We start from the raw sequence: 57338 nt of genomic DNA, 5'->3' as shown, positions 1-57338 counted from the left end.
TGTTAAAGGAGGGCGGCGACCGGATCATGGAACCGGCTGTGGGCAGACTGGCTGAAGGCTATGCCGGCAAGGGCCGGATGCCGGAAGCTGAAGAGATCCTGGCCTGGGTTAATGACCAGCTTGACTTGCCAGCCAAAGGCAAGCGAATCGTCGTCACTGCGGGAGGCAACCTGGAAGCTATTGACCCGGTCCGCTTTATCGGCAACCGGTCAAGCGGCAAGATGGGCTTCCGTTTGGCAGAAGCCGCGGCCAAAAGAGGAGCCGAGGTGGACTTGATTTACGGCAACGTCTCAGTTTCCCTGCCAAGGGATGCCCGGATTCACCTCCATCCCGCCCTGTCGGCCCAGGCCATGCTGGAGAAGCTGAAAGAACTTTTCCCGGCTGCTGATGCCCTGTTGATGGCGGCAGCCGTCAGCGACTGGCGGCCAAAGGAAGCCGCTGACCACAAGCTGAAGAAGCAGGCCGGGGTAGAGGAAATGACCTTGCAGCTGGTCAAGAATCCGGACCTGCTCAAGACAATGGCCCAAAAGAAAAGGCCGGACCAAGTGGTCATCGGCTTTGCGGCTGAAACCAATGACCTTCTGGCCAATGCCAGCCGGAAGCTGGCAGAGAAAGGCGCTGACTTGATCGTGGCCAATGACGTCAGCGGGGATGCCTTTGGCGGCGACGAGGACCAGGTAACGATCCTGGAACAAGGCAAGGAGCTGGACCCTTGGCCGCGGATGAGCAAGCAGGCCGTGGCTGACCGCTTGCTCGAACTGACTTTGGCCAGGTTGGCAGAAAAGAAGAATTAAAAGAAATGAAGTAAGAGGCCTTTTACCTGGTGAAAGACCTTTTATTTTTTTCTGAAACTTTTGCTAAAATGAACCGCTTTCACTATAATAAGGGGTAAGAGATTTACAAAAAAGATTGGGAGACGAATGATGAAGAAAATTGATGCCCACCTGCACCTGGTGCGGGATTTGGCCAGCTACAAGGGCAATGGCCGCAGCAATGCCTTGGGAAATGGCCTGGTTGTCTGGGACAGCGGCTTTAAGACCCGCCTCTTTCCAGCCGGCTGGGGTGAGGACGCTTTTCGAGCAGACGCCGCCAGGAAAGTAATGGAAGACCATGATGTGACCAAGGCCGTCCTTTTGCAGGGAAGCCTGTACGGCTTTCAGAATTATTACAGCTGGCAGGCAGCCAAGGCCGCTCCGGACCGCTTTGCCCCGGCTTTCTCCGTTGACCCCTTTGCCAGTGAAGCGGAAAAAATCGTCAAGCGCCATGTTGAAGACCTGGGCTTTCGGGCTTTGAAACTGGAAGTCAGCCAGGCCGGCGGCCTTATGGGCTACCATTTGCCTTTTGACTTGGCAGAAGACGACCGCTTGGGCAAAATTTTGGACTATCTCAGTTCTTATCCAGGCTTCGCGGTGGCCGTGGACTACGGCGACAGCAGCCAAGCAAGCCACCAGCCCCGGTCCTTGGCCCGGCTGGCTAAGCATTACCCAGATTTGGACTTTGTCCTCTGCCATTTGTCCTTCCCAAAGCCTGGCAAGTTGGACTTGCTGGAAAAAGAACTGGCTCTTTTTGCTCCTTTGCCGAATATCAGCTTTGACCTGGCTGCCCTGCAAGACATCGCGGGTGAGCAGACTTATCCTTACCCCTTCTGCCAGGAAGCGGTGGGCCTGGCCAAGGAAATCGTGGGGGCAAAAAAGCTCTTATGGGGCAGCGACGCGCCCTGGTCAGCCACTTTCAATGATTACGGCCAGCTTTATTCCTGGCTGGAAGACGCGGGGATTTTTTCAGAAGCGGAACTGGCTGATATATACTATGGCAACGCGGAAAGAATTTATTTCAAGGCAGACCACGTGGCGGCTTTAAAAGCCAGCCGCGATCCGCTGTTTGAGGGAGATGCTTAAGATGGAAAATGCGAAAGTTTTGGTGGCGGGCCTGGCGGTCAAGCAGCTGCCCGAATTGGAAAAAGTATGTGAAGTGACCTTTGCTCCGGCAGGTGCCGGCAAGGACTGGTACCTGGCTAACCTAGGGGATTTTGATGCCTTGATCACCGGCAAGCTGCCAGTTGACCAGGAGCTTTTGGACGCGGGCAAAAAGCTCAAGATCGTTTCCGCGACCGGGGTTGGCTATGACCATATCGACGTGGACTATGCCAGCAGCCAGGGGATCATCGTCTCCAACTGCCCGGCCAGCGTCATGCAGCCGACGGCAGAAATGGCCTTTACCCTCCTTTTGGCTCTCAGCCGGAAATTGGCCCTCTACAATCAAGAGATGCGGCAAGGGAACTTTTTGGACACGGGCTTGCTCGAAAACCAGGGACAGAGCCCGGTCGGCAAGACTTTGGGGATCTTCGGCATGGGGAGAATCGGCAAGACCCTGGCCAGCTATGCCCGGACCTTCGGGATGAACATTCTCTACCACAACCGCCACCAATTGCCGGAAGATGAAGAGCGGGCCCTGGGAGTCAGCTACGTGCCCTTGGCCGACCTGCTCAGTCAGGCCGACTATGTCAGCTTGAACGCTCCGGCCACGGCGGAAACCTACCACGTGATTGATGAAGCAGCCTTGAGCATGATGCAGCCGACGGCCTTTTTGATCAATACTTCCCGGGGCAGCCTGGTCGATGAAGCGGCGCTTTTGCGGGCCTTAAAGGGCAAGCGGATTGCCGGAGCGGGCCTGGACGTGTTTGAAGAAGAACCGGACTTCAACAAGGAATTCTGCCAGCTGGACAATGTGATTTTGACCCCGCATGCCGGCAGCGCCACCCGGGAGTCCCGGCGCAGCGTCTTGAAAGAAGCCAGCCACAATATTGTCTCCTTCCTGGTCGACGGAGTGCCGGTCAACCGGGTCAACTAAAAGATGCTTTTGCATCTTTTTTTGTTATCATTAAGTGTTAGCTACTGTAAAGCGAATTAAAGGGGGCAGAGAGCTTGCTTGATCCACAGCAGGTCTTAAAGAAGTATTTTGGCTATGACAGTTTCCGGCCGGGCCAAAGAGAAATTATTGAAAAAGTTTTCCAGGGAAAAAATGTCCTGGCAGTCATGCCGACCGGGGGCGGGAAGTCGCTTTGCTACCAGATCCCAGCCTTGATGATTCCCGGTACGACTGTGGTGATCTCACCCTTGATCTCCTTGATGAAGGATCAGGTCGACAGCCTGCGCGAGTACGGGATACCGGCCGCGGCACTTAACAGCTCCACAGCCCAGGAAGACGTCAATCCCATCTTAAGAGCCTGCTATGAAGGGAAAATTAAGCTGCTCTACGTGACGCCGGAACGGATGGAGATGGACTATTTCCGCTACCAGCTCAACTTTTTGGAGGTCAACCTGGTCGCCATCGATGAAGCCCACTGCATTTCCCAGTGGGGGCATGACTTCCGGCCGGCCTACCGGAAGCTGAAGGACGGGATTAATGCCCTCCATACCCATCCCAATGTTCTGGCCCTCACAGCTACGGCCACTAAGGCGGTCAGAGAAGACATCGGCCAGCAGTTGGACATTTCCGAGGAGAATTTCGTCATCACTAGTTTTGAAAGAAAAAATCTCCACTTCAAGCTGGTCAACACGCCGAAAAACAGCCGGGCCTATATCGTCAACTACTTGAAGCAGCACCGGGGTGAGGCGGGCATTATTTATTCCAACACCCGGAAAAAGGTGGAGGGCCTGACCGAATTTTTGCGCCGGGAGGGCTTTAACGTTGCCGCCTACCATGCCGGGATGTCCAATGAGCAGCGGGCCCAGGTCCAAGACGACTTCCAGTATGACCGGATTCCCTTGATCGTGGCTACGAATGCTTTTGGCATGGGGATCGACAAGAGCAATGTCCGCTTTGTCCTGCACGCAAACAGCGCCAAAAACCTGGAGGCCTATTACCAGGAAGCCGGCCGGGCGGGCCGGGACGGGCTGGAGAGTGAGGCCGTGATGCTTTTTCACCCCAGTGATCTTCGCCAGTTCCGCTGGTTTATCGACAATTCTGAAGCTGATGAGTCCTACCGGCAGGTCCAGTACCAAAAGCTGCAGACGATCAGCGACTATGCCAATACAGACGAGTGCCTGCAGCAATTTATCGTCCGCTACTTTGGCCAGGACTGCCCGCCCTGCGGCAAGTGCAGCAACTGCTTAAACAGCGGCGACTTCCAGGATGTGACGGCCGAAGCCCAGGCGATTATCGGCATGGTCTATGACTTAGACGGCCGCTATGGAAAAAAAATCGTTGCCCAGGCCGTGACTGGGTCCAAAGTCAAGAAGATCAGTGAGATCGGGGCTGATGAGTGCGTCCACTACGGCCTGCTCAAGGGAAAAAAGCAGGCTGATGTAAGCAGCCTGGTCGACTACTTGGTTTCAAAGGGCTACCTGCAGCTGGTGGGGGACCGCTATCCCTTGGTCCATGTAACCAACCGGGGCTGGGATGTTTTGGACGGCAAGGCCAGAGTCAAAAGGCGCCAGGAAGTCAAAAGCGAGCAGCTTGCTGAAACAGGCGGTGACCAGGTCCTCTTTGAAGAGCTAAGAAAGGCCCGCCGGGCCCTGGCCCAAAAGCGGGGAGTGCCGCCATTTGTTATCTTTTCCGACTTGTCTTTGCGGGATATGGCAGCCAGGAAGCCGCAAACGCCGGAAGAGCTGCTCCAGTGCAGCGGGGTTGGGGATGCCAAACTGGCCAACTATGGAAAGGCCATGCTGGCCGTAATCAAAAAATATGGATAAAAAACCTTCAGAAGGAAATCTTCTGAAGGTTTTAAACGTTATTACTGCTTTATTTTTTAGAAAAGCTTGGCCTTTTCGCATAGGTCGTCAAAGCGTTCCCAGAACTTGTCGTAGTTAGCGGAAGTAACCAGGGTCATTGGCCGGCCATTTTCAGTTTCAAAGAAGCGAGCAGCCCGGTCGCCGTCAGTGTAGACGTCAGACTTGGTATCACGGGTCGTGGCGATTTCCGGGTAAAGGGCGCTCATGGTGGTCAAAACGTCCCAGAGGTAGTAAGTTGAGTCGACTTCAAAGGAGTTAACCAGGGCGTAGACATAGCCCAGGAATTCAAAGGCCGGGTACTTGCGGTTGGACGCAAAGTGCTGGCGCATTTCATCGGTTAAAGGCAGTTCTTCGGTTGATTCCAGGCCGACCTGCTGGATCTTGATCTTGGAGTCCCAGACCGTCTTGCAGGCTTCCGGGTCCCACCAGGCATTCCATTCCTGGGTCCCGTCAGCGCATGGGGCATAAACGTTACCGTGGGCGTTCAAAGACCCGCCCATCCAGTAAAGTTCTTCGATCTTGTCCTGGATGCTTGGGTCAATTTCCAGGGCCCGGGCCAAGTCAGTCAAGGGGCCAGTGAAGACCAGGGTAACCGGGCCGTCAGCAGCATGGATCTTGTCGATCATGTCCAGGTGGGCCGGCTTTGCGGCAACTGGCGTTTCAACCGTGCCTTTTTCATTCAAGATCGGGAAGTGGTCCACGGAAAAAGCTGACACTCTCCAGGCTTCCGGAAACTGGTGGACTGCCCGGGAGTCGGACTTGGCCACTTCCAGCTTGTCGCCGCGCTGGTTGAAGCGGTCGATCAGCTTCCGGGAAGCGGAAACGCCTGGCTCAACGTAGCCGTCAGCGTCGGTTACCCCGACCCCGATCAGCTTGATGTCTGGTGCCAAAAGCATGAGCAAAAGTGAAGTAAAGTCATCCATGTTGCTGTCATGGTTCAAGTAGAAGTTCTTCATGAAATCTTACCTTCCTAAATCCTATAGTCTTAACAATAATATTATACGTGATGCAGGGACAAAAGACAGCTGTTTCCGGGGAAAAAAGTTTGTTTTGGACTAAAAGTCGAACAAGACTGGCTTGAAAAAGACTTATTGTTAAAAGGCCCTGATTTTGCCCCGGTTTGGTCACGGAAAATCATTAAAATATTTTTGCGATTATAGGCGGATCGGTGTTAGAATAATATTTTTCGTGATAAAATCGTACGGTAAATGAATCGCGGGGAGGCAGACATGGCGAGTCAATTGATCGAAAACAAATTGAAATTGCTGCCGGAAAAGGCCGGCTGTTATCTGATGAAGGACGTCAACGGCAAGGTCATCTATGTTGGCAAGTCCAAAAACTTGAAAAACCGGGTCCGGTCCTACTTCAAGAGCAGCCAGGAGGGCCGCCGGGCCGAGCTGGTCAAGAATATTGCCGATTATGACATTATCGTGGTGGATTCTGACAAGGAAGCCTTTTTGCTGGAAATCACCTTGATCAAAAAGTACCAGCCTTATTACAATGTTGCTCTGAAGTCGGGGACGGGCTACCCCTATATCGAAATCACGAATGAGAAAAATCCCCAGACCCGCCTAACCTCGATCGTCTACAAGGACAAGGGCTACTATTTTGGCCCTTACCCCAACGTCTACGCGGCCAGCGCGACTTTAAAATTCATCCAGAAGGTCTTTCCTTTGCGCCGCTGCAGCGGCTATACCGGCCGGCCCTGCCTTTACTACCATATGGGCCAGTGCCTGGGCAGCTGCTTTAAGGAAGTGCCGCAAAGCGAATATGACGAGCAGATCAAGAAGATCAAGCGCTTTTTGAACGGGGACATCCAGGAGGTCAAGAAAGACTTGACGGACAAGATGTTGCAAGCTTCAGCTGACCTGGAATTTGAAAGAGCCGGGGAACTCCGGGACCAGCTCAAGTATATTGAAGAGACGGTTGAAAAGCAGAAGATCATCTCCAACGACCATACCCAAAGAGACATCTTCAACTATTACGTGGACCGGTCCTGGATTTCCATCCAGGTCTTCTTTTTGCGGCAAGCCAAGCTCTTGCGGCGGGAGTCGCACATGTTCCCTTTGACTGATGAAACTGATCCAGAAGACGAATTCATGTCCTTTATTGCCCAGTTCTACGCCCAAAAGAACCGGGTCAAACCCCGGGAAGTCCTGGTGCCAAAAGGCATCGACCAGGATGAACTGGCCGCGGCCATCGGCATTAAGGTCCGGACCCCGCAAAGGGGGCAGAAGGCTTCTTTGATGGAGATGGCCAGGGAAAATGCCCAGCTGAAGCTGGATGACAAATTCCGCCTGCTGGAGCTCGGCCAGCGCAAGACTAAAGGGGCCCAGGAAGAAATTTTCAAGGCCCTGGGTCTGCCTTACGGGTCATACATTGAAAGTTTTGACCACTCCCATATTCAAGGGGCAGACCCGGTTTCGGCCCTGGTTGTCTTTAAAGACGGAGAACCCTTTAAGACCGGCTACCGGAAGTTCAAGCTGAAGGGGGAAGTTGAGCACCAAAACAGCGCTGATGAAGTCGGCAACACCCGGGAAGTCGTCCGCCGCCGCTATAGCCGGCTGTTAAAAGAGCATGAAAGAATGCCGGACCTGATCTTGATGGACGGGGGACAGATCCAGGTGGAAGCCTGCGAGGACGTCTTAAGAAACGAGCTGAACCTGGATATTCCGGTAGCGGGGATGGTTAAAGACGACAAGCACCGGACCAACCACCTCTTGTACGGTGACCCGTTTAAGGGCCAGCCTTTCAAGCTGATTCCAATGGATCCGAAGTCAGAAGGCTTTTACTTAATGACCCGGATTCAAGATGAGGTCCACCGCTTTGCCATCACCTTCCACCGGCAGACCCATGCGAAAAACTCCCTGGTCAGCCGGCTGGACTCGATCAAAGGCATTGGGCCGAAGAGCCGCACCAAGCTTTTGCGGGAATTTGGCTCTTTAAAGAAGATCAAGGAAGCTTCTATTGACGATCTGCGCAAGGCGGGACTGACTTTAACCCAGGCGCAGGCAGTCAAAATTTCCCTTTAGCTATTGGGCAAAATAGCTTATGATTAAATGGTAACAATTAACGAAAGAAAGAAAAGGTAAAAACAAGAATGCCAACTCCTTCAACATTTGTTGATCAAACTAAAATTGAAGTCCAAGCCGGAAAGGGCGGGGACGGCATGGTGGCCTTCCGCCATGAAAAATTCATGCCTAACGGGGGACCAGCCGGCGGTGACGGCGGCCGGGGCGGGTCCATTATCTTCGTGGCCGACAACGGCCTCAGAACCTTGATGGATTTCCGCTACCGGCGCAAGTTCAAGGCTGAGCCGGGTGAAAACGGCCGCATCAAGGCCCAATACGGCAAGGCAGCCAAGGATCTGTACCTGAAGGTGCCGGTCGGCACGACCGTTTATGACTTTTTCACCGGTGAAGAAATCGGTGACTTGGTTGAAAACGGCCAGGAACTGGTCGTCGCTAAAGGCGGCCGGGGCGGCCGGGGCAACATCCACTTTGCCACCAGCGTCAACACGGCGCCGGAAATCGCTGAAAACGGGGAACCGGGTGAATTCCGGACCCTGCGTTTGGAATTGAAGGTCCTGGCTGACGTTGGTTTGGTCGGCTTCCCGTCTGTCGGCAAGTCAACCCTTTTGTCAGTCGTCACCAGTGCCAAGCCAAAGATCGCGGCTTATCAGTTTACGACTTTGAAGCCAAACCTAGGCATGGTCCTTTTGCCAGACGGCCGGGACTTCTCCATGGCCGACCTGCCGGGCCTGATTAAGGGGGCCAGCCAGGGGGTAGGGCTGGGGATCCAGTTCCTGCGCCACGTGGAGAGAACCAAGGTTATCCTGCATATGGTGTCCATGGACCCGAACAACGGCCGGGATGCCTACGAGGACTATGAGACCATCTTGCACGAACTGGCCTCATACACGGAAGATGACCTTTCCAGCAAGCGGGAAATCATCGTGGCCAGCCAGATGGATATTCCAGGCGCCGATGAGAAACTGGCCCAGTTTAAGAAGGACCTGGCCGCGCATGGGGTTGACCAGGAAGTTTACGAGCTCTCCAGCATTACCCACCAGGGCGTTGACCGCTTGATGAGCCGGGCGGCTGACCTGGTCAGCGAGGTTGAAGCCCAAGAGGCTGAAGCTGCCGTTAAGCCTAAGGAAGAGGTCAAGACTAAGACCTACAAGTACCACCGGCCTGAAAAGATGGAATTCACGGTTGAAAAGCTGGCTGACCACGAATTTGAAATTCACGGTGAGCAGCTTGAACGCCTGGTAGCCATGACCAACCTGGACCACCAGGACGGGATCATGCGCCTGGCCCGCCGCTTGAAGAAGATGGGTGTCGATGATGAACTGCGGGCGCAAGGCGCTGTCGATGGAGACGACGTTTACATTGGCGACTTCAGCTTTGAATTCGTGCAATAAGGGATAGATTGCAAAAAACAGAATAGAGAAACGAAAGTTAGAGAATTGAAAAAATGAAGAAACGATACATTACTGGCTATTCTGGCTTGCGGGCCCTGGCCGTAATCGGGGTAATTTTGTATCACCTGGATCCGGACCACTTTGGCGGCGGTTACCTGGGCGTGCCGGTCTTTCTGGTTTTGACCGGTTATCTGGTAACCGACCAGATTATGGCTGCCTACCGCAATCAGGGCTATTTTGACATCAAGTCCTTTTACCAGCGCCGTTTCAAGCGTCTTTATCCACCGCTGATTGCCATGCTCTGGCTGACCAGCGCTTATATCGTGCTCTTTCAGCGCAACCTTTTAAACAAGCTTTACCAGATTGTCGCCTGCAACTTGCTGGGGGTATATAACTGGTGGCAGATATTCAACGGGCAGAGTTACTTTGAGCGTTTTGCCAATAATGAATCGCCTTTTACCCACTTGTGGACGATGGCGATTGACTGGCAGTTCTACCTGCTCTGGCCGCTGGTGATGGCCCTCTTGGTCAAATTTGCCAAAAAGCGGCGGAATATCTTCTGGGTCTTGGTTGGCCTGTCGGTCTTGTCCGCTCTGGAAATGGCCCTGCTTTTCCGGCCGGGCCAGGATACCAGCCGGATTTACTACGGGACTGACACCCGCTTCTTCTCTTTGGGCCTGGGCAGCGCTATGGCAGTTCTCTGGCCTTTTGAAGAGCTGGACAACCGCTTTACCCAAAAAGACGGGATGATTCTCAACTGGACGGGGCTGACGACCCTGTTTGGGATGCTTTTGCTCATGTTCTCGCCTTTGATGAACGCTCAGACCGCTTTCCCATATTATGGTGGGATGTTCATCTTCAGCTTCTTCGTGACGGTTTTCGCGGCGGTAATCGCGGCTCCGGTCGGAATCTGGAACCGGCTGATGACCAACCCGGTCTTTAACTGGCTGGGGTCAAGAAGTTATGAAATCTACCTCTACCAGTTCCCGGTCATGATCTTTTTCGAAAGCCGGGTCAGCGACCTGGCCGACCATGTGACTCTTTACCGGGTGACCGAGATTGTCTTGATCCTCTTGATCAGTGAAATTACTTACCGCCTTTTTGAAAAAAGACGCTACACCAGCGAAGGCATCCGCTACAACTTAGCCAAGCTTTTTCACTGGCCAGTCAAATTGTCCAAAAACTGGCTGAAGACGGCGGCCTTCTTCCTGGTCTTTTTGATCGGCAGCGGCGGGATTATCTTCTCCCCGCTGGCCAAGGCTGATAACAAGGATGGGGCTTTGATCAAGACGATCAATGACAACTCCAAGCAGCAGGCTGAGATGAACAAGAAGGCCCTGGAATCGATCAAGAGCTCGCAAAAAGCGGCTAAGAAGTCATCCAGCAGTCAGAGCAAGCAGACTTCCAAGGCCAAGACCAGCTCAAAGAAGGCCAAAGCTAAGAGCAGCGGAAAAAAGGTCAACCAGGAATTTGAGAAGTACGGGATCAGCCAGGCTGACTTGCAAGCCGCGCAAAAGCTGCAGGTGACAGCCATTGGCGACTCGGTCATGGCGTCTTCAAGTGACATCTTACACCAGCTTTTGCCGCACGCCGTAATCGACGCGACGGTTTCCCGGCAGGCCGACGTGGCCCCCCAGCTGCTGCAGTCTTATGCCCAAAAAGGTGAGCTGCAGGACAATGTCTTGATTGGCCTGGGGACCAACGGGCCATTTACTGATGACGAAGTCAAGCAAATCATGCAGATTGTCGGGCCGAAGCGCCAGCTCTTTTGGATCAATGTCGTCGTGCCAACCCGGTCCTGGCAAAACCAGGTCAACCAGCAGCTGCAGGCCTTGACCAAGAAGTACAAGAACTTGACCGTCATTGACTGGTACGGCTATGCCCACAGCCAGTCCAGCTGGTTTTACGACGACAAGACCCACCCGAATAATGTGGGGCAAAACTACTACAGCACTTATATCGTCAAAGAAATGGTCCGCGTCAGCGGATCGAATTAGCCTTTTTATATTTGTTTGGAAAAGAATGGGAGTTAAATGGAACTGGAATTTCTTGGCACCTGCTCGGGCCAGCCGTCAAAGTTGCGGAACGTCTCGAGCCTGGCTTTAAAACTACTGGATGAGCTGAACGAGATTTGGCTCTTTGACTGCGGGGAAGCAACCCAGCACCAGATTCTGCGCACCAATATCCGCCTGCGCAAAATCACGAAGATTTTTATCTCGCACAATCACGGCGACCACATTTTCGGTCTGCCGGGCCTCTTGTCAACCAGGTCCTTTCAAGGCGACGTCGGTCCCTTGACCATTTACGGGCCAGCAGGGATTGAACAGTTCGTCAAGACCTCTCTCAGGATTTCAAAAACTAAGATTTCTTATCCAATCAAATTCGTCACCTTGGAAGAAGGCGGCAAGATTGTCAGTGAGCGGGGCTTTGAGGTTTATACTGAAAAGCTGGACCACCGGATCGACAGCTGGGGCTTCCGGGTGGTTGAAGCTGACAAGGCCGGTGAGCTTTTGATGGACAAGTTGGCGGAATTTAAAGTGCCAAATGGCCCGCTCCTTGGTAAACTAAAGAGGGGTGAGCAGGTTGAACTGGCTGACGGCACGGTGTTAAGCGGCAAGGATTTCTTAGGCCCGGCCAAGAAGGGGCGGGTAGTGACCGTGATTTACGACACCCGGTCAACGCCGTCAATCCGCCGCCTGGCTGACCATGCTGACGTCTTGGTCCATGAAGCGACCTTTGACGCCAGCGAAGGTAAGCTGGCCAGGGATTATTACCACTCAACGTGCACACAAGCCGCTGAGACGGCTAGCGCCTGCCAGGTCGGGCATTTATACCTGACTCATGTTTCGGCCCGCTACGTGGGCCCTCTGGCCAGCCAGATGGTCAAACAGGCGCGGGAGATCTTCCCGGCCACGACTTTGGCCAGGGACCTGGACAAGTTCGTAGTTCCAATGAAAGGTTAACGTGATAAAGATGAGTGATTCATTACGCAATAAAGTTGTAGTTATTACCGGGGCCAGCAGCGGGATCGGCCGGTCAATTGCCCTGGAAAGCGCCAGCCGGGGCGCCACGGTTGTTTTGCTGGCCCGCCGCCTGGACAAGCTGGAGGAAATCGCTGCTGAAGCCCGGGAATTGTCTGCTTCGGCAGCTTTCGCCGTCAAGGCCGACCTGGGCCTGGCCAGCGACATCGAAGCGGCTTTTGCCGAAGTTAAGGAAAAGGTCAAGCACATCGACTACCTGGTCAACGCGGCTGGTTTCGGCAAGTTTGAGGAATTCATGGAAGCTGACATGCAAGACGCCACGGAAATGTTCCAAGTTGACGTCCTGGGCTTGATGTACATGACCCGGCTTTTCGGCCGGCTCATGCTGGAGCAGGGCAGCGGGCAGATCATCAACTTTGGCTCCATGGCCGGCAAGGTGCCGACGACCAAGTCAGCGGCTTACAGCGCCGCCAAGGCAGCCGTAATCCAGTTCTCCAACGTTCTGCGCCTTGAACTCAAGCCTTTTGGCGTCAAGGTCATGACCGTCAACCCGGGGCCGGTTTACACCAACTTCTTCAACATTGCCGACGCAAGCGGCCAGTACGTTAAAAATGTCCAGGCCTTCATGCTTGACCCGGACGACGTTGCCTGGGAAGTAGTCCACTACTTCGGTTCAAACAAGCGTGAGCTCAACCTCCCGGTCAGCCTGGCGGCTTTGGCCAAATTGTACAACTTGTTCCCGGGGATCGGGGACAAATTGTCGCTTGAATTTGCCTCCCGCAAATAAATAAAGTAAGGTTTTTCTTGATTTATTTGCCAGGCAATAGTATTATTTAATTACTTGAGTATTTAGGTCACCGACCTGATACTGTGATACTACAATAAAGGAGATCAGTTATAAATGGCAGTTCCTGCAAGACATACTTCTAAGCAAAAGAAACGTTCACGTCGCGCTCACTTGAAGCTCAGCGTGCCAGCAATGCACTACGACGCAACTACTGGTGAATACCGTTTGAGCCACCGTGTTTCCCCTAAGGGTTACTACAAGGGTCGTCAAGTAGTCAGCGAAAACAGCGCTAGCGATAACGACTAATTTAAAAGGCACCTGTTTTTCTGGTGTCTTTTTTTATGCCAAAAATTAGGATTGAGGAATTCGAAGAATGAAACTGGTTTTTTTACATTCAAGCGACACCCACGGCTACTTGCTGCCAACTGACTACCAGAGCACGGGCGACTACGACGCCCCTTACGGCCTTAGCCGGGTAGCCAGCGCGATCAAGGCGGAGAAGGCCAAGTGGGGGGCAGACCACGTCATCGTGACTGATGCTGGCGACTGCCTGCAGGGGTCCCCTTTGGCTGCTTACACCCATGGCAGCAAGAATCTGGACAACCTGGCCCGCTTTACTGCTGCTTACAACGCGGTCGGCTACGACGTCCGCTGCCTGGGCAACCATGACTTCAACTTTGGCCAGGAATACATGGCCTACTACGTAGACAACAACAAGGCGCCATTCGTTAACTGCAATATTTTGGATGCCGAAACCCAGGTGCCGACTCTGGGCCGGGACTACGTGATCCTGGAAAGAAGCGGGGTCAAGGTTGGCGTTTTGGGGATTACTACCCAGTACATCCCTCACTGGGAAGCAGCTGACCGGATCAAGGGCCTGGCCTTTAAGTCTGCTTACGAACAGATCGCTCATTTTGCCAAGATCATCAAGCCGCAAGTCGATGTCCTGGCCGTCCTTTACCACGGCGGCTTTGAAAGTGACATCGCCAGCGGGGAAGCAACTGAACCGCACAACGGGGAAAACGAAGGCTACCGGATTCTGACTGAGATCCCGGAAGTCGACGTCATGCTGACGGGCCACCAGCACCGGAGACTGAACATGATCAGCCCGTCCGGCAAGCCTTGCGTACAGCCGGGCTACCGGGGCGAGGCGATTGCGGAAGTCGTTTTGGACCTGGAAAAGACGGAAGCAGGCTACAAGGTCAAAGAAGCGACCAGCGAATTGATCGACACCAAGGACTTTGCCTCAGACCCGGAAGTCGAAGAAATCGTTAAGCCACTCGATCTAGCCACCCAGAAATGGCTTGACCAGCCAATTGCCCACCTGGACCAGCCAGCCCCGATTGAAGATGCCAACAAGGGCCGGATTGAAGGGGCACCTTTCATCAACCTGCTCCAGCAGATGCAGCTCTACTTCACCCACGCTGACCTTTCAGCCACGGCCGTGATGAATGACGTGGCCAAGGGTTTTGGCAAGACGGTAACCATGCGGGACATTCTTTTGAACTACCCTTATGCCAACCAATTGGTCAGCGTCAAATTGACTGGTGAGCAGCTCCGTCACATTGTAGAGCACACGGCTAGCTTTTTGGAAAAAGACGAAAACGGCAAGATCCACTTTATCGACCGCTACCTCAAGCCAAAGCCGGAACTTTACCACTTTGACGTCTTTTACCCACTGGAATACGAGGCTGACCTCTCCAAGCCGGTCGGCCAGCGTTTGACCAAGCTGAAGTTCAAGGGCCAGGATATTCAAGATGACCAGGTCTACCACCTGGCCGTCAACAACTACCGGGCCAACGGGGGCGGTTTCTACCCGGAATACAGCTTGGACAAGATCGAATTCTCCTTGGACAAGGACTATGTCCAGATGTTCAGCGAATACCTGACTCAAGGAGAGGTCAAGGTCGACACGAAGAAGTACTACCGCTTCTATTAGTAACGAATAACGAAGAAAAAGGCCGCTAGGCCTTTTTTTCATGCCCTTGTGGCATAATAAAAGCAGCGATTTAAGGAGGTGGAGTATGCCAGGAGAAAATGTACGCGTGCAAGGGAAAGTGGTTAAGAGCCATTTAACTTCCTTCGTTTCAGCTGAAGAATTGCGGCAGGTGCAGGCAGCGGAAGAATTAGCCGGCCTGCCTGTCCACCAAAAGCCCTATGCTTTCGTGACCTTGAAAGACTGGGAGCTGGTTGCCGGCCATTTAGAAAAGAATTTGCCGGGAGCAATTGTTTCTTTTGAGGCGGCTGAAGGGGTCCTGCCCTGGCTGGCCAAGGAAGAAGGCGGCAAGCTCAAGCAGATTTTTGGCCAGGAAGTCCCGGCCGGGAAAGTGGTGACCTTGACTCTCAGCCAAGCTGGGAGAAAGGGCGTTTGGCAATTGCAGCTGGATGGGGTGATCATGGCTGCCCAAAAGCCAAATGACGCAAAAGCAGATAAAGCAGAAGAAGTAAAGGGAGTTAAAGAAGCTAAAAAAGCAAAAGAAGTTAAAAAAGTAAAAGAAAAGACTGAGTCTTTTGCCGGGAAAATGGTTGATGCCCAGGTTAAATTGGGCGGGCAGATTTTGCCCCTGCATGACTATCAGCTCTACAGCATGAACTTTATTATGGACCACCCTTACTGCGGGATTTTCCTGGATATCGGCTTGGGCAAGACCTTGACTACCTTGGCTGCCCTGGCTAAATTGCGGGAAGAGGGGATGAAGGGGCATATTTTGGTGATCGCCCCAAAGACCGTGGCTAAGTCGACCTGGCAAGATGAGATTGATAAATGGCACTTGCCCTTTAAGACCCAGTCCTTTTTGACCGACGAAAAAGGCCGCCAGCTGACTCCAGCTGGCCGCCAAGAGCTCTATGAAGCTGCCGCGGCCAAGGCCGCCAAGGGCGACTGGCAGCTGTATTTTGCCAGCCGGGACCTGGTCAGCAAGCTGGTTGACCTGGGTCCCTGGCTTTTTAAAAACGTGGTAATCGATGAGTCCCAGTCCTTCAAGTCACCGGCTTCCCAGCGCTTCAAGGCCTTAAAGAGCGTGCGGGGGAGGATCCAGCGCCTGATTGAACTGACCGGGACCCCGGCGCCTAATTCCCTCCAGGACCTGTGGTCACAAATCTACCTCTTGGACCAGGGAGAGCGGCTGGGCAGGAGCATCACGGCCTACCGGCAGCAGTACTTTGAGCCGACCTTGCTGGTCAACAACCACCCGGTCAAATGGCGGCTTCTGCCAGGCAGTGAGGAAAAAATCTACCAGGCCATCGATGACATCGTCATCTCCATGAAAAATACCCGGCTGAAATTGCCGGAACTGACAGAGAGCCTGGACTGGGTGGAAATGCCTCCAAGGGCTAAAAAGAGCTACCAGCAGCTGAAAAAAGACCAGGTCCTGGACTTGCCCGGCCAGGAGATTAGCGCCGATAACGCGGCTGTCTTAGCCGGCCGCTTGCGGCAACTAGCCAGCGGTGCTATCTATGAAGAAGACGGGGAGCATTACCAGGAGATTTTTGCTGAAAAAATAGAAAGCTGCTTCTACTTAACTAGCAATACGGCTACGCCCAGCCTGGTCGCTTATTATTTCAAGTCAGACGCCTCCCGCCTTTTAGCCTTTTACCGGAAAAACGGGGTCAAGGCTGAGCTTTTTGACGGCTCACCTGGCATGATCCGCCGCTGGAACAAGGGCAAGATCCCGGTCATGCTGGTCCAGCCGGCCAGCGCCGGGGCGGGCCTTAACCTGCAAGAAGGGGGCCACACCCTGATCTGGTTTACCCTGCCCTGGAGCCTGGAGCAGTACCAGCAGATGAATGGCCGCCTTTACCGGCAGGGACAGAAAAAGCCGGTCATCATTCACCATCTTTTGACGAAGGGAACGATTGACCGGCATGTATTAGACAGTTTGAAAAAGAAGGACCTCTCCCAGCAGGCCTTGCTGGCGGCGGTTAGGCGGACGCTTGCCTAGTCGTCCGGCCTGTATTTCTTGAAAAAGAAGGTCTTGAGCCAGGAGCGGTCGTTTTTCAGCCGCCAGTAGCTCCAGCAGCTGAAGAGGAGGCTGCCGGCCAGGTCGGCGATCAAGTCGCCCATGGTGTCCAGTAAGGCTGCCCGGCCGGCAAGAGCCCGGCCAGCTGACAGGTAGCGCTGCAGGTTCATGGCGAAAAGACCGTCACAGGTAAACTCATAGCATTCCCAGAGGACCCCGCAGAAGACGGCAAAGGCCACCCCGTACAGGCACAAAAAGCCAGCTGGCAGCTCTTCCTTAAACTTGAAGCAGCCCAGGATGGCCCAGGCCAGGCCGAAGAGCAGGGCCCCGCTGATCAAGTGGAGGAACTTGTCCCAGTAAGGGATGTAGTAGAAGTGGTAGGCATCTCCCAGGTAAATGGCGCAATAGATAAAGGCCAGGAAGAAAAAGTATAAAAAGGCCGGCAGGTAAAAGCGCAGCCACTTGCTCAAAAGGGCCGGCAAAAGGACCAAGAGCAGGCCAGCCCCGGTCTCAAGGACCAGGAGCAGGCTGCCGGACTTGCCTTGCGCTAATTGCCAGGCAGCAGTGAGCAGGGAAATAGCCATTGAAAGAACGACAAAGACAAAAGAAAATTTGAGGGCCAGACTTTGTTTGTGCATGGCGATGAACACCTCACTAAACATGAACAGAAATTTTTATTATTTTGCCTATATTTTAGCAGATTTGCTTATGCTCGCGGCAGAATCTGCTGACTGAGTTACAATAAAGGCAGTAAGCAAAGCAAGAAATAAGATTGGAGGAAAAAGATGGATTTAGCAGAAATTCAAAAGCAGGCCAAGCAGGCCGTCAGTGAAATTGTCGAGGCATCCGGGATCAAGGCCGGCCAGTTTTTCGTGGTTGGCTGCTCTTCAAGCGAGGTCTTAGGTGAGGCGATCGGCACCAATACCAGCACTGATGTTGCTGAAGCCCTTTACCAGGGGATCAATGAAGTTTTGGCGGAAAAGGGGATTTACCTGGCCGCCCAGTGCTGCGAGCACTTGAACCGGGCCCTGGTGGTCAGCCGGGAAGCAATGGAAAAGTATGACTTAGAGCAGGTCAACGCCATTCCCCAGCCAAACCATGCCGGCGGGGCTTTCGCGACCGTAGCCTACCAGAAAATGCCAAATGCGGTACTGGTGGAAGACATTGCTGCCCGGGGGGAAGCCGGGATCGACATTGGGGGTACCTTGATCGGGATGCACCTGCATCCGGTGGTCGTTCCCCTAAGAATTTCCCTGGACAAGATCGGGGAGGCCAGAATAATCTGTGCCCGCCGCCGGCCAAAGTATGTCGGCGGCCAGCGGGCCATCTACGATCAGACTTTGATGTAAGAAAATAATTAAGTTTTTCTAAAAACAATAGACGTCATACTATTAATACATAACTTTTGATAGCAAAAGACTGGGGATGTTGCTAAAATTAAGTTGCATTGTTTTTAATTAACATTTAGGAGCTAGGTGGCAGTTCATGAAGAAGTATCAACTAATCGCAAACACGATCAAGGAGAGGATCGTTAAGGGGATTTACCCCCAGCAGAGCTTTTTGCCTAAGCAAGAAGAGCTGGCAGAGGAGTTTTCGGTTAGCAAGATTACGGTCAAGAGCGCTTTGGACTTGCTGGAGCGGGAAGGCTTTGTCTATAAGGAGTCAGGCCTGGGAACCAAGGTCTTGTCCAACTTGACTCTTTTGGGCCAGCATGACTCCCCCGTCAATTCTTTTGCCGGCTTGTCGGCTGAAAATGGCAATGACCGGGTGAGCAGCAAGATTATCAAGTTTGAAGTGGCCTTTCCGTCAGCTGACTTGTGCGAGAAATTGAACCTGGATGAAAATGACCCGGTTTATGAGATCATCCGCTTGCGCCTTTTGGATGGTGAACCTTTAGTGATTGAGCATACTTATATGCCGGTCAGCCAAGTGCCGGCTTTGTCCAAAAAGATCTTGGAAGGGTCGATCTACTCTTACCTGCACAAGAAGCTGCACATCAAGTTTGGCGGGGTCTTCCGCCGGATCAAGGCTGATCTGCCAGATGAATATGACCGGCAGTACCTTGGGGCCAGTGAGACTACGCCGATTCTGGAAATTGAGCAGATCGTCTGGACCAATTCCGGGGTCAACCTTGAATATTCCCGGTCAAGAAATGTTTACAGCAACCGGTCTTATATCATGGTCGAAACCAGCCATTAAACTTACGAAAAAATACCCACTGAAGGAAAGCAAATCTTCAGTGGGTATTTCTTTGTTATCGTATTGATTAGCTCTTTAGCCCAATTCCTGGTTCCGCTTAAGAGCCGCGTTGACGGCGCTGATGGCCGCGTAACGGAAACCATTCTTCTCCAGTTCAACGACGCCGGCAATGGTTGAGCCGCCTGGTGAAGTTACGGCATCTCTGAGCTGGGCCGGGTGCTGGCCACTTTCCAGGACCATCTGGGCTGAGCCCAAAACCGTCTGGGCGGCCATTTCGATGGCTTGAGACCGGGAGAGGCCGTTTTGCACGCCAGCGTCGCCCAGGGCTTCAATAAACTGGTAGACAAAGGCCGGACCGCAGCCAGCTACTGCCGTAGCGGCATCCATTAGGCCTTCCTGGATTTCCACGAACTTGCCGGAGTGAGCCATTAATTCCTTGAAGACATCTTTGGCCTGGCTGCTCTGGCTGGTGTAGCTGGTCATGCCCTGGCCGATGGCTACTGGGGTGTTGGGCATCATTCTGACCAGGTCGTGGCTGGGCAGAAGCTTGGCCAAAGTTTCCAGGCTGACCCCAGTCGCCATGGAGATCCAGATGCTGCCGTTATTGCTGCCTTCGCCAATTTCCTTGATGGTGCTGGCCACCTGGTAAGGCTTCACGCCTAAAAAGACCACGTCGCTTTCAGCAGCAACTTGCGCGTTGTCTAAGAGCTGGCCGCCGATTTCTGCCTGCAGCTTGCCGGCTTTTTCCGGGTTGTGGCTGCTCAAAAGCAAGCTGACGTCATCACACTTGGCAACTGCTCTGGCGATCGCGCTTCCCATGTTGCCTAAACCGATAAATCCAACTTTCATAAAAAACTCCTTGCTATTCTCTGACCTGGCCCTGGCCACGGACGATGTACTTGTAGCTGTTAAGTTCGTTTAAGCCCATTGGCCCCCGGGCGTGCATCTTCTGGGTGGAAATGCCCAGTTCGCAGCCCAGGCCGAATTCACCCCCGTCGGTAAAGCGGGTAGAAGCGTTGACGTAAACAGCAGCTGAGTCGACGGCTTGGGTAAAGCGGTCAGCGGCTGCTTGGTCTTCAGTCACGATGGCTTCGCTGTGGTGGGTTGAGTGCTTGGCGATGTGGTCAATCGCTTCTTCAATTCCGTCCACGACCTTGATGGCCATGATGTAATCCAAAAATTCAGTATCGAAGTCGTCCGGGCCAGCTGCTTTAGCTTCAGGCAAAAACTCCTTGGCTCTTTCGTCAGCCCGCATCTCAACCTTGCCGGCAAAAGCTGCAGCTAAACGGGGCAGAAAGTCAGCGGCAACTTCCTGGTCAACCAGGCAGACTTCAGCAGCATTGCAGACTGATGGCCGGCTCATCTTGGCATTGGCCGTGATCTTGACTGCCTCGTCCAAATTAGCGGCCTTGTTGACATAGATATGGCAGATCCCGGTCCCGGTTTCAATTACCGGAACTTTGGCGTTGTCAACAACTGCTCTGATCAAGCCCTTGCCCCCGCGCGGGATCAAGAGGTCGATCTTGCCCCGGGCCGTCATCATTTCGCTGGAAGACTGCCGGCTGGTGTCTTGCACCAATTCAATCACCTTTGGGGAGATCTTGCTTTTGGCTAAGCCCGCCTTTAAGGCCCGCATGATGGCATTAGCAGAATTAAAAGCATCCTTGCCGGACCGCAAAAGGGCGGCATTGCCGGACTTAAGAGCCAGGGCCGCCACGTCAGAAGTAACGTTTGGCCGGCTTTCATAGATCATCCCGATCAAGCCAAAAGGCACGGACCGTTTTTCAATCTTAAGGCCATTGTCAGCCGTGTGCTCGCTTAAAAGGCGGCCCACTGGGTCTGGCAGGTCGATCAAGGCCCGGATGCCGCTGGCCATGCCAGCTAAGCGGTCTGGGGTAAGGCGGAGCCGGTCCAGCATGACGTCAGGAATCTGCCCCTTGGCCTTTTCCAGGTCAAGCTGGTTGGCAGCCATGATCTCTGCTTCATGATCCAGCAGGCTGTCAGCCATCAAGGCCAAGGCTTCGTTCTTGTCGGCAGTATTTGCCAGGTTGACAGCCGCCTTATTGGCCAGCAGGCTGTCCAGCAGTTGCTGAGTTGAGCTTTCAGTCATATTTTCTCTTTCCTTTCTCAAATCAAAGGGTGGTAACCCAGTCGTCGCGGTGGATGAAGATGCCTTCAGGGTGCTTTTGCTCCAGAATTTCTTCAAGAACAGGCCGGGAGAATCGGGCCTTGCCCTTGCCGATCAGCTTCTTGCTCTTCAAGCTGTAGACTTCCACGATGTCATCTTTCTTAAAGTTGCCCTGGACCTGTTTGATCCCGGAAATAAGGAGGCTGGAGCCTTCCCTGGCCATGGCATGGACGGCTCCGTGGTCGATGTAGACCCGGGCTTTGGCCGGGGCGTAGAAGGCCAGCCACTGTTTCTTCTGGTTGAAGGCATTTTCGTTGGCTGTAAAAAGGGTCCCCTGGTTCTTCTGGTGAACGGCGTCAACCAGGGCAGTAGAGTCTGCTGAACAAATGAAGACCGGGACGCCGGACTTGGTCGCCATGTCAGCGGCTTTGATCTTGGTGGCCATGCCCCCGGTTCCGTTGCTGGACCCGGCCCCGCCGGCCATTGCAAAAATTTGCGGGGTAATCTCGTTGATGACCGGGATTGGCCGGGCATCAGGGTTCTTTCTGGGGTTGTCGCTGTACAGGCCAGGCACATCTGTCAAAAGGACTAGGAGGTCGGCCTTTAAAAGGGAGGCTACCTGGGCTGACAGGGTGTCGTTGTCGCCGACTTTCAGTTCATCGATGGCAATGGTGTCATTTTCGTTGATGATGGGGATGACCCGCCGGTTCAAAAGAACGTTCAAGGCCGTCTGGGCATTTTGGTAGCGGCGCTGGTCAGCGAAGTCGTCCTGGGTCAGGAGGATCTGGGCGGAAACCACGCCCTGGACCAAAAGGCTGCGGGTGTATTCCTCGATCAAGAGCCCCTGGCCGACAGCGGCCGCGGCCTGCTTGTCGGCCACCTTCCTGGGTCGTTTGTCAAAGCCGAGCCGGCGGAAGCCAGCCGCGATGGAGCCTGAAGTTACCAGGACCAGCTTGTAGCCAGCCTGGTGCAGCTGGGCCAGCTGCCGGGTAATTCTTTTGATCTTCTCCGGATCCAGGTCGCCGGCCGGGCTGGTCAGCGAGGAGGTTCCTACTTTAAAAACGATCAGGTTATCTTTCATTAGTCAACTTCCTTAATAAATTTATACTAGGTAAATCATACCATCTTTTGCCCGTGGACAGAAAAAATACAACAAAAAGGGCTAGCCGGTTAGGCTAGCCACTGTGGTCTTCTGTTTTATTTGCTGTACGCGGAGTCGTCCTTGTATGACTTGGCCGTGATCTTTGGAATAGTCAAAGAGAACAGCAGGCCAAATACGGCACCGACGATCAACAAGGTAACAGGGTTATACGTGCTCTGGGTCAGAGGGGCTCCGATGAAGCCGATGATGAAAGTAAAAATCATCCCCCAGACGATGCAAACAATGTAACGTCCCATAGTATCTTCCTTCTTTCGCTCTGCATTTTACCAGAATCGGCAAGCAAATTCAATTGGCGGAAAAAGGACTTTGCTATAATTAAAATAACTAGCAAAAAGCGAAAGGCAGGGCGAGCAAGGTGAACATAGCAGCATTGCAGACGATTTCGGCCAATACCATTCTGGCCAGCCCAATGAAAGCGGCTGACCTGGTCCAGGGGGCAAAAGAGCGGGGCTATAGTGCCGTGGCACTGACGGACATCAATGTAACTTTTGGCCTGGCCGACTTTTACCAGGAAGCCGTAAAAGCAGGGATCAAGCCCCTTTTGGGCTTGCAGGGCCGCTTTAAGGGAATCGAATTGGAAGAAGCAGAATATGACCTGGTCTTTTTGGCGCAAAGTCAAAAAGGCTACCAGTCCTTGATGCGCCTGTCCAGCTTTTTAAATATCGCTTCTGGCGACCTTGCCAGCCCGGCGCCCAGCCTGGCTGACCTGCCGGAATTGTCTGATTTGACCGTGATCGTGCCGGCCGGGCCGACCAGCGAACTGCGTCAGCTTAATAAACTGCGCAGCAGCGGTGAGGAATATGTTAAAAAGCTCCAGGCCTTTTTGCCAAAAGGCCTGCCCATATACTTAGGCGTTTACCCGGCTGAATCCGCGGCCGCTTATGATGCCTATGTCAAAAAGCTGGCAGAAATTTCAGCCTTGCCCGTCACGGTTGTTGAGGACGTCCGCTACTTAGACCCGGGCGACCAGTTTCTTTGCAAGGTCCTGCAGGCCATTAAGGAAAGACGGGTCCTGGATGAACACGAACTGACCTTGATGGCGGAGGGGCAGGGGTCACATTGGCTGCGGCCCGCGGCTATCCTGGAAGACGCCTGCCGGGAAATGGGCTTAGAAGAAGCTTTGGCCAACAGCGGCAAGATCGCGGCCAGCTGCCAGGCTAAGATTCCTTTTAAAGAGCCCCAGCTGCCGGTCTTTCCGCAAGCAACAGGACTTTCTTCCGACCAATATTTGGAAAAGCTGGCTTTTGCCGGCCTGGAAAAATTAGGCCTCAGGCAGGGAATTTACCAGGCCCGCTTGCGAAAGGAACTGGCCGTTATCCAGCAGATGGGCTTTGCTGACTACTTTTTGATCGTCGGCGACATCGTCAATTACTGCCGGCAAAAAGGCGCCCTGGTCGGCCCGGGCCGGGGGTCAGCTGCCGGGTCCCTGGTGGCCTATGCTTTAGGCATTACCCAAATTGACCCCTTAAAATACGACCTGCTCTTTGAGCGCTTCTTAAACCCCGCCCGGGCCAACATGCCCGACATCGACCTGGACTTTACCACGAGCGGACGGAAGCTGGCTTTTGCTTACGTGCAGGAAAAATACGGTGCTAAAGCCCGCTTTGGCCAGGGCTCTGACCTGGTGGCCCGGATTTTGGCCTTGACGACTATGAAGGCCAAAAGCGTCCTTGAACGGACCGGCCAGGTCTTCGGCTTAACCCTGCCGGCTATCGCCCGCCTCAAGCAGGCCATGGGGGCAGCCAAAACTTTAGCCGAAGCTGGCCAGCAGGCTGAATTTAAGGCCCTGGTCGCTGCCAGTCCCTTGACCCGCCTTCTTTATCAAACCGCCCAAAGGCTGGAAGGGCTGCCGGAAGACACGGGCACCCACGCTCCCGGCCTGGTCATCAGTGAAGAGCCCCTGTCCCGGCAGATCGGCCTGATGACTGGGAAAGAAGCCCCTCTGTGGACGGTTGAGCAGACCAAAAAGTACGTTGAAAAGTATGGTCTCTTAAAGATCGACTTTCTGACTTTGGACAATCTGGAGCTTTTGGAAGGCGTTTTAGCCGAGATTCAAAAGTCCAGCGGCCCCCTGGACTTGACCCGGCTGCCCCTGGATGATCCGGATACCTTGCGCCTTTTTGCCCGCGGGGAGACCCAGCAGATCTTCCAGTTTAATTCCAGCGGGATGCAGGAGGTCTTAAGAAAAATCCAGCCCCGGACTTTTGACGACTTGTCTGTCGCCGTGGCCCTTTACCGGCCGGGCCCGATCGCCAGCATCCCCTTGTACGTTGCCCGGAAAAACGGGACCAGCCCGGTTCAGTATCCTGACCCCAGCTTAAAAGAAGTCCTGGGACCGACCTATGGTATTTTTGTCTACCAGGAACAGGTCATGCAGACGGCCCGGATTTTCGCGGGCTTCAACCTGGCGGAGGCTGACGTCTTCCGGAACGCGATTTCCAAAAAGCAGGCTGGCCTCTTAGCTGAAGAAAAGGGGAAGTTTGTCGCTGGCGCTGTCAGAAAGGGACACAGCCGGCAAGCCGCTGAGGCAGTCTACGCCTTAATCGAGCCTTTTGCCAACTACGGCTTCAACCACTCCCACGCCGTCGCCTATGCCCTTTTGGCCTACTGGCAGGCCTTCTTGTCCGTCCATTTCCCTAGGGAGTTTTACTTGGAAAAGCTCCGGGCCAGCCGGGGCAAGGAAAAAGGGGCCATCATCCGCCAGGCCAGAAAGGCCGGCGTTGAGGTCCTGGGGCCCGACATCAACTTGAGCCAGGCAGAGGCCCGCTTGTTTGAAGGCCGGATCTACCTGGGCTTAAAGGACATTATGGGGATTACGCCGGCCTTTTTGGACCAGCTTCTGGCCCTAAAGCGGCCAGTAACCAGCTTCCCGGCTTTTTTGCGGCAGCTGGATACCAAGGAATTAAAAGAAAAGCAGCTGGTCCCCTTGATCGAAGCCGGCCTCTTTGACCAGGTCAGTCCCAACCGGGCCAGTCTTTTGGTCAACTGCGGCAACATGCTCAATACTGCCCGCTTGTCGCAAAAGAGCCTGGTCTTGCAGGACTTTTTGGCCGCTAAGGAAGAAAACGTGCCAATGCCGACGGCAGCAGAAAAGGTGGCTATGGAAGAAAGAGCCATGGGCTTTGCCGTAACGGCATCTCCCCTGGAAATTGCCGGCAAGGCCCTGGCCAAGCGTTATGGGGCCAAGCCTTTTGCAGGACTTGCCTTAAACGAGACCGGGCAGGTGCTTGCCCAGTTTATTAAGAAGAACGACTGGCGGGTCAAGCGGGGAGCCCGGGCCGGCGAATTAGGTAGCAACGCCGTCTTTAGCGACGGACAGGCCAGCGAGAAGGTGACCATTTTTACCAGCCAGTACCGCCGCTTTGCCCAGATTCTGAAAGAAAACGCCGTCTACCTCTTGCAAGTTGCCAAAAAAGAAGACCAAAAGGACAGCCGGGGCTACCAGCTGATCTTGCAGGATTTGCGCCTTTTGGACTTAAAGCAGCTTGAGCAGGCTGAAGAAGTCAAGCCGGTTACCGTCAAGCCTAAGGACCTGGCTCTTGAGCGCTATTTTGACCAGCACTACCGGACCAAGCGCTTAGGCGACTTCCAGGTTAAAGAAAGGGGCCAGGCCCTGGCCAAGCTTTTGGCTGTCCGCTACCAGGAAGACAAGCGGGGACGGAAGATGGCGACCTTGATTCTGGCTGATTCTTCCGGCCGCTACAGGTGCTGGCTTTTTGCCGGGGAACTGGCCAAATTAACTTTGAATTTACAGGTAAATGACTACTACCTGCTCAAGCTGGAAGCTTTAGGCCAAAGAGAGAGCCTGGACTTCAAAATTTGGGACATGAAGCAGGTGAATTTGCGCTGAAAACGACTTGACCAATTTGCTTTTTTGAAAAAAATCTCTCCTAGTGAAAAAATAATAAACGCCAGGCTGGGATTTGTAAGCCCTAACAGGTCGAAAGTCTGAAAAAATCGAATTTAAACCAGATTTTACAAGACTTTATGCGGGAAAAATGTTATGATTTATGTGATGTGAGATATTACACAATTTAAATCATGATGAGGTGAATTCATGAAACGGATTGGTATTTTGACTAGCGGCGGTGACGCCCCTGGTATGAATGCAGCCGTAAGAGCCGTAACCAGAGTCGCGATCGCGAACGGTTTGGAAGTTTTCGGTATCAGATACGGTTTTGCAGGTTTGGTTGCGGGCGACATTTTCCCATTGGAAAGTGAAGACGTAGCCCACTTGATCAATGTTTCCGGTACCTTCCTCTACTCTGCGCGTTATCCTGAATTTGCAGAAGAAGAAGGGCAGCTGGCTGGTATTGAGCAATTGAAGAAGCACGGCATCGATGCTGTTGTCGTTATTGGTGGGGATGGTTCCTACCATGGCGCCCTGCAGCTGACCCGCCACGGCTTTAACTCAATCGGCCTGCCAGGTACGATCGACAACGACATCCCTTACACGGATGCCACGATCGGCTATGACACGGCCTGCATGACGGCAATGGACGCGATCGACAAGATCCGTGACACTGCTTCCAGCCACCACCGGGTCTTCATTGTCAACGTAATGGGCCGCAACTGTGGTGACATCGCTATGCGCGTCGGCGTAGCCTGCGGGGCAGACGCGATCGTCATTCCTGAAAAGCCGTACGACGTTGAAGAAATCGCCAACCGGCTCAAGCAAGCCCAGGAAAGCGGCAAGGACCACGGTTTGGTAGTCGTTGCTGAAGGCGTAATGACCGCGGACCAATTCATGGCTGAACTGAAGAAGTATGGTGACTTCGACGTCCGGGCCAATGTTTTGGGTCACATGCAGCGGGGCGGCACGCCAACTGTTTCTGACCGGGTGCTGGCTTCCAAGCTGGGCAGCGAAGCCGTTCACCTTCTTTTGGAAGGCAAGGGCGGCCTGGCTGTCGGCATTGAAAACGGCAAGGTTACTTCACACGACATCCTTGATTTATTTGATGAGTCTCACAAGGGTGACTATGACTTGTTAAAGCTCAACGCAGATTTATCAAGATAGTTGTTTTTATAGTTTTTGATTTAGGGAGATTTTTTCAAGATGAAAAAAACGAAGATTGTTAGTACTTTAGGACCAGCTTCAAACGATATTGAAACTATTACCAAGTTAGCCGAAGCAGGCGCAAACGTATTCCGTTTCAACTTCTCACACGGTGACCACGAAGAACACTTGGCAAGAATGAACATGGTTCGTGAAGTTGAAAAGAAGACTGGCAAGCTTTTGGGCATCGCTTTGGACACCAAGGGTGCTGAAATCAGAACCACTGACCAAGAAGGCGGCAAGTTCACTATCAACACTGGTGACGAAATCCGCGTGTCAATGGACGCAACCAAGGCCGGCAACAAGGACATGATCCACGTTACCTACCCAGGTCTGTTCGACGACACTCACGTTGGCGGCACTGTATTGATCGACGACGGTGCTGTTGGTTTGACTATCAAGGCCAAGGACGAAGAAAAGCGCGAATTGGTTTGTGAAGCTCAAAACACTGGTGTCATCGGCTCAAAGAAGGGTGTTAACGCTCCAGGTGTTGAAATCCGCCTCCCAGGGATTACTGAAAAGGACACTGACGACATCCGCTTTGGTTTGAAGCACGGTATTAACTTCATCTTTGCTTCATTTGTACGTAAGGCTCAAGACGTTCTTGACATTCGCGCACTTTGCGAAGAAGCTAACGCATCATACGTTAAGATCTTCCCAAAGATTGAATCACAAGAAGGTATTGACAACATCGACGAAATCTTGCAAGTTTCAGATGGTTTGATGGTTGCCCGTGGTGACATGGGTGTTGAAATCCCATTCATCAACGTGCCATTTGTTCAAAAGACTTTGATCAAGAAGTGCAACGCTTTGGGCAAGCCAGTTATCACTGCTACTCAAATGCTGGACTCAATGCAAGAAAACCCACGTCCAACCCGTGCCGAAGTAACTGACGTTGCTAACGCCGTTCTTGACGGTACTGACGCAACTATGCTGTCAGGTGAATCAGCAAACGGTTTGTACCCAGTACAATCAGTTCAAGCTATGCACGACATCGACGTTCGGACTGAAAAGCAAATGGACACCCGGAACACTCTGGCTCTGCAACGCTTTGAAGAATACAAGGGCTCAAACGTTACTGAAGCTATCGGTGAATCAGTTGTCCGCACTGCTCAAGAACTGGGCGTTAAGACTATCATCACTGCTACTAGCTCCGGCTACTCAGCTCGGATGATCTCCAAGTACCGTCCAGACGCAACCATCGTTGCCTTGACTTTCGACGAAAAGATCCAACACTCATTGGGTATCGTTTGGGGCGTTGAACCAGTTTTGGCAAAGCAACCTTCAAACACTGACGAAATGTTCGAAGAAGCTGCCCGCGTAGCTAAGGAACACGGTTTCGTTAAGGATGGCGACCTGGTAATCATCGTTGCCGGCGTACCATTCGGCCAATCAGGTACTACTAACTTGATGAAGCTGCAAATCATCGGCAACCAACTTGCTCAAGGTTTGGGCGTAGGCACTGGCTCAGTTATCGGCAAGGCTGTTGTTGCAAACAGCGCTGAAGAAGCCAACGCTAAGGTTCACGAAGGCGACATCCTGGTAGCTAAGACTACTGACAAGGACTACATGCCAGCTATCAAGAAGGCCAGCGGTATGATCGTTGAAGCTTCCGGCTTGACCAGCCACGCAGCTGTTGTTGGCGTATCACTCGGCATTCCAGTTGTTGTCGGTGCTGCTGACGCAACTTCAAAGATCGCTGACGGCTCAACTTTGACTGTTGACGCACGTCGCGGCGCAATTTACCAAGGTGAAGTTTCAAACCTGTAATCTAGGATTGCAAGTCTGACAACCACAGAAGAAAGAGTTCAATCAATCGATTGAGCTCTTTTTCTTTGCCAATTTTTCCTTCGCTTTCTTTAATGCTTGCCTTGAATATAGCTAAGGCAGAAGAGGTATTTTAAACTGCTGAGCCGCTTTAAATCGGCTGCAAGCTAATCTGCCACAAAATGCATAGCCGACCTTAGAAGGCCGATATGGGCTGTTTAGTAAGGGGGAAAAAGCGCATTAAAAAACTCCAGCTGAGCTGGAGTTAAATTATCACTTCTCTAATTGTTAAGCTGCAAGGTCATCTTCACCTAAGATGATCTGCAAGGTGTCGTGGACGATCTTGTCCTTGGCCAGCTGGGCCTGGTTAAGGCATCAAGGGCTCCGAGGGGTTCGTCCAAAAGCAGGATAATTAAAGAACTTGGTGAAAACTTGCTTTAAAATAGAAAAACTATGCGTGAATTGAAAAAAATCGACGAACTAGCGGAAAAACTATTGTTAATTGCTTTATTTTCTTTCTTTGTTCCCGTATACTAGCATTAGAATTATGTAAAGTTGGAGGCAGACTATGCTTGGAGAAATCCGGACCGGTAAAATCACTGACAGCAACGCTGAAGCCTATTTCGTGCAGATTGACGGCTTAACGTTCAAATTGAAGAAAGAAGAAATCACCCAGGAAGAGACGCCGGAAATTGGCGGGCAAATCACGGGATTTATTTATGATAACCAAAAACATGAACGGGAAATGACCCAGTTCCTGCCTTTTGCCCAGGCTGATCAATACGGCTGGGCCACGGTTACCAGGGTTCAGCGGGGGCTGGGGGTCTTTTTGGACATTGGCTTACCTGATAAGGATATAGTTATGTCCCTGGACGACCTGCCACTTGACCCGGCCCGCTGGCCGCAAAAAGATGACCGCCTTTTGGTGCGGCTGGAAACTGATGACAAGGATCGGATCTGGGCCAAGGCGGCTGACGAAAACGTCTTTGACCAAATCGCTGTCCGCTTCCCCAACAACCTGGTCAACAAGAACCTGCTGGCCCGGGTATACTCCAGCAAGTCCCTGGGCTGCTTTGTTTTGACCAATGACTACTATTTGGGCTTCATCCATGAATCTCAAATGCAGCAGCCCCTGCGGTTGGGCGAGGAAGTCAAGGCCCGGGTAATCGGGGTCAGCCAGTACGGCCGCTTGAATATGAGCGTTTTGCCCCGGGCTTTTGAAGAAATTGACGATGACGCGGCCATGATCATGATGTCTTTACGCCGCAAGGGCGACAAGACCCTGCCTTTTAGCGACAAGAGCGAGGCCCAAGCTATCAAGGACTATTTCGGCATTTCCAAGTCAGCCTTTAAGCGGGCCTTAGGCAATTTGATCAAGCGGGGCCTGGTCAGCCAGGACAAGGAAGCTGGCACGATCAAGCTGGTTAAGGATGAGGCGGATGAATAAGCTCGCCGAACAGATTAACGATTATCTGCGCTACAGCCAGATTGAGCGGGGACTCAGCCCGAATACCATCGCGGCCTACCAGCAGGATTTGCTGGAGTTTCTGGCCTTTGTCAAAGAAGAGCAGATGCCCGCCTGGCCGCTGGAAGCCGTGGAAATTGATGCTTTTTTAGCTAAAGAGCGGGACTTGGGCAAGGCCAACAGCTCCATCAGCCGGCTGGTGTCGACCCTGCGCCGCTTTTACCAGTGGCTGGTCCGCCAGCAGCTGATTGCCCTGGACCCCATGAGCCAGATTGATGCTCCCAAGCGGGAGAAGCGGATGCCTCTGGCTTTGACTGAGGCTGAAGTGGGCCGGCTCTTAGAGCAGCCAGATTTAACTACGGATCTGGGAATCCGCGACCGGGCCCTTTTGGAACTGCTTTACGCGACGGGGATGCGGGTCAGCGAAGCGGTCAACTTGCAATTAGCTGATGTCCATGCTGACCTGCAGCTAATCAAGGTTTTAGGCAAGGGGAGCAAGGAACGTTTGATTCCGGTGAGCGACCTGGCCTTAGACTGGATCAAGCGCTACCTGCCTGTCAGGGACCAGCAGCTGTTAAAGCGGGGCAAGAGCAGTGATTACCTGTTCTTAAACAGCCGGGGCGGGCAATTGACCCGGCAGGCTGTCTGGCAGAAGATCAAAAAGTACTGCCAGCAGGCGGGTATCGCTAAAGACGTGACTCCTCATACCTTGCGTCACAGCTTCGCGACGCATTTGCTGGAGCATGGGGCGGATTTGCGGGTGGTCCAGGAGATTCTGGGCCATACTGACATTTCCACGACCCAAATCTATACCAATCTGACCCAGAAGCATATCCTGGACGTCTACCAAAAGACCCATCCCCGGATTTAGAGGTGATCATATGCTAGTACCATATAAGAAAGATTATGAAAAAGTCGCCATGGGCCTCTTGTCCTATCTGCCGGACTTCAAGAACCTGCAGAATTTGAAAGAAGAAATGCAGCTCTACGCAGAAGACCCGGCCCACCAGCTCTACCTTTACCGGGACGAGGACCAAAACATCGTCGGCCTGGCGGGCTGTGAGACCGGGGCCGGCTGCCTGGTCCTGCGCTACCTGTCTTTAGCACCGGGTTTCCGGGACGATGAGCATTTTTCGGAAATCATGCGGGAACTGGCCCAGGAAGCTGGCAAGCAGAAAGTTATGACTGTTCCGGAATATACCTATTTGATGAAGTACTTGAACAATGATGAATGAAGGCATGACCATTGAGCTGCCGAATTTTGAAGGCCCCCTGGACCTTTTGCTCCACCTGATTCGGTCGCAGGAATTAGACATCTATGACATCCCGATTGCCCGGATTACCCAGCAGTATCTGGACTACCTCCAGCAGATGCAGCGGCTGAACCTGCAACTAGCCGGGGAATATTTCGTGATGGCGGCAACCTTGCTCCGGATTAAGTCCCAGTATCTGCTGCCGAAAAACGACTTTGTCGAGACAGAAGAAGAATTTGCCGACCCCCGGGAAGAACTGGTTGAGCAACTGGTCCAGTATTCCGTCTTTAAAAAGATTTCGGCCTACTTCAAGGTCAGAAATGACGAGGTACCAGTTTTGGCCGCCAAAGAGCCCAGCGTGGCTGAAGGAGCCAAGGTTCAGCCCCTGCCTTTAGGGCAAATCAGCCAGCAGGACCTGACGGCCAGCTTTATTTTGGCCATGCGCCGCTTTAAGAAAAGAAACGACCATGCCCAGGTGACCTTGACCGGCCGGCCGATCCAGGAACTGATTGCCTGGCTAAAGGAAGTTTTAGAGCAGCAGGGCCGGGTCAGCTTTTTTGCCTTGACTGACCAGGTGGCAAGCCTGGCCGACCTGGTTGGCCTTTTTTTGGCAATTTTGGAACTGGCCAAGGACCAGTACTTGAAAGTTAGGCAAAAGCGCCGCTTTGGCGACTTGGAAATAGAAAGAAGCAAGCATGACGAGTAAAATAGCCCAGCTGCAAGCCCTGCTTTACGTGGCCGGGGACGGCGGGATCAAGAAAGAGCAGCTGCGGGACCTGCTGCAACTGGCGGACCCGGAAATTGAGAGTCTGGCCAAAAGGCTGCAGGAAAAACTGGCCAGTGATCCGGACTGCGGCCTGCAGCTTTTGGAAATCAACGATGAATATAAATTAACGACCAGCGGGGAAGTCAGCGACCTGGTGGAAGCCTATTTCAACAAGGACCTGACCAAGAATATCAGCCAGTCAGCCCTGGAAATTCTGGCAATTGTAGCCTACCGGCAGCCAATTACCAGAATTGAGATCGATGAAATCCGGGGTGTCAACTCTTCTGGTGCCCTGCAGACCCTGGTTTGGCGGGGCTTGGTCAAGGCCCAGGGGGTTAAAGACGCCCCGGGCCACCCCAAGCTGTACGTGACGACCGATTATTTCCTCCAGTACTTTGGCTATAAGTCCCTGGCGGATCTGCCGGTAATTGAGAATTTTGAAGACAGCAGCTTTGATGCCGATGGCCAGGTAGACCTGTTTGCCGAAAACGGCACGGCTGATGAAGCATTGCAGAAGATGGAGGATTTATAATGGCGGAAGAACGTTTACAAAAAGTGATCGCCCAGGCGGGGATCGCTTCCAGAAGAGAAGCGGAAAAAATGATCCTGGCCGGCCGGGTCAGAGTCGACGGGCAAGTGGTAACCAAGCTGGGGACCAAGGTCAGCTCGATTGAACAAGTTGTTGTTGACGACCAGCCGATTGAAAGAGAAAGCCACCATACTTATCTTTTTTACAAGCCCCGGGGCGTGATTTCCGCGGTTAAAGACGACAAGGGCCGCAAGACCGTGGCAGACTACTTTACTGATTTGCCATACCGCCTTTACCCGGTTGGCCGCTTGGACTATGACACTTCCGGCCTGCTCTTGATGACCAATGATGGGGAACTGGCCAACCTGCTCATGCACCCGAGAAACGAAGTTGACAAGGTCTACGTGGCTAAGATCAAGGGTATTTTGCAGCCAGATGAAATCAAAGCCTTGAAGAAGGGGGTCCAGATCGGCCGCTACAAGACCAAGCCGGCTCAAGTCAAGGTTTTAAAGACCAATCCCCGGGCCCAGACCCAGATCGTCCAGCTGACCATCCATGAAGGCCACTACCACCAGGTCAAGGAAATGTTTAAGGCTGTCAATCACCTGGTTGACAAATTGTCCAGAGAGCGGTATGCTTTTCTTGACTTGCAAGGCCTTACATCCGGACAGTACCGGGAATTAAACCACAAAGAAGTTGACAGGCTGAAGCAGGTGGATTAGAATATAGGTGTAAAGTTAAATAATACAAGTTGTCTTCGGGGCAGGGTGAAAATCCCGACCGGCGGTGCAAGTCCGCGAGCCATGCAAATGGTTGAATGCTGTAAAGCTACCGATAGTTATAGTCTAGATGGAAGAAGGCAGACGCTGGAATAATAAGCATGCTTACTAAGAAAGGTCTGTTGCTCTTCGAGGCAACGGACTTTTTTAATGGAGGTATGTTAATATGGAAGCTGCTAACAAACGGACAGCTAAATCAGTCAGCAACTGGCTCGCTTATGCCATGATCGGGGCCATCGCCTTTGTGGTGATGAAGTTTGAATTTCCGATCATGCCGGGCGTCAGCTTTTTGAAGATGGACTTCTCTGACGTCATCGTGGTCATCACCACCTTTATCTTTGGCGTCGGCGGCGGGGTAGCCGTAGCCGCGATCAAGTGTCTCTTGTCCTTGATTTTTGCCGGCTTCGCCCTCCCGTCACTGGTCGGTGAACTGGCTGCCTTCCTGGCTTCAATGGCCTTTGCCCTGCCATTTTACTTCCTGGCTGGCTCAGTCAAGGAAGAAGACAGAAAGAGCTTGAAGGGTTACCTGCTGCCGGCCCTGGGCCTGCTTTTAGGCGTTTTGTCATTGACGGTGGTTATGGCATTGACCAACCAGTTCCTCTTGACTCCAGTTTACGCCTACACTTCAGTACCGCAGGCAGCGGGGATGCACATGAGCTACGCTCAGCTGCTCACTTTTACTGAACAGACTTACCTGGGCAAGATGCTGCACATTCCAAGCATGTCCAGTTATATCATGGGCATCATCGTCCCATTCAACTTGATCAAGGGGGCCATCAACTCAGTTGTGGTCTACATCCTCTTTGAATCTGTCTTAAAGACGATCAAGCCATTCGTGATCAAGCACTTCAGCGTTTCCAGCAAGTACTAATGCGAAAAGATAAATAAAATAATTGATGAGGCTTTCCTTAAGGAAGGCCTTTTCTTTTCGATTAGCACCTGGTTTTATGTTAAAATGTAAGCTTAAAGGGGGAAGCTAGATGGATCAAAATGCCCAAAAGCCCTTGTCACGTCTGGCCCGCCAGCAAGCGGTCAGAGAAGAGCGCAAGAACAAGCAGGCGCCGTGGTGGACGGCCCTCTTGATCGCGGTTATGATGGCCTTGGCAGCCGCGCCGCTGATCACCAGTCAAAACAGTGACTACGCCGTCCCGCAGGCAAAGAAAGAGCAGGCCAAGCCCAAGGCGGCCGCTGAAAAGACCAGAAAGGCCAAGCCTGCGCCCAAGGTCAAGACTTACGTGGTCAAGTCTGGCGACAGCTGGGCCGCGATCGCCCAGAAGTACGGCATAAGCGCCGAAGAGCTGGCTGAGCAGAATGGTCTGGATACCAGCTCAACCCTGGCAGTTGGTCAGAAACTGAAGATCAAGCAAGCCAAATAGCTGAATTTATTGGAAAGGATTGAAGCGATGCGAGTCGCTTCATTTTGATGTTATGCAAGTAGCAATTGATGGACCTGCTTCAGCAGGTAAGAGCACGGTGGCCAAGATTGTGGCCAATAAGCTGTCATTCGTTTATATCGACACGGGTGCTATGTACCGGGCATGTACTTTTATCGCCCGCAAGCACGGCCTGGACTATGGGGATGAAGCCGGGATTTTAAAGGCGATCGACGAAGACGGCATCGTTTTAGAGCCCGGCGAAAACGGCCAGAAGGTTCTGGTAGCCGGGGAAGACGTGTCTTTGGAAATCCGGACCCCGGAAATCACGGCTAATGTCTCCCAGGTCTCAGCCCTGCCGGGGGTCAGAAGCAAGATGGTTGACCTGCAAAGAAAACTTGCCGGGTCAACTAACGTGATCATGGACGGCCGCGACATCGGGACCACGGTTTTGCCTAAGGCTGAAGTCAAGATCTTCCTGGTTGCCAGCGCCCGGTCTAGAGCAGAAAGACGGCTTTTGGACTGGCAGGAAAAGGGGATTGAGGCCAAGCAGACGGTTGAGGAAATCGAAGCTGATATCGCCAAGCGGGACTACCTTGACTCCCACCGTGAAGTTTCACCTTTGAAGAAGGCAGCGGATGCAATCGAAATCGATTCAACTAATTTAACGATCGACCAGGTTGTTGCCGCTATCTTGGCCGAAATTGCTAAAAAAACAAATACCAGCAAGTAAAGTCAAAAAAAGTCTGGTAAAATAGTAGCAAATTCATCTATTTTTCGGTAAAATAGAGAACGAATAAACAGGGAGGCATTTTGTATTTATGTCAGAAAACAATCAATTTTTAGATGCTCTTGCTCAAATGCAAGAAGTTAAGGTGGGCGACATCGTTGACGTTAACGTTTTGAGCGTTGAAGATGGCCAAATTAACGTTGGTGTTCAAGGCGCCGGCGTTGAAGGTGTAATCACTCGCCGTGATTTCACCAACGACCGTAGTGTCAACTTGCGTGACGAAGTTAAGCCAGGTGATACCTTCAAGGCTTACGTAGTTCGTCGTGCAGGTGGTGACAAGGAAAACGGTGAATTTTTCTTCTCAGTAACCCGCGTTAAGGAACGTGAAGCTTACGACAAGCTGCAAAAGGACTTCGAAGAAGGCAAGACTATCGAAGGTAAGGTTACTTCATCAGTTCGCGGTGGTTTGCTCGTTGATGTCGGCACCCGCGGCTTCTTGCCAGCAAGCTTGATCTCAAACCGCTTCGTTTCAGACCTTAAGCCATACATCGGCAAGACCATCAAGGTTAAGATTACTGAAATCGACCCGGCTAAGAACCGTCTGATCCTTTCCCACAAGGAACTGATCGAAGAAGAACGCGAACAAGCCTTTGAAAACGTTGCTTCACAACTGGTTGTCGGCGACGTAGTTGAAGGCCGGGTATCACGCTTGACCAACTTTGGTTCATTCGTTGATATCGGCGGTGTTGACGGTTTGGTACACATCTCCGAAATTTCATACAAGCACGTTGACAAGCCAAGCGACGTCTTGAAGGTTGGCCAAGATGTTAAGGTTAAGGTTATTGGCATCGACAATGACCGTCACCGTATCTCCCTGTCAATCAAGCAAACTGAACCATCTCCATTCGAACAAGCTACTTCAAGCTTGAACGAAGGCGATGTAATCGAAGGCGAAGTTAAGTCTTTGACCAACTTCGGTGCCTTTGTTGAAGTTGCTGACGGCATCCAAGGCTTGGTACACGTTTCAGAAATTTCCAACAAGCACGTTGACAAGCCAAGCGACGTCTTGACTGTAGGTCAAAAGGTCAAGGTTAAGGTTCTTAACATTGACCCAAGTGAAAGAAGAATCTCCCTGTCAATTAAGCAAGCTGATCCAGAGAACGCTTCTTCATCAAACGACAGACCTCGCGCACGTCGTTCATCAAACAACGACGCAGTTGCTCGCAAGTACATGAACAACGACGACAACGGCTTCTCACTTGGTGACATGATCGGTGACCAACTTAAGAACCGTTAATCAGCACTAAAAAGACCGACCGTTGGTCGGTCTTTTTGTTTGACAATAATCAATAGAAAGCAAAAGAGGTGAAAAGATGCCATTACCAATTGTTGCCATCGTAGGGCAGCCAAACGTGGGCAAGTCAACCATGTTCAACCGGATCATCAATGAACGGGTGGCGATCGTGGAAGACCGGCCAGGCGTGACCCGGGACCGGAACTATGCCCGGGCCAGCTGGATGGGCCACCAGTTCAGCATCATCGACACCGGGGGCATTACCTGGGAAGACAGTACGATTGACGAAGAAATCCGGGCCCAGGCGGAAATCGCTATTGAAGAGGCCGACGTCATCGTCATGCTGGCTGATGCCAGCCAGGGGGTGACCAGCCTGGACGAACGGATCGCCCACCTGCTCTACCGGGCCGATAAGCCAGTTCTTTTGGCTGTTAATAAGGCGGACAACCCTGAGCAGCGGACTGATATCTATGACTTCTACAGCTTGGGCTTGGGCGACCCAATCCCGGTTTCCGGTTCCCACGGGACAGGGATCGGTGACCTGCTGGACGAAGTGGTCAAGAACTTCCCTGCCGATGCTGAAAAGACCGAAGAAGGGGTTATCTCCTTCAGCGTGATCGGCCGGCCAAACGTGGGCAAGTCATCTATCGTCAACCGCTTGTTGGGCGAAGAACGGGTGATTGTGGCCAACGAAGAAGGGACGACCAGAGACGCCATCGACACGCCATTCGTCAAGGACGGGACCAAGTTCCGGGTTGTTGACACGGCCGGGATCAGACGGCGGGGCAAGGTCTACGAAAAGACCGAAAAGTACTCCGTTATGCGGGCCATGAGTGCCATGGAACGGTCAGACGTGGCTATTCTGGTCCTGGACGCCAGCACTGGGATCAGAGAGCAGGACAAGCACGTGGCCGGCTACGCCCATGAAGCGGGCCTGGGGATGATTATCGCTGTTAACAAGTGGGATTTGCCGAAGAAGGACTCTTCATCCGGCAAGGACTTTGAAGCGGTGATCCGGGAAGAATTCTCCTACCTGGACTATGCCCCAATTGTCTTTGTTTCAGCCAAGACTGGCAAGAACATCGACCAATTGCCGAAGCTGGTCAAGGAAGTTTACGAGAACAAGAACCAGCGGATCCAGTCATCCGTCTTAAACGACCTGCTCCTGGAAGCCAGTCGCTTGGTGCCAGCGCCGATGGTCAAGGGCAAGCGGCTCCGGGTCTACTACATGACCCAGGTCAAGACCAATCCGCCGACCTTCGTTGTTTTCTGCAACGATCCGGAATTGATGCACTTCTCCTACCAGCGCTTTTTGATCAACCAGCTGCGGGAGAATTTCGACTTCACCGGGACCCCGATCAAGATCCTGCCGCGTAAGCGGAAGTAAGACCCGGCTTTTCTTTTTCAATTTGTGACATTCTCTTGAAAAAGTGCTAAGCCGCGGGCTAAAAGCCTTGTAGGGACAACGTTCTTGTGATATTTTAGAGAGCAGGGAATTAATTGAATGCAGCAAGCGCTCAGTGTCCCTCATTTCTGCAAGAGAAATGAAGTGATTAGACGCGAGTCTAATTTATAGGAGGTGAATTCCACATGGCAAATAAGGCAGAATTAGTTTCAGAAGTAGCTGCAAAGACTAAGTTGACTAAGAAGGACGTTTCAGAAGCTGTTGACGCAGTTTTCGAAGCAATCCAAGAAGACTTGGCTAAGGGCGAAAAGGTGCAACTGATCGGCTTCGGCACTTTCGAAGTTCGTGACCGTGCAGCTCGCAAGGGCCGCAACCCACAAACTGGTGCTGAAATCGAAATTCCAGCAAGCAAGGTTCCTGCATTTAAGCCAGGTAAGGCTCTTAAGGACGCTGTTAAGTAATTGACGCGCTTTAAAATAAAGAAACGCCGGTATTTCTGGCGTTTTTTTGTTTGGGCAAAAAACTTTTTTCACTGGATAGTTACGGTACAATAGTAAGCAGAAAGTGAGGACAAAGATGACATATTCTGAACAATTGTTGGACGCGATTCAAGGCCACCGCTTCAGTGAGAGCCGCGCCCTCTTGAAGCAGGCCCTGGAAAACGATGATCCGGAGATTCTGGCCTCTCTGGCGGAAAACCTGACCGACCTGGGCTTTACTGATTTGGCCAAGGAAGTCTACCGCAGCTTGATCGCTGATTTTCCCAATGAAGACCTCTTCAAGGTCTACTTGGCCGAAATCCTCCTCAATGACGGGGCAGAGGACGATGGCTTGACCCTGCTTTACAATGTGCCTGCTGATTCAGATGCCTATCTGGAAAGCCTCCTGGTCCAGGCTGACTACTACCAAAGCGAGGGCCTGATCGAAACGGCGCGGGCCAAGATGGAGCAGGCCCGGCAGCTGGCCCCGGATGAAGATGCCATTACTTTTGGCCTGGCGGAACTGGACTACATGAGCGACTTGAACGACCAGGCCCTGCCTCTGTACCAGGACTTGCGGCAAAGACAGACCATGTTCGGGGAAGTCAACCTTAACCAGCGGGTCTTCCAGACCCTGGCTAAACTGGGCCGGTATGAAGAAGCTGCTGCTTTTATCAATGACCATAAAGAAGACCTCCTGGACATCGACGCCAAGTACCAAGCCGGGGTAATCATGGAAGAGGCAGGCCAGTTTGACAAGGCCATCTCCTTCCTTGATGATGTTATCAAGCAAAGCCCTGACTACGTCAACGCTTATCCTTTCCTGGCCAAGGCCTACCAGGAAGAAGACAATCCAGAAGAAGCCCTCTTTGCCGCTCAGACGGGCCTGGGTTACAATGAGCTGGATGAAGAGCTTTACCTGACCGGGGCTAAGGCAGCCGCCAAATTAGGCAAGGCTGAGGACGCTGAAGACCTCTTGCAGCGGGGCCTTGAGGTCAATCCGGACAATTCCAGCCTCCGCCTCTTGCTGAGCGACCTCTACTTAGCCCAGGGGCGGGCAGAGGACTCCCTGGCCCTCTTTACCTCTCTGGCTGATAGCGACCTGGAGCCCCAGGCCCATTGGAACATGGCCCGGTCCTACCAGGAAATGGAAAAATATGACCAGGCCCTGCAGGAATATCTTTTGGCCTACCAGAGCCTGCAGGCAAGTCCTGCCTTCTTGCGGGGGATGATCTCCTTTGCCCAGGAGAGCGCCCAAGGCGACCTGGCCCGGCAATTGCTGGAGAAGTACCTGCAGCTTGTGCCAGATGACCAGGAAATGCAGGACCTTTATGAGCAGCTGAGAAATTAGAATTTTGGATGATGACCAGCTTTTGCTGGTCATTTTTCTTTTTTAATATTTTCCAGCCTTTTAGCGAGCAGGGGAGAAAAGCGGTAAAATAGAAAGATAGACCATTAAACATTTTGGAGGGATGATTTTGCAATTCAGCTTTAACAAAAAGCGTGACCGGGCCGTCTACTGGAAGTACTCTGTCTTCTTCCTCTTTTTGGCGGCCTGCGTTTTTGGACCTTACTTGATTACGGGCCACAGCCTGATCTGGAACACCGACGCGGCCAACCAGCACCTGCCCTTGATGGTCAAGTACCGGGAGTACGTGCTCAGTTTCCTGCGCCACTTAAGCCAGGGGCCGGCCGAGTGGTCCTGGACCATGGGCCTGGGCAGTGACCTCTTTTCCGTCTTTTCTTACTATACGATTGGTGACGTCTTTGCCTACCTGGCTCTTTTGTTTCCAACCAGCCACCTGGTCTTTGCCTACCAGCTGATTCTGCTTTTGCGCCTTTACTGCGTGGGCTTGGCCTTTGTCTATTTTGCCCGTCACTTTGACTTTAAAGACGGTGTTATCTTGGTTGGCAGCGGGGTCTACATGGTCAATGCCTACCTGCTGTACGCGGCCCTGGCTCAGCCAATGTTTACCACAACCTTTATCCTTTTTCCCTTGATCGTGGTCCAGCTGGAGCGGCTCTTGCAGGGAGGAAGCGCCTGGCCTTTATTCGGGGTCTTTGTCTGGATGCTGGTCAGCAACTACTATCTGGCCTTTGTCCTGGGCTTGGGGGCAATCATCTATCTGCTTTTGCGCTGGGGCCTGGCTTATTGGAAAAAGATTCCTTTCTGGCCAACAATCAAGAAGCTTTTCTTTGCCAGTTTAGGAGCGGTCTTCTTGTCAGCTGGCCTGCTTTTGCCAGAACTTCTGGCCGTGGTCAACTCCACCCGGACCGGGTCCCAGTTTGCCAATGGCTTGACCTTTTATCCGGCCTACTACTATTTGCTTTTGCCAAAGGAACTGATTGACGGGGACAATTGGAAGTTGATGTTCTGGTCAGCCTTGGGCCTGGCCAGCATCATCCTGCCGGCCCTGGTCTACCTCTTCCGTAACTGGCGCAAGTACCGCCTGGTTGCTGCTTCTCTGTTATTAGGGGCAGTCATGCTCTTGATTCCGGCAGTCGGGGCAGTCTTTAACGGGGGGATGTCAGCGTCAAACCGCTGGACCCTGCTCTTGTACCTGCCTTTTGCTTTCAGCGTAATGGTCTTTGTTAAGGCGGCCGGCGAGCAGGCGGTTAGTCAAAAGGAGATGCAGCTGATTTTTACCGTCAGCGGGATCTACCTGATCTACCTGGTCGCCATGTCCTTTTTGGAAAATGACTACAAGCTCTTCTTGCCGGTCATCTTCCTCTTGCTCAGTCTGGGGGCCAGCTACCTGGTCAACGAAGGACAGGCTTTAAAGCGGACGCTATTGCTTACTGTAGCGGCTAACTTGGCCTTTAACGCCCTGTACGCGGCTCTTCCATACAACGGCAACTTCGCGGCCAACATGCTGGTCAGGGGGGAATATGAGCAAATCGCGGAAGACCGCTATGGCGGTTTAAACCAAATCCTGCCGGCCGGCTTTTACCGGGTCAACACGGTGTCAAATAACCAGTTTGTCAGCCAGAAGAAGCTGTTTAACGACTTGACCAGCGGCCTGGCCAACGTGTCATCTTACTATTCCATCCAGAACCAGTACCTGGGTCAGTTCTCGACCGACCTGGGCAACCTGCAGTATGATAACAACATTCCCTTCCACCAGCTGGATGACCGGACAATATTGAACAATTTCCTGGGTGTCCGCTATATTTTTAACCAAAAATACTCAGTAAATGGCAGCAAGGTGCCCGGGACTTACGACCTGATCGCTGCTGGCAAGGAGAAAAAAGACCAAAATCAAGAGTCTGTCTACCAGGCCGAGCTCTACAAGACCACAGAGGCCTTTCCGCTGCTTTGGCTAAGCTATAAGGCAATTAGCCCCAGCCGCTACCAAAAGCTGTCAGCGAGCCAAAAAGAGCGGGCTCTGGCCAGCGGGGTGGTGGTCAAGGGGCTTGGCCTTAAAGCCGCGAAATTGACTGGGGTCAAGACCATCAAGGCCAGCCTGGTCGCTGCCAGTGGCCAGAAGCTGAGCAAGAATAAATTGACCTATACGGACTCTGATGCCAGCTACAAGTTGAAGCTGCACTTGTCAGATGAAGAAAAGGCCAAACTGGGCAAAAGCGAGCTGCATGTCGAGATCAGCCAGATTTCCTACCAGCCTTTCACTTTAAGCCAGCAGCTGGACTTGGAGCTGAAGAAGGCCAAGCAGGAGGCCGGCCTGGCCGGGCAGACCTTTAATGAGCAGGCGACCCGCTACAAGTACTGGCGCTACCACCTTTTGGCCGGTTCACCAGACCCCAGCTACAAACTGACGGTAACGGGGAAGAAGGGCAGTGAAACAATTGTGCAGAGAAGCCAGGATATGACTTCCTTTTACCGCCTGGTCGACAGCGCGGTCATGAACATGGGCACTTACCAGACTCTGCCCAATAGTCTGACCTTCCAGCCTTCAAAACTGGGGACCTACCGCTTCAAGATCAAAGTTGTAGCAATTCCTTTGAATCAAGAATACACGAAAGAAGTGCGGCAGATTCAAAAGCAGGGGGTCAAGCAGCTGAAACTCGCGCAAAACCAGCTGACTGGCCTCTTTACTAGCAAGAAGGCTGGTGTCGTTACTTCAACCATCCCTTATTCAAACGGCTGGACGGCTACGGTTGACGGTAAGGCAGTCAAGGTCCTTAAGACCAACACGGCCTTTGTCGGCTTCAAAATGCCAGCAGGCAAGCACCGCGTCCGCCTGGTTTACCGGACGCCGGGATTGCGAAGCGGCCTGTTGATTTCACTCTTGACGGCTTTAGCCATCTTGGCTTATGCCGCGGTTAGTCACAAAGAATGGCGGCGGGAATTCCGAGCCAAGAAAAAAGAAAAATAGCTTTTAATAGTCAAATGCCAATAAAAAAACGAGCCAGCTGGCTCGTTTTTTGTCTGCATATTTTTAATTTGCTGCTTTTATTCCTTGATCAGCTTGCGGGCAACCAGATCATCCTTCATCAGTCTGGTCATCACCTGGGCAACTTCCTTGGCCCGGTCGTTGGAGTCCATGTGGATGGTCAAACCGTTGTCTGACTGGATCAAGGTATGAGGAAGTTCAACCTGGTTGTACTTAAGGTCTGGGTCCAGGTCTGGCAGCATGTATTCCAAAGTTGCCGTCCAGCCCAAACCGCCGACTGCCATTTGCAGGGCGACTTCGTAGTCGTTGACCTTGATGCTCTTGTTAACGGAGAGGTTCTGGTCTTCAAGCAGGTGGTCAACGGTCTTTTGGAAGCCGGAGTCATCGCTTAAGGAAACCATCTTTTCTTCGCTCAGGTCCATCAAAAGCTGCTGGCTGAACGGAACGTCCCGCTTGCCTTCTTGGTAAAGCTTGCTGGTTTCAGGGATGATCAAGAAGATCCGTGGCTGGAAGAGGAAGAAGTTCTTCAAGTTTTCCCCCCGCAGGAGCGGCCCCAAGTAGATGTCAACCATCCGGTTGTCGATCAAACGCTTGGCAGAGTTGATGGAGAAGGTCTTGATCAGTTCAAAGCGGGTGGTTTCAAACTGCTTTTGCAGAACAGGGATGATCTTCCCACTTTCGCCTGGTGCCCAGATCGGGGAGAAACCGATCTTGATGTAGGACTGCTCTTCTTCAGTGAAGCGGCGCAGGTCCTGTTCGATCTTCATCTGGTCGCTGTGCAGCTTGGCTAAGCCGTCGCAAAGGGTCCGGCCGGCTTCAGTCAGTTCGATCGGCAGGGTTCTTCTTTCCAGGAGAACGACATTGTATTTCTTTTCTGCCTTGCTCAAAACCTGGCTGACATATGGCTGGCTCAGGAAAAGCTTCTTAGCGATATCGCTGACTGTCTGGCAGTCTTCAGCAGTGGTCAAGATTTGGTAAAGTACGTCTTGTTTCATCTTAATGCTCTCTTTTAAGTGAATGAATTTACAAAATAAATTTTACAATACGATTATTATAGCGCCTTTTTCTTATTAGTCAACGCCAATCATGCTTACTCAATTTTGACATAATATTCGGTGAAATTCAAATAATTACTGCTGTTTTTTCGGATAAATGCGACTTTTCCGATCAAGAAAGAGGAATGAAAGCGGTATATGAAATCTAAATCATATATTTCCGAACTTATGTTGGCGGCTTTTAGCAGGAAATTTTGGCAAAAAAGTTTGAAAATTGCTAAAAAACGTTTTAAAAAATGCTAAATTCTTGCTAAAAACTAAAATTTTAGCAAAAATAAGAGTTAAGACTTAACGATGAGGAAGAAGACATGAACTTTCAACACTTGGAATACTTCAACGAGCTGGCTGAGACCCAGTATATGGCCCAGGCAGCGGAAAAACTGGGGATTTCCCAGCCAACCTTGAGCTACGCGGTCAAGAAACTGGAAGAGGAACTGGGCGTTCCCCTTTTTGAAAGAGAAGGCCGCAATATCCGCTTGACGGTCTACGGCAAGGTCTTCAAAGAGTATAGCGAGGCCGGGGTCCAGCAGATCCAGGAAGGGCGGCGGCAATTGTCTGAGATGGCCCTGGGCGAAAGCGGCAAGCTGTCAATTGGGGTGGCTGAAATCGTGGCCCATAAATTCATTACCGATGTGATCAAGGACTACCGGCAGGTCAATCCGGAATACCGGGTCGACTTTAATTTAAAGCGGGCCGTGACCAGCAAGCTCCTGGACATGCTGCAAAGCGGGGAACTTGACCTGGCCATTGTCACTACCCGGCCGGGTGAAAAGATTGCCGGCTTTGACTTAGTACCAATGATGCACAGAAAGCTGGAGCTGCTCTTGCCGGCGGGCCATGAACTGGCCAAGCAGAAATCGGTCAGCTTGAAGCAGATCGAGCAGTATCCTTACCTGGCTTTTGGGGAAGAACATGCCTTGGCCGGGATCATCGCTGACGTTTTTGCTAAAAATGACATCCATCCCCAGATCAGCAGCGTGACAGACGATGTCCGGACCCTGGTTGACCTGGTGGCGATCGGTGAAGGGGTGGCTCTCTTGCCTAAGTCCAAGTATCACGAATCTGCCGGTGCTATTGCCGTGCCGGTAACGGAAGATACTTCTTACACCATCAGCCTGGCCAGCCGGAATCTGGCCCAAGAGCCGAAGGTCGCCCAGAAGATGGCTTCCTTTATCGTGGACTTCTGCCAGACCCGGGGCTTAACGTGGTCCTAATTCACTAGCGGCTTGGTCGTACTTTTCTTTAGCCCGGCTGACCTGCTTTTGGTACTGGGCCAAAGTCAGGCCGTTGATGCTGACGACGGCGTTGTAGTAGGCCAGTTCAGTCTTTTGGACCGCTTTATAGCTGGCATATTTAATTTTGGCATTTTTATACTGATACTGCTTGAGAAGGGCCAGAAGGTCGGCCTGCTTGAGCAGTTTTTTCTTGCCCTTTTCCAGCTGGCTCTTTTCGTCCTTAAAAGCTTGGCTGACAGCTTTAGACGGGGAGAGGGGAGCTTTCTTGCTCTTGCTCTTTTTCTTTTGCTGATTCGCCTTTAAGGCATCTTGCCAGGCGGTAGTTACGCTGGTAGCAGCTTCATCGATGCTCTTGGCGATGTCCGTGCTGTTTTGCCGGAACTTTTCCCCGGTCTGGTCGTAATTCTTGTGCTTAAGGGCGATAGCAGCCTGCCTTTTCTCTTGCAGCAGGACCTGCTTGTGCCGGCCGCCGAAGCCAATCAACATGATGAATAAGGCACCGACCAAGAAAAAGTCGCAGGCAAAGCGCAGGCGCGGCTGGCTGGTGATGAGGCCAAAGAGCCAGATCAAGGCAAAAAGGATGAAGATCCCGCAGCCAATCCAGCCCAGGATAAAATATTGGGAGATAGTCATTATTTTTCCTCTTTTCAATTATTTTCTCTTTTCATGATAAACTATTTTTCCCAGGCCGGCTTTCTTTTGGCAAAAATCCGCAGAATCTTGCCAGTAAAGCGGGTAAACGCTGCCGAAAACTGGCCGGATAGTGCTATAATTTTGTTAAAGGTCTGCAATATAGCAGGCAAAAAGTCATGAATGGGAAATAAGACAGATGGCAAGGATTATTGATACTCAGCGAAAGTTACTGATCCAGCACGGCTTGCTGGAAGACATCAAGGAAGCAGGGGAGGAATACGGGAGTCTGACGGCCGCCCTGGCCGCTCCTGACTGGGCCCTGCTGGACCGGGAGCTCAGCCCCTTATTTAAGCAGGTAAAGTTCTGCCTGCTTTTTGGGGAGGAAGAAGTTCCCGAACTCGCCGCGGCAAGTGAACTGTCCCGGCTTTTTCCGCTCTTAGCTAGCGACTGCCCGGACTTAAAGGAAAAACTGGCTGCCGGCCGGCTGGCGGTTAGTTTTTCACCGGAAAAAGAAAGCAACTTCTTCCTGCTGACCGGGAAAGACCAGTACCGCTTCTACTGGGGGCAGGGGGCGACCTACTTCTTAAGCAGTGGGGAAAAGACCGGTGACGACTGGGCCATGGTCCAGCAGCTGGTCAAAGAGCTGCCGGCCAAGGCCAGAGATATTTTAGACAAGGAGCTCTACCAGGGCTATTTGGACCTGGCAGAAGACAAGCGGTCCCAGTACCTGCTGGAAGTCAGCGGCTTGGCAGATAAAATTGCTGAAGCACCTTTAAAGGATTTCAAAGAAGCAACCCGGCTGGGGCAATTAGGCCAAAGTCAGGCCGGCGTGTCCTTTAAGAAGACGGCCAAGCTCCTCCGCTTTAAAAGCGGGATTGACAAGGAAAACTTGACGGGAAAAAAGATCCTGGCTGATGAGGAATTGAGTAAACGGCTCAGCCAGATCGTCTTTGGCGAGGGCAATGAAAATGGCGAGGCCATTGTTTTGCCGGATGAAAAGGCCCACTACCCGCGCCCCCTTTACCTGCAAGACCCGGTGACCGGGACAATTCTGGAGAAGCCGGCAATCGACTCCTACCAGGAAGAACCAGTCGCGGTCCAAAAGCCGACCCGGCAGGACGTATCAGCAATTTTTGACATTATCCGCTTCTACCGGGATCGCAAGCAGGATAATGAATCCCAGGCTGCCTTCTCCTTCTTGATGTATGTCCTGGAAAGCGGCAGCATCTGGAAGATCCGCCAGGCCATCGATGAGCGAAACGGGATCGTGGAAGACGTCCCGATCGTGGCCGGCCTGGTCGGGCAGGGGGAAACTGGCAAGTCGACCCTGCTTAAAATTGCCTCCAACTTGACCATCGGCAATACCAAGGAGATCGTTCAGGCCAGTTCAGAAGACAAGCTCTTCGGGATGACGGCAGCGGTCAGAAAGAAGCTGCTGGCCGGCAAGAGCTTGAGCAAGCAGGACCGGGTCAGCGCCTACAGCTCCAACCCCAAGGTTATCAACAAGAATATCTGGAACTTTACCGACCACTACATGGATGAAGACCAGGTCATCACCCCGATCTGCATCGATGACCCGGAAGTCTCCCTCTTTTCTTCCAGCGCTGCCCAGAGCTTTTTGAAAAAGCGGAGCAACCGGCATGGCGAGAAACTGGGGGTGGAACCGGTGGCCATTTTCAGCATGAACAGCAAGGGCAAGGACATCGAGCTGTTGACTGAAGTTGGCCGCAGGGGCTACGTGATCAGCCAGGGCAACCAGTTCCGCAAGAAGACGGACGCGGACATCCACTTTTTTGAATACCTGGATGGCAATACCGACAATCACGGCCACTGGTTGAACAACACCCTCTTCCTTTACCTGACCCGGCAGATCGACCGCTGGCTGGAAGAGATGGATGACGAGGACTACTTGAAGCTCAAGCACGACTTCCTCTACCCGGTTAAGCACGCCTTCTGGCAGTTGGTTGAAGAATACGGCCTGGTCAACACGGAAACCAAGTACTACTTCCACATGAAGAACTACAATATTGTTGAGGACCTGGGCCGGCGGAACTGGAGCATTCTCTTGCACGATGAGGCGACCTTGCGGGAAATCACCTTTACCCGGGACAATCCGGAATGCATGATTCCGGCCCGGGTCTTCCCCAACAAGGGCAACGACATCAACCGCTACTTCGCCTACCTGCCGGCTTCAGCTGAGATTTGCAAGACTTTTGACAGCCAGGGGCTGACGGTCAAGATGGCCAATATGGACCTCTGGCAGGGCAACCACTTGCTGACTGAGCGCTATGAGAAGGAAACCGGGATCGCGGCTGAGCGCTTTGAAATGGAAAAGGCCAGAGCCGCCGCGGAAGTCCAGGGGCAGAGAATGGGTGAAAACATTGCTCCATACCTCAAGAAGAATGCCGAAATGATGGACCGGATGATGAAGGTCACTGAACAGAATGCCCAGCTTTTGGCGGAAAAGGAAGCCCAGGCTGAAAAGCGGCAGCAGGCAGAAGCTGAGAAGAAGGAGCAGGCCGACCAGATCCAGAAGCTGCAGGATGAACTGGCCCAGGCCAAGGAGGCCGCAGAAGCCGCCAAGAGCGAGGAAAAGAAGCCGCGGGGCTTCTTCGACCGCTTTTTCAAGTAATTTTTTAGAAAGAAGAATAAGATGACCGACACGCAAAGCATGATTGCCGTTCAAGAAAAAGACAATACCGTTTCCAGCCTGGTCCTGGACCATGACGGGGACTTGGAAACAGCCGGCCGGATTCTGGAGGAAAACTACCAGGATTATGAGCAAGTCCTGGCCCTGGTCAATTTAGGTGACTTAAAGAGGCTGGGGAAGACGGCGGAAGAAAGCTGGGCCTACTACCGGGACGAGCATGAAGACCAATTGGTCTTGGAAAATTACGTGGACACGGAAGTTTTTGACCGGGCAACTGAAGAGCAGGGAGACTACTTTGCCTGCTGCTTTTTGTACTGCAAGTATGAAGGTGACTTCCAGTGGCTAGTCAGAGATTTTTCCACGGGCGACAAGCGCTTTAAGCCGCTGAAGGAAGCCCTGGCTTAAGAAAAGAGGGACGGCAATGACGGATTTGGCCCAGCTGGGCGGGGATGAACTAAAGGAGATTTTGGACGAGAAGCGGAGAAGCCGCTGGCAGATCGTTTTTGGGGCCCTTTTGACCGACACGGCAGCCCAGCAGGCCGCTGTTCCCAGGAAAGAGATGCCGACCTTGATCAAGCTGAAGGCCTACCAGACCAAGCTGATCCGCCAGTATGACGAGGATATCAAGCTTCTGCAGGAAGAATTTGCTGACCGGGGCCAGGAAGTGCCAAGGCAGGCCTTGGCCTGGAAGAAAAACTACTTTTTCCCGCTGGCGCCGACGCCCATTGACCAGTGCCTCAGCTTGGAAGAATGGAGCGAGCAGACCGGCCTGCCCCTGGCGGCAATCGCACACAGCCTGGTCTTCATGGGGGTTAAAGAGCGGGCCTATAATTTGCGGGCCAGCGCCCTCTATGACCCAGCTGACCTGGCCTTTTTGAAAAAAGTGCCAGCTGGCAGCCTGGCGGCTAAAGGCTTGACCAAGGCGGCCTGGGTGAAATTGACCGGGGTCAGCCTGGGCAGGCTGGACAAGTGGCTGGGCTCAGAAAGCAGTGGCGACTGGCTGGCCTGGGACCTGGCCTTGACCGCCAAGGAAAATTTGAAATAACATGCAAAAAGGCTAGAAGCAGTAAGTGCTTCTAGCCTTTTAATTTAAGCCAGTTCATGCATGGCTGGCAATTTGCTTTCTTCCAGCCAGTCATAAAAGGCTTGGCTGGCGGTAGACATGGTCCGCTCGGGGATGGCTGTGCCATAGCTGACCTCGTTTTTGCCGGACAGGGGAACGACTGTCAAGTCCTTCAGCTGGTCAGGCAAGAGGAAGTTAGGCAGGATGCCGATGCCCAGGCCGGCCTTGATGCTGAGCATGGCAGCGTTGATGGAGTTGGCGGAAGTTACTTTGAGGTGGGGGAGTTCCTGCCAGAGGATCTTTTGCAAAGAGTACTGGCCAGGGGTGCAGATATTGTCACTTAAGAAGATAACTCTTTGCTTGTCCAGGTCGCTGTGCTTGACCGATCCGCGGATGGCAAAATCATAGTCCTGCTGGAAAACGGCACAGTACCTGCCTGTTAAAAGCGGCTTGAATTTGACATTGGCACTCGGACTCAAGGAGTCTTGGCTTAAGAAAACGATATCCAGGGCGCCTTCGTTTAAGAGGCCAACCAGGTCCCGGTTGTTATGGCTTTCGATGTAAAATTGGACCTTGGGATTTTCCGCTTGGTAGGCCTTGATGCTTTTAGACAAGGCAAAGATTTCGTAAGGGGAATTGCTGATGCCGATGGTGATCTTGTCTCTGGCCTGCTCGTTTAGGGCTTCCAGCTGCCTTAAAGTGTCCACGTAATTGTGGTGGACAGGGCGGATGTCTTCATAAAAGGCCTTGCCAACCGGGGTTAAGGAGACCTTCTTTCTGGTCCGGTAGAAAAGGTCGGCCCCGATATAGCGTTCCATCGAGGAAATGGTCTGGGAGACCGCCGATTGGGAGACCCCCATATTCATGGCTGTCCCGGAGAAGCTCAGGGTTTCAGCCAGGTTAATAAAAATTGCCAAGTGTTCTGTGTTCATTCTTTGCTCTCCAGCTCCTTATTCTGTGACCGGGTGGGTGGCCGGCAGCCCCCGCTCTTTGACCCAGGCGATAAAATCGGCGGCCGGTGACTTCCGGTCTTTCAAGGTGACCATGCCGATTTCATCAGTAACTTCCTTTTCCAAAGGGAAAAGCTCCAGCTGGTCATCGCTGGGGTCGACGACAAAGTCAGCACAGATGCCGATGCCCAGGCCGGCGGAAATCATCTGGATGTAGTCGGCCATGTTGTTAGCCACGGCATAGTCCAGGCTGGCCAGGTCCCGGCTTAAGGCATTCTGCAGGGAGTTCTGCTTGGGCAGGCACCAGCTGTTGTCCAGGAAGATCAAGCGCTCCTTAGACAAGTCCTTCAAGGTAACGGGCGAATTGCCCATGTAGCAGTAGTTCTTGCTGCAGACAGCGTAAAAGCGTCCTTCCAGCAGCTTTTCGTAAGTCAAGGTGATGCCGGAGTCGATTGATTCTGGTCTGGTCAAGATCACGTCGCAAAAGCCCTGCTTTAAGCGGGCAACCATGGTCCGGTGGTCGTAATTTTCCAAGAAGATCTTGACTTCCGGTCTGACCTTCCGGTATTCATTGATCAACTGGTTGATGGCGTAGCGGTCATAACCGGACCCGGAGAAGCCAATGGTCAAGAGAGTGTTGACTGACTGGGCCACTTCCCGGGCATGGGTGACAGCCTTGTTGAACTGGGTGATGACCGGCTGCATCCCCTGGTAAAAAAGCTGGCCGGCCGGGGTCAAATTGACTTCTTTGCGGCTGCGGTAGAAGAGCTTGGTATTTAAGTAGCGCTCTAATGAAGAAATTGACTGGGAAACAGCCGATTGGGTAATATTCATGTTTTGAGCAGTCCGCGAGAAGTTCAGGCTTTCTGCTAAATCAAGGAAAATTTTGATTTTATCGGTATTCATGGATAGTATTAGTCTTTCTGATTAATTTTGTTTGCTCTCGTTATGAGCACAGAATACCCCATTATTTAGTCCAAGTCAAAGAACTGGTTTAAAAAATTGATCAAAAAAGCGAAAAATATTATCAATTTAGGATGAATGCGATCAGGACGGGCTTTGCCGTGAAAATGGCAAGCGCTTTATGTAGATTTTTGCAGAAAAATTCAAAAAAGTTTGTAAAAGGGGCTTGCATAAAATGAGAGACCTGTTAGAATTAAATCCAACAAGTTAAACGAAGGAAGTAGTACCCGCTCCCCTGACTCTTCAAGCGAGTTTCGTAGTTGAGAGGAAACAGAGCCAGCGCGGGGAACGCAGCCGGGAAAATGACCGAGAAGCGGCCATCGTTTGATTCGCGTTAAGAATCAAGAGGGTCCAGCCGGATATAGCTGGGAATTAAAGGTGGTACCGCGAGCAAGTCGTCCTTTTGCAATTAGCAAAAGGGCGGCTTTTTTGATAGAAAAGGTGATAAAAATGAGGCGGACTAACGGAACAGATTAAAAGTAAGTTAGAATTTTACAGGAGAGAATATTAATGAACATCGACAAGAGCAAGATCAAGAAAATCGTATTGGCATACAGCGGCGGCCTGGACACTTCCGTGATTATTCCCTGGTTGAAGGAAAACTACAACAACCCGGAAATTATCGCGGTCTCAGCCAATGTCGGCCAGGGGGATGAACTGGAAGGGCTGGAGGAAAAGGCCAAGAACTCCGGGGCGGCCAAGCTGGTCGTGGCCAACTTGGAAGAAGAATATGTCAACGATTACCTGCTGCCATGTCTGAAGGCTGATGCCAAGTACGAAGGCTACCTGCTGGGGACGGCCAACGCCCGTCCTTTGATCGCCAAGGCCCTGGCGGAAGTAGCGATTAAGGAAGGGGCGGACGCGATTGCCCACGGGGCAACCGGTAAAGGCAACGACCAAGTTCGTTTTGAATTAGGGATCAAGCACTTTGCCCCGGACATGCCGATCATTGCTCCTTGGCGGGAATGGGACCTGGTTTCCAGAGAAGATGAAATCGACTACGCCGCCGCTCATAATGTTCCTTTGCGGATCAGCAAGGAGACCAACTACTCTAAGGACAAGAACCTCTGGCACTTAAGCCATGAAGGGCTGGATTTGGAAGACCCGAGTCTTGAGCCAACTTATGAAAAGCCGGGCTTTTTGGAAATGGGCGTGTCACCGCTGGATGCCCCGGACAAGCCAACTTACCTGCAGCTGGACTTTGAAAAGGGCGTGCCGGTTGCCTTAAACGGGCAGGAAATGCCTTTAATGGAAATGCTGGAGAAGCTGAACAAGGTCGGCGGGGAAAACGGGATTGGCCTTTTGGACTTGGTCGAAAACCGTTTAGTCGGGATGAAGTCAAGAGGGGTTTATGAAACTCCAGGCGGCAGCATTCTCTACTTTGCCCACGAATACCTGGAAACCATCACCCTGGACAAGCAGGTTCAGCACAAGAAGTCTGAACTGGCCATTACATACGGGGAACTGGTTTACGACGGGCAATGGTTTACCCCATTAAGAGAGGCACTGGCTGCTTTTGTCGACAAGACCCAGGAATGCGTGACCGGGACGGTCAAGCTGAAGCTCTACAAGGGCAATATCATCAAGGCCGGGGTAACTTCGCCAAACAGCCTTTACTCAACTGAACTGGCAACTTTTGACGAATCAGACTATGACCAGGCGGAAGCTGCAGGCTTTATCAACCTCTTCGGCCTGCCGATCCAGGTGCAAGCCAAGCTGGACGCCAAGAAAAAGTAAGACGGGACAAGTTTTTTAGATTAGGTGATTGTGATATGAAAAAAATGTGGGCCGGCAGAACTTCCGGTAAGACTGACCAGATCGCGGACGACTTCAACTCATCCATCCGTTTTGACCAAAGAATGTATCCAGAAGACATAGCCGGCTCCATTGCCCATGCCAAGATGCTGGCCAAGCAGGGGATTATTCCTGAAGAAGCAAGTGCGAAAATCATTGCCGGCCTGGAGGGCATCTTGGCTGACTTAAATAGCGGCAAGCTGGAAATCGATCCGGCCGCTGAAGACATTCATATGTTTATTGAAGAAACCTTGACTGACCGGATCGGCCAGGACGGGAAGATGCTGCACACGGCCCGGTCAAGAAACGACCAGGTGGCTCTGGATATCCGTTTGTATATGCGGGAAGAAAACGGGCAGATCAAGCAGCTCTTAAAAGATTTGGTGGCGGCTCTTTGCGACCAGGCAGAAAAGTACAAGGCCAGTCTCATGCCGGGTTATACCCACCTGCAGCGGGCCCAGCCGGTCACTTTTGGCCACCAGCTGATGGCTTATGCTTACATGTTTATGCGGGATCTGGACCGTCTCGGGCAGATGGAAGAGCGGATGAACTATTCGCCAATCGGCAGCTGCGCCCTGGCCGGGACGACTTACCCGATCGACCGGGTTTATGAAGCGGAACTTTTGGGCTTTAAGGCTCCGGTAGCCAACAGTTTAGATGGGGTTAGCGACCGGGACCATGTGGTGGAAGATTTAAGTGATTTGGCCCTGGTGATGATGCACCTCTCCCGCTTAAGCGAAGAGCTGATCTTGTGGTCATCTTGGGAATTCCACTTTGTCCGCCTGGCGGATGCTTATACGACTGGGTCTTCCATCATGCCGCAGAAGAAAAATCCTGATATGGCCGAACTGGCCCGGGGGAAGACCGGCCGGGTCTACGGGGACTTGATGGCGATTTTGACGACTTTGAAGGGACTGCCCCTGGCCTACAACAAGGATATGCAGGAAGACAAGGAAGCCTTGTTTGACGCCATCGACAATGTTGAGCTGTGCCTGGAGACTTTTATTCCGATGATCAAGACCCTGGAAGCCAATGAGAAGGCCATGCACCAGGCGGCGCAGAAGGGCTTTATTAACGCGACGGACTTGGCGGACTATTTGACCAAGAAGGGGATGCCATTTAGAGATGCCTACCATATTTCCGGGCAATTGGTGGCCTTGTGCATCGACCAGGACACGGTTTTAGAAGACTTGCCGCTTGAAACTTACAAGGGCTACAGCGACTTGTTTGAGGAAGACTTGTACCAGGCAATTGACCTGCATAACTGTCTGGCCAAGCGGACTTCTTTGGGAGGACCGACGCCGGAGTCAGTCCAAAAGCAGGTTGATGAGGTCAGAGGCAAGCTGGCGGAAGAAAATTAGAATAAACGCAAAAGGCGGACCAGGCTGCAAGGCTTGATCCGCTTTTTTAGGTAGAGGAAGAGGGCGTGGAGATGGTATAATTTGGAGGAAGAAAACATATTATTAGGAGGCAATGGAATGGCTAAAGTAAGCGAAGCGCAAAGGAGAGCAAACAAGAAGTGGGATGAGGCCAACAAGGAGCGGAAGGCCTATATTACCAAGCGGTCAGCGGCGAAAAACTTTATCTTGAAGCTGGCAACCGCGGAAGATCTGGAGCTCATGGAAGAATATATTGCAGAGCGCAGAAAGATGCTTGAGGAGTAAAGAGGAAATTTCTAGTCGGGAGCGGTGAGCAGCCTCTTTAAGTTAGCAGAAGGAATGTGGTGGTAGAAGATGAAGGAAGAGCCATGGGATACTGAGCAGGATAATAAAGATGAGAAATCCGGTTGTGAATGGATATTGTTTATTGTCCTCGTAGTGGCAGTTCTTTGGTTTATAAAATGGTTCTTTGATCGCTATGGTGACTTAATACTAGGACTAATAGTACTGTCCATAATTGGAATATTCGATATGATTCATTCGATATTTAAGAAGCTTTTTTAAATGTTGAAGAGCTAAAAAGCCGCTTAGAGATCTTCTAAGCGACTTTTTGCATGGAAAACTAGATGAGAAATAGTTACTTTGAATTATCCTCATCAAGTTCAATCAGATCGTCAAGGACTTGGCCTGGCGTCTTACCCAAGGCTTGTGCAACTGCACTAATGACTTTGACGGTTTGCCTGGACAAAGGCTTAGTTTCTTTAACGGCGTTGGCCAAGGTCGTATTAGCAATCCCAGTTTGTTTAGCTACTTGGTAGCGAGTGACACCGTTTTGATCGAGATATTTTTGCAGCGCGTTCATTTGATTTAGATGTCCTTTCCTAACACTATATGAATATAATAACGCTGGAGTTATTATTTCGCGAGAGAAAAAAAGAGGGATGCAGAGGACTTTTTCTGATATTGGCATGCTTTTTGACAGGAAATATAGATGATCATTTAAAAGTTGGTGTGTTATAGTCATAATAAGAGATAACTAAAAATTTAGAAAAGAGGGAGCCGTGATTAAGAGCGGAATAACTATTCAAGTGGCTAGCTTGGGAGGGACTGACCCTAATCATGGCAAATGTGTAAATGAACATTGATGTAGTTATAGCAGTAATTTTTGCATTCCTCGGTATTGGCTGGTTATACTACTATGCGCGCTTGAAGCGGGCGGAAAAAATCGGCAGGAAGCTGGAAGAACGTTTAATGCTAACTTCCCAGAGCAATCAAACTCAAGTCCTCTGAGAAAGTGCCCTAAACCCGCAAAAATACTACATTTTTAGCACATCTTTGCTTGCATTGATGTGCTTTTCTATGTTATAATTTGAGTATGATATCATACTCAACAAAGGAGGCCATCATGTACTACAACTGCCTGGTTAATATTCCTAAGAACACTGGTAAAATTTCCAGAAATAAACGGGGGAAGACTACCTACATCGAATACACTTATGCTAGAGAGTATCTCCCCGAGAAGAAATACAACGTCGCCAGAAGAACGACCATCGGGAAAGCCGACCCAGATCATCCGGGAATGATGTTTCCTAACCCTAACTTCGAAAAGTTCTTCCCTGATGTTGAGATTCCTGCCGAAGGAACTGCGGCTGAACCAGTCAACGAATCCAGAAGCAGCTGTATCCGAATTGGTGCCTTCTCTGTAGTCAGACGAATTATTGAAGACTACAAGCTCGCTGAACACTTGAAGCGCTGGGATGACCGGGGAAAAGGGCTGCTTCTTGATCTCGCCGCGTATTCAGTTATCGCAGAAAGCAACGTGGCTCAGCACTTCCCGGATTATGCCTACAACCACCCTTTGATGACGCCACAGAATAAGATTTACAGCGACTCTACAATCTCGCGCTTCATTCGCGAGATTGATGACAATGACAGGGTCGACTTCTTGAACAGCTGGAACGCCACCCACGATAAGAACGAGAAAATCTACGTTTCA

The 57338-nt window shown here is 52.0% G+C and carries 50 protein-coding genes, 1 pseudogene and 1 riboswitch (1 of these 52 running past the window's edge); of the genes and pseudogenes, 40 read left to right on the top strand and 11 right to left on the bottom strand.

Going from position 1 to position 57338, the window contains the following annotated elements; all coding sequences use genetic code 11:
• From coaBC to recQ, 4 genes are all read left to right on the top strand, one after another.
• Positions 1-794, top strand: the 3' portion of a protein-coding gene (coaBC, locus tag ACLUXO_RS05595; protein ID WP_412136683.1) for a bifunctional phosphopantothenoylcysteine decarboxylase/phosphopantothenate--cysteine ligase CoaBC. 406 nt of this gene lie to the left of the window's left edge; the window shows 794 of its 1200 coding nt (coding positions 407-1200); its start codon lies beyond the left edge, outside the window; it ends in the stop codon at positions 792-794.
• Between the two features lie 129 nt (positions 795-923).
• Positions 924-1898: an amidohydrolase family protein gene (locus ACLUXO_RS05590; RefSeq protein WP_412136682.1), complete on the top strand. Its 975-nt coding sequence runs from the start codon at positions 924-926 to the stop codon at positions 1896-1898.
• A gap of 1 nt (position 1899) precedes the next feature.
• Complete coding sequence (locus ACLUXO_RS05585; RefSeq protein WP_412136681.1) at positions 1900-2850, top strand: 2-hydroxyacid dehydrogenase family protein; 951 nt, start codon at positions 1900-1902, stop codon at positions 2848-2850.
• A 74-nt stretch (positions 2851-2924) separates the two neighbouring features.
• Complete coding sequence (recQ, locus tag ACLUXO_RS05580) at positions 2925-4694, top strand: DNA helicase RecQ (protein ID WP_412136680.1); 1770 nt, start codon at positions 2925-2927, stop codon at positions 4692-4694.
• A 56-nt stretch (positions 4695-4750) separates the two neighbouring features.
• Here the strand turns inward: recQ and ACLUXO_RS05575 are convergent, their stop codons facing one another.
• Positions 4751-5689: a nucleoside hydrolase gene (locus tag ACLUXO_RS05575; protein WP_050889905.1), complete on the bottom strand. Its 939-nt coding sequence runs from the start codon at positions 5687-5689 to the stop codon at positions 4751-4753.
• A gap of 273 nt (positions 5690-5962) precedes the next feature.
• Between ACLUXO_RS05575 and uvrC the strand changes: the two genes are divergently transcribed.
• The 8 genes from uvrC (at position 5963) to ACLUXO_RS05535 (ending at position 16865) form a co-directional block, all read left to right on the top strand.
• A complete protein-coding gene (gene uvrC / locus ACLUXO_RS05570) occupies positions 5963-7765 on the top strand; it encodes an excinuclease ABC subunit UvrC (RefSeq protein WP_412136679.1) in 1803 nt (600 codons plus the stop codon).
• Positions 7766-7833: 68 nt separating this feature from the next.
• Complete coding sequence (gene obgE / locus ACLUXO_RS05565; RefSeq protein ID WP_412136678.1) at positions 7834-9156, top strand: GTPase ObgE; 1323 nt, start codon at positions 7834-7836, stop codon at positions 9154-9156.
• A gap of 53 nt (positions 9157-9209) precedes the next feature.
• The gene (locus tag ACLUXO_RS05560; protein WP_412136677.1) at positions 9210-11153 is read left to right on the top strand and encodes an acyltransferase family protein; all 1944 of its coding nucleotides are present in this window, start codon (positions 9210-9212) and stop codon (positions 11151-11153) included.
• A 36-nt stretch (positions 11154-11189) separates the two neighbouring features.
• Entirely contained in the window at positions 11190-12119 is a 930-nt protein-coding gene (gene rnz, locus ACLUXO_RS05555; protein ID WP_412136676.1) for a ribonuclease Z, read from the top strand.
• A gap of 10 nt (positions 12120-12129) precedes the next feature.
• Complete coding sequence (locus ACLUXO_RS05550) at positions 12130-12924, top strand: SDR family NAD(P)-dependent oxidoreductase (RefSeq protein ID WP_003613994.1); 795 nt, start codon at positions 12130-12132, stop codon at positions 12922-12924.
• A 114-nt stretch (positions 12925-13038) separates the two neighbouring features.
• Positions 13039-13230: a 50S ribosomal protein L32 gene (gene rpmF, locus ACLUXO_RS05545; RefSeq protein WP_003614010.1), complete on the top strand. Its 192-nt coding sequence runs from the start codon at positions 13039-13041 to the stop codon at positions 13228-13230.
• A 67-nt stretch (positions 13231-13297) separates the two neighbouring features.
• Positions 13298-14863 (top strand): bifunctional metallophosphatase/5'-nucleotidase, encoded by a 1566-nt coding sequence (locus ACLUXO_RS05540; protein WP_412136675.1) that lies wholly within the window; start codon positions 13298-13300, stop codon positions 14861-14863.
• Positions 14864-14948: 85 nt separating this feature from the next.
• On the top strand, positions 14949-16865 hold the full coding sequence (locus ACLUXO_RS05535; RefSeq protein WP_412136674.1) for an SNF2-related protein: 1917 nt from the start codon (positions 14949-14951) through the stop codon (positions 16863-16865).
• Here ACLUXO_RS05535 and ACLUXO_RS05530 read toward each other — a convergent pair.
• Positions 16862-17521 (bottom strand): hypothetical protein, encoded by a 660-nt coding sequence (locus ACLUXO_RS05530; protein ID WP_412136673.1) that lies wholly within the window; start codon positions 17519-17521, stop codon positions 16862-16864. The two genes, ACLUXO_RS05535 and ACLUXO_RS05530, sit on opposite strands and share 4 nt — an antisense overlap.
• A 147-nt stretch (positions 17522-17668) precedes the next feature.
• Between ACLUXO_RS05530 and ACLUXO_RS05525 the strand changes: the two genes are divergently transcribed.
• Complete coding sequence (locus ACLUXO_RS05525; RefSeq protein WP_412136672.1) at positions 17669-18232, top strand: TIGR01440 family protein; 564 nt, start codon at positions 17669-17671, stop codon at positions 18230-18232.
• Positions 18233-18368: 136 nt separating this feature from the next.
• Positions 18369-19082, top strand: coding sequence for a GntR family transcriptional regulator (locus tag ACLUXO_RS05520; RefSeq protein ID WP_412136671.1), 714 nt, complete (start codon positions 18369-18371; stop codon positions 19080-19082).
• A gap of 75 nt (positions 19083-19157) precedes the next feature.
• Here ACLUXO_RS05520 and proC read toward each other — a convergent pair whose 3' ends face one another.
• From proC to ACLUXO_RS05500, 4 genes are all read right to left on the bottom strand, one after another.
• Entirely contained in the window at positions 19158-19931 is a 774-nt protein-coding gene (gene proC / locus ACLUXO_RS05515; protein ID WP_412136670.1) for a pyrroline-5-carboxylate reductase, read from the bottom strand.
• A gap of 13 nt (positions 19932-19944) precedes the next feature.
• On the bottom strand, positions 19945-21192 hold the full coding sequence (locus tag ACLUXO_RS05510; RefSeq protein WP_412136669.1) for a glutamate-5-semialdehyde dehydrogenase: 1248 nt from the start codon (positions 21190-21192) through the stop codon (positions 19945-19947).
• A gap of 22 nt (positions 21193-21214) precedes the next feature.
• On the bottom strand, positions 21215-22291 hold the full coding sequence (gene proB / locus ACLUXO_RS05505) for a glutamate 5-kinase (protein ID WP_300616913.1): 1077 nt from the start codon (positions 22289-22291) through the stop codon (positions 21215-21217).
• 116 nt (positions 22292-22407) lie between these two features.
• Positions 22408-22608, bottom strand: coding sequence for a YjzD family protein (locus ACLUXO_RS05500; RefSeq protein WP_412136668.1), 201 nt, complete (start codon positions 22606-22608; stop codon positions 22408-22410).
• Positions 22609-22727: 119 nt separating this feature from the next.
• On the opposite strand from ACLUXO_RS05500, the gene dnaE reads away from it, so the two are divergent.
• The 17 genes from dnaE (at position 22728) to ACLUXO_RS05415 (ending at position 43602) form a co-directional block, all read left to right on the top strand.
• Positions 22728-26222 carry a DNA polymerase III subunit alpha gene (gene dnaE / locus ACLUXO_RS05495; protein WP_412136667.1) on the top strand — a complete coding sequence of 1165 codons (3495 nt, stop codon included), beginning with the start codon at positions 22728-22730 and terminating at the stop codon, positions 26220-26222.
• Positions 26223-26429: 207 nt separating this feature from the next.
• Positions 26430-27389 carry a 6-phosphofructokinase gene (gene pfkA / locus ACLUXO_RS05490; RefSeq protein ID WP_300616907.1) on the top strand — a complete coding sequence of 320 codons (960 nt, stop codon included), beginning with the start codon at positions 26430-26432 and terminating at the stop codon, positions 27387-27389.
• A gap of 39 nt (positions 27390-27428) precedes the next feature.
• A complete protein-coding gene (gene pyk, locus ACLUXO_RS05485; RefSeq protein WP_412136666.1) occupies positions 27429-29198 on the top strand; it encodes a pyruvate kinase in 1770 nt (589 codons plus the stop codon).
• Positions 29199-29763: 565 nt separating this feature from the next.
• Positions 29764-30642 (top strand): CvfB family protein, encoded by an 879-nt coding sequence (locus tag ACLUXO_RS05480; RefSeq protein WP_412136665.1) that lies wholly within the window; start codon positions 29764-29766, stop codon positions 30640-30642.
• On the top strand, positions 30635-31531 hold the full coding sequence (xerD, locus tag ACLUXO_RS05475; RefSeq protein WP_412136664.1) for a site-specific tyrosine recombinase XerD: 897 nt from the start codon (positions 30635-30637) through the stop codon (positions 31529-31531). The genes ACLUXO_RS05480 and xerD overlap by 8 nt, the downstream gene beginning before the upstream one ends.
• Before the next feature lie 10 nt (positions 31532-31541).
• A complete protein-coding gene (locus ACLUXO_RS05470; RefSeq protein WP_003612967.1) occupies positions 31542-31895 on the top strand; it encodes a hypothetical protein in 354 nt (117 codons plus the stop codon).
• A complete protein-coding gene (locus ACLUXO_RS05465) occupies positions 31885-32619 on the top strand; it encodes a segregation and condensation protein A (RefSeq protein WP_412136663.1) in 735 nt (244 codons plus the stop codon). The genes ACLUXO_RS05470 and ACLUXO_RS05465 overlap by 11 nt, the downstream gene beginning before the upstream one ends.
• Entirely contained in the window at positions 32609-33211 is a 603-nt protein-coding gene (scpB, locus tag ACLUXO_RS05460) for an SMC-Scp complex subunit ScpB (RefSeq protein WP_191668827.1), read from the top strand. Before ACLUXO_RS05465 ends, scpB begins: the two co-directional genes overlap by 11 nt.
• On the top strand, positions 33211-33930 hold the full coding sequence (locus ACLUXO_RS05455) for a pseudouridine synthase (protein ID WP_412136662.1): 720 nt from the start codon (positions 33211-33213) through the stop codon (positions 33928-33930). Before scpB ends, ACLUXO_RS05455 begins: the two co-directional genes overlap by 1 nt.
• Before the next feature lie 27 nt (positions 33931-33957).
• A riboswitch (FMN riboswitch) is annotated at positions 33958-34073 on the top strand.
• 80 nt (positions 34074-34153) lie between these two features.
• Positions 34154-34858, top strand: a complete 705-nt coding sequence (locus ACLUXO_RS05450) for an ECF transporter S component (RefSeq protein ID WP_412136661.1) — start codon at positions 34154-34156, stop codon at positions 34856-34858.
• 109 nt (positions 34859-34967) lie between these two features.
• The gene (locus ACLUXO_RS05445; RefSeq protein ID WP_412136660.1) at positions 34968-35363 is read left to right on the top strand and encodes a LysM peptidoglycan-binding domain-containing protein; all 396 of its coding nucleotides are present in this window, start codon (positions 34968-34970) and stop codon (positions 35361-35363) included.
• A gap of 52 nt (positions 35364-35415) precedes the next feature.
• Entirely contained in the window at positions 35416-36093 is a 678-nt protein-coding gene (cmk, locus tag ACLUXO_RS05440; RefSeq protein ID WP_270448966.1) for a (d)CMP kinase, read from the top strand.
• Positions 36094-36181: 88 nt separating this feature from the next.
• On the top strand, positions 36182-37387 hold the full coding sequence (rpsA, locus tag ACLUXO_RS05435; protein ID WP_300615706.1) for a 30S ribosomal protein S1: 1206 nt from the start codon (positions 36182-36184) through the stop codon (positions 37385-37387).
• A gap of 76 nt (positions 37388-37463) precedes the next feature.
• A complete protein-coding gene (gene der / locus ACLUXO_RS05430) occupies positions 37464-38771 on the top strand; it encodes a ribosome biogenesis GTPase Der (RefSeq protein ID WP_412136659.1) in 1308 nt (435 codons plus the stop codon).
• A gap of 203 nt (positions 38772-38974) precedes the next feature.
• Positions 38975-39250 (top strand): HU family DNA-binding protein, encoded by a 276-nt coding sequence (locus tag ACLUXO_RS05425; RefSeq protein WP_002877566.1) that lies wholly within the window; start codon positions 38975-38977, stop codon positions 39248-39250.
• 115 nt (positions 39251-39365) lie between these two features.
• Complete coding sequence (locus ACLUXO_RS05420) at positions 39366-40619, top strand: tetratricopeptide repeat protein (protein ID WP_412136658.1); 1254 nt, start codon at positions 39366-39368, stop codon at positions 40617-40619.
• Between the two features lie 121 nt (positions 40620-40740).
• Positions 40741-43602: a YfhO family protein gene (locus tag ACLUXO_RS05415; RefSeq protein ID WP_412136657.1), complete on the top strand. Its 2862-nt coding sequence runs from the start codon at positions 40741-40743 to the stop codon at positions 43600-43602.
• 77 nt (positions 43603-43679) lie between these two features.
• Here ACLUXO_RS05415 and ACLUXO_RS05410 read toward each other — a convergent pair whose 3' ends face one another.
• Entirely contained in the window at positions 43680-44615 is a 936-nt protein-coding gene (locus ACLUXO_RS05410) for a LysR family transcriptional regulator (RefSeq protein WP_231521532.1), read from the bottom strand.
• A 368-nt stretch (positions 44616-44983) separates the two neighbouring features.
• Here ACLUXO_RS05410 and ACLUXO_RS05405 point away from each other — a divergent pair, with 368 nt between their 5' ends.
• A complete protein-coding gene (locus ACLUXO_RS05405; RefSeq protein WP_412136656.1) occupies positions 44984-45889 on the top strand; it encodes a LysR family transcriptional regulator in 906 nt (301 codons plus the stop codon).
• Here ACLUXO_RS05405 and ACLUXO_RS05400 read toward each other — a convergent pair.
• Positions 45875-46543: a hypothetical protein gene (locus ACLUXO_RS05400; protein WP_412136655.1), complete on the bottom strand. Its 669-nt coding sequence runs from the start codon at positions 46541-46543 to the stop codon at positions 45875-45877. The genes ACLUXO_RS05405 and ACLUXO_RS05400 overlap by 15 nt on opposite strands.
• A gap of 196 nt (positions 46544-46739) precedes the next feature.
• Between ACLUXO_RS05400 and ACLUXO_RS05395 the strand changes: the two genes are divergently transcribed.
• Genes ACLUXO_RS05395 through ACLUXO_RS05385 form a run of 3 tightly spaced genes read left to right on the top strand, consistent with a single transcriptional unit; the run spans position 46740 to position 50238 of the window.
• Positions 46740-49175: a hypothetical protein gene (locus ACLUXO_RS05395; protein ID WP_412136654.1), complete on the top strand. Its 2436-nt coding sequence runs from the start codon at positions 46740-46742 to the stop codon at positions 49173-49175.
• A 21-nt stretch (positions 49176-49196) separates the two neighbouring features.
• The gene (locus ACLUXO_RS05390) at positions 49197-49598 is read left to right on the top strand and encodes a hypothetical protein (RefSeq protein ID WP_412136653.1); all 402 of its coding nucleotides are present in this window, start codon (positions 49197-49199) and stop codon (positions 49596-49598) included.
• Between the two features lie 16 nt (positions 49599-49614).
• Positions 49615-50238, top strand: coding sequence for a hypothetical protein (locus ACLUXO_RS05385; protein WP_412136652.1), 624 nt, complete (start codon positions 49615-49617; stop codon positions 50236-50238).
• Positions 50239-50282: 44 nt separating this feature from the next.
• Here the strand turns inward: ACLUXO_RS05385 and ACLUXO_RS05380 are convergent, their stop codons facing one another.
• Both ACLUXO_RS05380 and ACLUXO_RS05375 read right to left on the bottom strand, forming a co-directional pair.
• Positions 50283-51188 (bottom strand): LysR family transcriptional regulator, encoded by a 906-nt coding sequence (locus tag ACLUXO_RS05380; RefSeq protein WP_412136651.1) that lies wholly within the window; start codon positions 51186-51188, stop codon positions 50283-50285.
• A gap of 18 nt (positions 51189-51206) precedes the next feature.
• Complete coding sequence (locus tag ACLUXO_RS05375) at positions 51207-52112, bottom strand: LysR family transcriptional regulator (protein WP_412136650.1); 906 nt, start codon at positions 52110-52112, stop codon at positions 51207-51209.
• A gap of 567 nt (positions 52113-52679) precedes the next feature.
• Here ACLUXO_RS05375 and ACLUXO_RS05370 point away from each other — a divergent pair.
• The 4 genes from ACLUXO_RS05370 to ACLUXO_RS05355 all read left to right on the top strand — a co-directional run bounded on the left by ACLUXO_RS05370 (position 52680) and on the right by ACLUXO_RS05355 (position 55906).
• Positions 52680-53906, top strand: coding sequence for an argininosuccinate synthase (locus tag ACLUXO_RS05370; protein ID WP_003611079.1), 1227 nt, complete (start codon positions 52680-52682; stop codon positions 53904-53906).
• 35 nt (positions 53907-53941) lie between these two features.
• Entirely contained in the window at positions 53942-55324 is a 1383-nt protein-coding gene (gene argH / locus ACLUXO_RS05365; protein WP_412136649.1) for an argininosuccinate lyase, read from the top strand.
• A gap of 117 nt (positions 55325-55441) precedes the next feature.
• Entirely contained in the window at positions 55442-55627 is a 186-nt protein-coding gene (locus tag ACLUXO_RS05360; RefSeq protein ID WP_412136648.1) for a hypothetical protein, read from the top strand.
• Between the two features lie 69 nt (positions 55628-55696).
• Positions 55697-55906, top strand: a complete 210-nt coding sequence (locus ACLUXO_RS05355) for a hypothetical protein (RefSeq protein WP_412136647.1) — start codon at positions 55697-55699, stop codon at positions 55904-55906.
• Between the two features lie 73 nt (positions 55907-55979).
• Here the strand turns inward: ACLUXO_RS05355 and ACLUXO_RS05350 are convergent, their stop codons facing one another.
• Positions 55980-56204 (bottom strand): helix-turn-helix domain-containing protein, encoded by a 225-nt coding sequence (locus tag ACLUXO_RS05350; protein ID WP_412136646.1) that lies wholly within the window; start codon positions 56202-56204, stop codon positions 55980-55982.
• A gap of 543 nt (positions 56205-56747) precedes the next feature.
• On the opposite strand from ACLUXO_RS05350, the pseudogene ACLUXO_RS05345 reads away from it, so the two are divergent.
• Positions 56748-57338: pseudogene (locus ACLUXO_RS05345) on the top strand (IS1634 family transposase); the annotation flags it as partial.

It is taken from the genome of Lactobacillus delbrueckii subsp. bulgaricus (genome assembly GCF_046938665.1).
GTDB classification, from domain to species: domain Bacteria; phylum Bacillota; class Bacilli; order Lactobacillales; family Lactobacillaceae; genus Lactobacillus; species Lactobacillus delbrueckii_C.
This window is presented reverse-complemented; position numbering and strand designations above follow the sequence as displayed.

What these genes read in the sequence shown, in the direction of transcription:
- ACLUXO_RS05525 (WP_412136672.1), top strand. Translation starts at nt 17,669, where the DNA reads ATGGATTTAGCAGAAATTCAAAAGCAGGCCAAGCAGGCCGTCAGTGAA.
- ACLUXO_RS05535 (WP_412136674.1), top strand. Translation starts at nt 14,949, where the DNA reads ATGCCAGGAGAAAATGTACGCGTGCAAGGGAAAGTGGTTAAGAGCCAT.
- ACLUXO_RS05550 (WP_003613994.1), top strand. Translation starts at nt 12,130, where the DNA reads ATGAGTGATTCATTACGCAATAAAGTTGTAGTTATTACCGGGGCCAGC.
- rnz (WP_412136676.1), top strand. Translation starts at nt 11,190, where the DNA reads ATGGAACTGGAATTTCTTGGCACCTGCTCGGGCCAGCCGTCAAAGTTG.
- ACLUXO_RS05540 (WP_412136675.1), top strand. Translation starts at nt 13,298, where the DNA reads ATGAAACTGGTTTTTTTACATTCAAGCGACACCCACGGCTACTTGCTG.
- ACLUXO_RS05450 (WP_412136661.1), top strand. Translation starts at nt 34,154, where the DNA reads ATGGAAGCTGCTAACAAACGGACAGCTAAATCAGTCAGCAACTGGCTC.
- rpmF (WP_003614010.1), top strand. Translation starts at nt 13,039, where the DNA reads ATGGCAGTTCCTGCAAGACATACTTCTAAGCAAAAGAAACGTTCACGT.
- ACLUXO_RS05360 (WP_412136648.1), top strand. Translation starts at nt 55,442, where the DNA reads ATGGCTAAAGTAAGCGAAGCGCAAAGGAGAGCAAACAAGAAGTGGGAT.
- ACLUXO_RS05590 (WP_412136682.1), top strand. Translation starts at nt 924, where the DNA reads ATGAAGAAAATTGATGCCCACCTGCACCTGGTGCGGGATTTGGCCAGC.
- ACLUXO_RS05520 (WP_412136671.1), top strand. Translation starts at nt 18,369, where the DNA reads ATGAAGAAGTATCAACTAATCGCAAACACGATCAAGGAGAGGATCGTT.
- pyk (WP_412136666.1), top strand. Translation starts at nt 27,429, where the DNA reads ATGAAAAAAACGAAGATTGTTAGTACTTTAGGACCAGCTTCAAACGAT.
- ACLUXO_RS05405 (WP_412136656.1), top strand. Translation starts at nt 44,984, where the DNA reads ATGAACTTTCAACACTTGGAATACTTCAACGAGCTGGCTGAGACCCAG.
- ACLUXO_RS05425 (WP_002877566.1), top strand. Translation starts at nt 38,975, where the DNA reads ATGGCAAATAAGGCAGAATTAGTTTCAGAAGTAGCTGCAAAGACTAAG.
- ACLUXO_RS05410 (WP_231521532.1), bottom strand. Translation starts at nt 44,615, where the DNA reads ATGAAACAAGACGTACTTTACCAAATCTTGACCACTGCTGAAGACTGC.
- ACLUXO_RS05395 (WP_412136654.1), top strand. Translation starts at nt 46,740, where the DNA reads ATGGCAAGGATTATTGATACTCAGCGAAAGTTACTGATCCAGCACGGC.
- ACLUXO_RS05380 (WP_412136651.1), bottom strand. Translation starts at nt 51,188, where the DNA reads ATGAACACAGAACACTTGGCAATTTTTATTAACCTGGCTGAAACCCTG.
- ACLUXO_RS05420 (WP_412136658.1), top strand. Translation starts at nt 39,366, where the DNA reads ATGACATATTCTGAACAATTGTTGGACGCGATTCAAGGCCACCGCTTC.
- ACLUXO_RS05500 (WP_412136668.1), bottom strand. Translation starts at nt 22,608, where the DNA reads ATGGGACGTTACATTGTTTGCATCGTCTGGGGGATGATTTTTACTTTC.
- ACLUXO_RS05400 (WP_412136655.1), bottom strand. Translation starts at nt 46,543, where the DNA reads ATGACTATCTCCCAATATTTTATCCTGGGCTGGATTGGCTGCGGGATC.
- proC (WP_412136670.1), bottom strand. Translation starts at nt 19,931, where the DNA reads ATGAAAGTTGGATTTATCGGTTTAGGCAACATGGGAAGCGCGATCGCC.
- ACLUXO_RS05560 (WP_412136677.1), top strand. Translation starts at nt 9,210, where the DNA reads ATGAAGAAACGATACATTACTGGCTATTCTGGCTTGCGGGCCCTGGCC.
- der (WP_412136659.1), top strand. Translation starts at nt 37,464, where the DNA reads ATGCCATTACCAATTGTTGCCATCGTAGGGCAGCCAAACGTGGGCAAG.
- ACLUXO_RS05350 (WP_412136646.1), bottom strand. Translation starts at nt 56,204, where the DNA reads ATGAACGCGCTGCAAAAATATCTCGATCAAAACGGTGTCACTCGCTAC.
- scpB (WP_191668827.1), top strand. Translation starts at nt 32,609, where the DNA reads ATGACGAGTAAAATAGCCCAGCTGCAAGCCCTGCTTTACGTGGCCGGG.
- ACLUXO_RS05415 (WP_412136657.1), top strand. Translation starts at nt 40,741, where the DNA reads ATGATTTTGCAATTCAGCTTTAACAAAAAGCGTGACCGGGCCGTCTAC.
- ACLUXO_RS05530 (WP_412136673.1), bottom strand. Translation starts at nt 17,521, where the DNA reads ATGCACAAACAAAGTCTGGCCCTCAAATTTTCTTTTGTCTTTGTCGTT.
- ACLUXO_RS05470 (WP_003612967.1), top strand. Translation starts at nt 31,542, where the DNA reads ATGCTAGTACCATATAAGAAAGATTATGAAAAAGTCGCCATGGGCCTC.
- ACLUXO_RS05385 (WP_412136652.1), top strand. Translation starts at nt 49,615, where the DNA reads ATGACGGATTTGGCCCAGCTGGGCGGGGATGAACTAAAGGAGATTTTG.
- ACLUXO_RS05375 (WP_412136650.1), bottom strand. Translation starts at nt 52,112, where the DNA reads ATGAATACCGATAAAATCAAAATTTTCCTTGATTTAGCAGAAAGCCTG.
- cmk (WP_270448966.1), top strand. Translation starts at nt 35,416, where the DNA reads ATGCAAGTAGCAATTGATGGACCTGCTTCAGCAGGTAAGAGCACGGTG.
- ACLUXO_RS05575 (WP_050889905.1), bottom strand. Translation starts at nt 5,689, where the DNA reads ATGAAGAACTTCTACTTGAACCATGACAGCAACATGGATGACTTTACT.
- xerD (WP_412136664.1), top strand. Translation starts at nt 30,635, where the DNA reads ATGAATAAGCTCGCCGAACAGATTAACGATTATCTGCGCTACAGCCAG.
- ACLUXO_RS05585 (WP_412136681.1), top strand. Translation starts at nt 1,900, where the DNA reads ATGGAAAATGCGAAAGTTTTGGTGGCGGGCCTGGCGGTCAAGCAGCTG.
- ACLUXO_RS05480 (WP_412136665.1), top strand. Translation starts at nt 29,764, where the DNA reads ATGCTTGGAGAAATCCGGACCGGTAAAATCACTGACAGCAACGCTGAA.
- uvrC (WP_412136679.1), top strand. Translation starts at nt 5,963, where the DNA reads ATGGCGAGTCAATTGATCGAAAACAAATTGAAATTGCTGCCGGAAAAG.
- ACLUXO_RS05455 (WP_412136662.1), top strand. Translation starts at nt 33,211, where the DNA reads ATGGCGGAAGAACGTTTACAAAAAGTGATCGCCCAGGCGGGGATCGCT.
- pfkA (WP_300616907.1), top strand. Translation starts at nt 26,430, where the DNA reads ATGAAACGGATTGGTATTTTGACTAGCGGCGGTGACGCCCCTGGTATG.
- ACLUXO_RS05370 (WP_003611079.1), top strand. Translation starts at nt 52,680, where the DNA reads ATGAACATCGACAAGAGCAAGATCAAGAAAATCGTATTGGCATACAGC.
- argH (WP_412136649.1), top strand. Translation starts at nt 53,942, where the DNA reads ATGAAAAAAATGTGGGCCGGCAGAACTTCCGGTAAGACTGACCAGATC.
- ACLUXO_RS05465 (WP_412136663.1), top strand. Translation starts at nt 31,885, where the DNA reads ATGATGAATGAAGGCATGACCATTGAGCTGCCGAATTTTGAAGGCCCC.
- ACLUXO_RS05445 (WP_412136660.1), top strand. Translation starts at nt 34,968, where the DNA reads ATGGATCAAAATGCCCAAAAGCCCTTGTCACGTCTGGCCCGCCAGCAA.
- ACLUXO_RS05390 (WP_412136653.1), top strand. Translation starts at nt 49,197, where the DNA reads ATGACCGACACGCAAAGCATGATTGCCGTTCAAGAAAAAGACAATACC.
- obgE (WP_412136678.1), top strand. Translation starts at nt 7,834, where the DNA reads ATGCCAACTCCTTCAACATTTGTTGATCAAACTAAAATTGAAGTCCAA.
- rpsA (WP_300615706.1), top strand. Translation starts at nt 36,182, where the DNA reads ATGTCAGAAAACAATCAATTTTTAGATGCTCTTGCTCAAATGCAAGAA.
- proB (WP_300616913.1), bottom strand. Translation starts at nt 22,291, where the DNA reads ATGAAAGATAACCTGATCGTTTTTAAAGTAGGAACCTCCTCGCTGACC.
- ACLUXO_RS05355 (WP_412136647.1), top strand. Translation starts at nt 55,697, where the DNA reads ATGAAGGAAGAGCCATGGGATACTGAGCAGGATAATAAAGATGAGAAA.
- ACLUXO_RS05510 (WP_412136669.1), bottom strand. Translation starts at nt 21,192, where the DNA reads ATGACTGAAAGCTCAACTCAGCAACTGCTGGACAGCCTGCTGGCCAAT.